This window comes from Kitasatospora sp. NPDC043949 (assembly GCF_056435365.1).
On record NZ_JBWKEQ010000025.1, the window covers coordinates 73,494 to 115,473 of the forward strand.

Genomic DNA, 41,980 nt, shown 5'->3' on the forward strand with positions numbered 1-41,980 from the left:
AAAACTTTTTTTTGGCCGAGCTGCCATTCCCCTCCGCCCCCCTTGCGCGTCCCCCCCCACCCCCCCCCCCCGCCCCCCCCCCCCCCCCCCCCCCCCCCCGGCCCCCCCCCGAGGCCCTCGGACGGTCCCGGTCGCCGGTCGGTCGCGCACGGGGGCGGGAGCGGGAACCGGAGCGGGAACGGCCGAGGGCCGGCCGGGGGAGTCCGGCCGGCCCTCAGGGTTGGGCGGGGTGGGTCAGGGGCGCTGGGAACCGGCGTAGGGGCCGGGCTGGGGGGCGCCGGACTGCGGCGGGACGGCGCCGTAGCGGGGCGGGCGGTAGCCGCGTGGGTGCCGGGTCAGGTTGTAGCCCAGGACGCCCGCCAGGGCGGCCAGGGCGCCGCCGCCGATGGTCCAGTACCAGCGGCTGTTCCAGCCGGAGAACCAGCCGGTGTACCAGTGCTCCTCGGCCCCCACCGGGGCGGCCGCCTTGGCGGTGCTGGCGCCGCCGCCGGCCGGCGGGACCAGCGGGGCCTTGAGCTCGCCGCCCTCCGGCTGGGCGTTGTCCGCGTTGCCCTTCGCGCTGACGTGCAGTTGGACGGAGGTGGCCAGGCCCAGGTCGGTCTGCGGGACGTCGCTGACCGAGAGCCGCACGTAGTAGGTGCCGGGCAGCGGGTCGCCGGACCACGGCTCGGCCCAGGAGCGGATCTCGCGCAGGGTGCAGCTCAGCGTGAGCGTGCCGGTGTTCTGGTCGCCGGTGGCGTTCTGGGTGCCGGCGGTGCAGGACTGGCGGCGGCGGAGCCCGTCGAAGACCTCGGCGGACCAGGTCTGCGGGCCGTGCCGGTCGGTCGCGGGGGCCAGGTTGACGGTCAGGCCGATCGTCGGGGTCTGGCCCTCGGAGGCGCCGAACGCCCAGTACAGGTAGTCACCGGTGGAGGCGGCGACGTTGGCGTCCTGGCCGGGGGAGAGGTTGGTCGCGGTCAGGAAGGAGGTGCCGGCCTTGGTGGCCGGGGCCGGGGCGCCGCTCGCGCTCGCCGAGGGCGAGGGGGAGGCGGCGGAGGCGGTCGGGGCGGCCAGCGCGAGGGCGGGCAGCAGGGCGAGGGCGGCGAGGGCGCCGCGAAGGGTCGTGCGCGTGGTCGGTCGCATGGTCAGTTCTCCCGCCAGACAGAGATCCGCCAGCGGGCGATCCAGCCGAACACCAGGCCGAACAGCAGTCCGGCGAGGGTGAGGGTGAGCAGCAGGATCCAGCCGCGGCCCAGGCCCATCGCCGCGCCCTCGGGGGCGGACGAGGCGGTGGCCAGGTCGACGGTCAGCTCCAGCGGCAGGCCGGGGTCGGCCTGGACGCCGGCCTGCGGGGCCAGCGAGTTGCTGACGACCAGGCAGACGGTGGTCTCCGGCTTGGCGCTCGACGAGGAGGTCGGGCCGGTGGTGATGTAGCCCTTGGAGTCGCTGGTGGACCAGCGCAGGCCGGTGGAGATCACGTCGGTGCGGCTGCTGCCGGCGTCGGTGCCGCGGACCAGCTCCTGGCCGGTCGCGCTGGTGGCCTGCAGCAGGACGCCGTAGTCCCGGGCCACCGCGCGGTCCAGACCGACGCTGACCGAGGCGCGCAGCTCCTGGCCGGACTTGACCGGGACCTTGTAGACGCGGTGCTCGGAGAACTTCTCGCGGTCGCTGTACACGCCCGGGGCGAGCACCGGGGCGCTCTCGCACTTGTCGGCGCCGGAGGTCTTCACCGGGGTCACCGCGTAGGTGTCGTTGGAGCGGTCGACCAGCTGCTTCACCTTGTCGGTGAGCTGCTCCTGGGTGCGGACGTCGGTGTAGGTGCCGCCGGTCGCGTTGGCGATGCAGAGCAGCTGCTGGCGGGTCTTGTCGTCGTGGGCCAGGCCGAGGGTGTCGACGACCAGGTGGATGCCCTGGGAGGCGAGTTCACGGGCGACGTCGCAGGGGTCCGGCGGGGTGCAGGTGTCCTCGCCGTCGGTGATCAGCACCACCCGGCGGGTGGTCTCGCCCTTGCCGAGGTCCTGGGCCGCGCCGCGCAGGGCCAGGCCGATCGGGGTCCAGCCGGTGGGCCGCAGGGTGGCGACGGCCGTCTTGGCCTCGACCTTGTTGGTCTTGCCGACCGGGTACAGCTGCTTGGTGTCCTGGCAGCCCTGGGTCTTGTCGTTGCCGGGGTAGTTCGCGCCCAGGGTGCGGATGCCGAACTCGGTCTCCGCGGGCAGCGCGTCGATCACGTCGTTCAGGGACTGCTGGGCCACCGAGATCCGGCTCTTGCCCTGGATGTCCCGCTCGTTCATGGAGCCGCTGACGTCCAGGACGAGGTCGACCCTGGGGGCCTCCTTGGGCGCGGCGGCTCCGGCTGATGGTTCGTCGGCGTGGGCGGGCAGGCCGATGAGCAGCGAGGCGCCCGTTATCGCCAGGGCGCCCAGCAGGCTGCCGAGCCTGGTCTTTGGTCGTCGTCCGGTAGTCACCCGGTGATCCTAGGGATCATCAGTTCGCGATGGCCAAACGAGAGCGGATCGTGCGCCACCCCGCCACGGCGTGAACTCCGGCGCGTGGAAAGGCGGTCGGGGCTGCGCGGACTTACGTCCGCCCTACCCGGGCTGGATAGCCTTCCGTGCGGGTTTCGTGCGAGTCCGGGCGGGAATGGGGGCGCGGTGGAGCTGACGGGGGTCGGAAAACGGTACGGGCGGCGCGGGCGATGGGTCCTGCGCGGGGTCGATCTCGCCGTCGGGCCGGGGGAGTTGGTGCGGATCGCCGGGGCGAACGGGAGCGGCAAGTCGACGCTGCTCCGGCTGGCGGCCGGGATCGAGCGGCCGACCGCCGGGCGGGTGGCCCGCGCGGGTGGTGCCGCGTACGTGCCCGAACGCTTCCCGCCCGCGCTGCCGTTCGACGCCGCCTCGTACCTGCTGCGGGTGGGCCGGGTGCACGGGCTGTCGGCGGAGCGGGCGCGGCGGCGGGCGGGGGACTGGCTGGACCGCTTCGGCATCGCGGACCGGGCGGGCACCCCGCTGAGCCGGCTGTCGAAGGGCACCTGCCAGAAGGTCGCGGTCGCGCAGGCGCTGCTCGCGCAGGCCCCGGTCCTGCTGCTGGACGAGGCCTGGACCGGGCTCGACCCCGACGCCAGGGCGGTGCTGGACGAGGCGGCCGCGGAGCGGGCGGCGGACGGCGGGGCGGTGCTGTTCGTCGACCACGACCCGGCCCGGCTGGCCGGGCTGACCAGCGCCGCCTACCAGGTCGGCGCGGACGGCGGTCTGCGGCCCGCCGAGGAGGCGGGGCCCGTGCCGGACGGCGGCCCGGAGACGGAGGTCGAGGTGGACGTCCCGGACGGCACCCCGCTGCCGCCCCGGCTGCCCGGGGCGCCGCGGCTCACCCCGCTGGCCGGCACGGCCGTGCGGCTGACCGTGCCGGCCGCGCACACGGAAGCGCTGCTGCGCCGGCTGCTGCTCGGCCGACCGGCCGTCCGGGTGCTGGCGGTGCGGCAGCGGGAGGGGCGGCGGTGAGGCAGCTCGGGGCGCTGACCCGGTACCACCTGGAACTGCTGGTGCGCTCGCACGCCTGGCTGCCGCCGTTCCTGGCGTACGCGCTGCTGCTGGTGGTGGGCGTGTCGGCGGGCAACCCGCTGCTGGGCGACCTCGGCTACGGCGCGGCCGTGCTGCTGCCGGTGAGCGCCTGGTACGTGCGCAGCGCGCTCGGGGCGGAGCCGTCGGCCTCGCGGGCCTGCCTGGTCGCGGCGGCGGGGCCGCCGCGGGTGCACCTGGGCGCGCTGCTGGCGGCGCTGACGGCCGGGCTGGTGCTGGCGGCGGCCGAGGTGGCGGCGCTGTGGTGGCTGAGCGGGACGGTGGCCAACCCGGGGGTGGAGCGGCAGCCGCCGGTCGGACCGGCGCTGGCGGCCGGGGCGTCGGCCGCGGTGGTGTGCGTGCTGCTGGGGGTGGTGGCCGGGGCGCTGGCGAACCGGCCGGTGCTGGCGCGGCCGCAGTACGGCATCGCGGTGGCGCTGGCGTTGGCCGCGCTGGCGCTGGTGGCGCCGCTCTCGCCGGCCAACGCGGCGGTCCGCGGTCTGGTCTCGGCGGCCCGCACCGGTCGGGTCGCCGTGCCGTGGGCGGAACTGCCGCCGGCCGCCGTCCTGCTGGCCGCGGCGGCGGCCGGGGCGGCGGCGCTGGCCGGACGGCGGCCCGAGTGAGCGGAGGATTCATGCCAAGGGCGGACACACCGCAGCAAAAAGCCGATAAATATGGATAGTGCTCGTTAGGGTGACGAACCTGGGTGAACCGGCTTCGTGCCGCCGGTCCATTCCGATTGGCATCCCCCGGAACAGCGCTCCGGCTCCCCGCGACCCCCAGGACGGTCCGTGGCGACACCCCCCGCCGTGACGAGAACCGCAGCCCGGCCGAGCCGGCCGGTGCCGACCAGGCGCACCACCGAGCTGCTGCTGGTCCTGGCCGCCGTGCTGATCGCCGTGTTCGGCTACGTCGAGGTCGGCGTCAACCTGGACGGCAGGGTGCCGGCCGACGCGGCCGAGTACGGCGCCGCGCTCGGCGTGCTCGCCCTGCTGGCGCACGCCGTGGTCCGCCGGCGGGCCCGGTACGCGGACCCGCTGCTGCTGCCGATCGCGGTGCTGCTCAACGGGATCGGCCTGGTGGTGATCTACCGGCTCGACCGCGCCACCTCGGGCGTCGGCGCGGCCTCCACCCAGCTGCTCTGGTCGAGCCTGGGGGTGGCGCTGTTCATCGCGGTCGTGCTGCTGGTGCGCGACCACCGGCGGCTGCAGCGGTACGCCTACCTCGGGGCGCTGGTGGCGCTGGTCCTGCTGGTGCTGCCGATCTTCTTCCCGCCGGTGTACGGCTCGCGGATCTGGATCGTCCTCGGGCCGCTGTCCTTCCAGCCGGGGGAGTTCGCCAAGATCCTGCTGGCCGTCTTCTTCGCCGCCTACCTGGCGGTGCACCGGGACGCGCTGGCGCTCACCGGCCGCCGGGTCTGGCGCTGGCAGCTGCCTCGCGGCCGGGTGCTCGGGCCGGTGCTGCTGATCTGGGCGGCGTTCGTCGGCGTCCTGGTGCTGGAGACGGACCTCGGCACCTCGCTGCTGTTCTTCGGCCTGTTCGTGGTGATGCTGTACGTGGCCACCGCGCGCACCGGGTGGATCGTGATCGGGCTGGTCCTGGCGGCGGTCGGGGCGGTCACGGTGGGCTGGCTCTCGCCGCACGTGCACAGCCGGGTGACGGACTGGCTGGACCCGCTGGGCTCGATCGCGGCGGGCAAGGGCGCCAACCAGATCGCCCAGTCGCTGTTCGCCTTCGCCTGGGGCGGGGAACTGGGCACCGGGCTCGGCGACGGGCACTCGGTGCTGATCGGCTTCGCCGCCAAGTCGGACTTCATCCTCGCCACCATCGGCGAGGAACTCGGCCTGACCGGGCTCGTCGCGGTGTTCCTGCTGTACGCGCTGCTGATCTCCCGGGGGTTCCGGACGGGCATCGCGCTGCGCGACCCGTTCGGGCGGCTGCTGGCGATCGGCCTGGCCGCGATCGTCGGCCTCCAGGTGTTCGTGGTGGCCGGCGGGGTGCTCGACCTCATCCCGCTGACCGGGATGACGCTGCCGTTCGTCGCGCAGGGCGGCTCCTCGGTGGTCACCAACTGGATCATCGTGGCGTTGCTGGTGCGGATGAGCGACATCGCGCGTCGGCCGGCCCCGGCCCCGGCCCCGGTCCTGCCCGTGTCCGTGTCCGCGCCCGTGTCGGAGGAGGACTGATGGTGCGCACCCGCTCCCGTCCGCGCGCCCGGGGCAACGGGCCGCAGGGCCTGCCGGGCATCTCCGTCACCGGGCGCCGCGCGGGCGTCTTCTGCCTGCTGCTGGTCGCGGCGCTGTGCGTCCAGGCCACCCGGGTGCAGGTGTTCCAGGCCAAGGACCTCAACCACAACGCCGCCAACCAGCGGCTCACCATCGAGCGGTACTCGCAGCCGCGCGGCGACATCCGGGTCGGCGCGGACACCGTGACCGGCTCCGAACCCACCGGCGGCCGGTACGACTACAAGCGCACCTACACCGACGGTCCGACGTACGCGGCCGTCACCGGCTTCGCCTCGCAGGCGTACGGCAACACCCAGCTGGAGGGGATCGAGGACGACCTGCTGTCCGGGACGGACAGCAGACTGGCCGGCTGGGCGGTCTGGGACGCCGTCGCCCGCAGGCAGAACCCCGGCGGGGACGTCTACACCACCCTGAACCGGGCCGCCCAGGAGGCCGCGGTGCGCGGGCTCGGCAGCCAGAAGGGCGCGGTGGCCGCGATCGAGCCGGCCACCGGCCGGATCCTCGCCCTGGCCAGCACGCCGTCCTACGACCCGGGCAGCTTCGCCGGCTCCGCCGCGGCCGACCAGGCCGCCTGGAACCGGCTGCAGGCCGACACCGACCAGCCGATGCTCAACCGGGCGCTGCGCCAGACCTACCCGCCGGGCTCGACCTTCAAGGTGGTCACGGCGGCGGCCGCGCTCGCGGCCGGGGTGGTCACCGACCCCGACGCGCCGACCGACGCGCCGTACCCGTACGTGCTGCCCGGGACGACCACGCCGCTGGTCAACGACACCTCGGCGTGCGACCGGCCCGGCCAGTCGCTGGACACCGCGATGGTCTACAGCTGCAACAGCGTGCTGGGCTACCTCGGGGTGCGGACCGGGCTGGACCCGATGGTGGCGATGGCCGAGAACTTCGGCTTCAACGACGCCAGGCTGGACATGCCGGTGCGCCCGGCCCGGTCCAACTTCGACACCACGATGAACCAGTCGCAGGTGGCGCTCTCCTCGATCGGGCAGTTCGACACCGCGGCGACCCCGCTGGTGATGGCGATGGTCGCGGCCGGGATCGCCAACGACGGGACGGTGATGCGTCCACAGCTCGTGGACAGACTGACGAAGGGCGACGGCACCGCGGTGCAGCTGATGAAACCCGCCGTGTACCGGCGGGCGATGACCCCGGCGGTGGCCGGGCAGGTGCAGAAGCTGATGACCGACGTGGTGGAGAACGGCACCGGCGGCAACGCCCGGATCGGCGGCGCGGTGGTCGGCGGCAAGACCGGCACCGCGCAGCACGGGGTGGACAACAGCGGGACGCCGTACGCCTGGTTCATCTCCTGGGCCAAGCCCGCCGGCTCGGACGCGGTGCCGCCGGTGGCGGTGGCCGTGGTGATCGCGGACAGTGACGCCACGGACGTCACCGGCGGCGGGCTGGCCGCGCCGATCGCCCGCTCGGTGATGCGGGCGGTGCTGGGCCGCTGAACTGCTGCCTTAGCTGCTGGACGGCGAATCCGCCGTCTGCGAAGTGTCCGGTTTGTATAGACTCATGCGCCAATTCGTACAATGCGCCGATCCGGACTGTTCGTTTGCGACACTGGTGCTTTCGCGGGGTACTGTCCCATCTTTGTTCGGTTGGTCCCCGATGACACCCCATGACGCGTCGAGTGACCGGCCGCCAGGACACCCTCCCCCGCCCAGAAGGACCGCAGCTGTGACCAGCAACTCTCTCGGTGCGCGTCTGCTGCGACGCAAGCCCGTCTCGTCCCTCATCGCCGAGAGCGAGGGCCGGGACGGCCTCCCGGCCGGTGCGCCCGAGGAGGGCGGACGCTCCGGCATCCACCTGCGTCGCACGATCGGCCTCTGGCAGCTGTCCTCGATCGGCATCGGCGCCACCATCGGCACCGGCATCTTCTTCGTGCTCAGCAGCGCGGTGCCCTCGGCCGGCCCGGCCGTCATCCTGTCCTTCGTGCTCGCCGCGGTCACCGCCGGACTCACCGCGCTCTGCTACGCCGAGATGGCCTCCGCGATCCCGGTCTCCGGATCCTCGTACTCCTACGCCTACGCCACCCTCGGCGAGGGCGTCGCGTTCGGCGTCGGCATCTGCCTGCTGATGGAGTACGGCGTCTCCGCCTCCGCGATCGCGGTGAGCTGGGCCGAGTACCTGAACAAGTTCTTCGACCTGACCTTCGGCTTCACCATCCCGGAGCAGTTGTCCGGCGCGCCGAACGACACCCACTGGTTCAACCTGCCGGCGCTGCTGCTGGTCGCGATGGTCTGCGTGCTGCTCATCCGCGGCGTCAGCGAGTCGGTGAAGGTCAACGCGGCCATGGTCGGGATCAAGATCCTGATCCTGCTGCTGTTCGTCGGCGTCGCGCTCACCGGCTTCCACTCCGGCAACCTGACCCCGTTCATGCCGCTCGGCATCGGCGGCGTGCAGGTCGCCGCCTCCAGCATCTTCTTCTCCTTCATCGGCCTGGACGCCGTGTCCACCGCCGGTGAGGAGGTCAAGAACCCGCGCCGCACCCTGCCGCTGGCGATCATCATCTCGCTGGTCGTGGTGACCCTGCTCTACATCCTGGTCGCCCTCGCCGGCATCGGCGCCCAGCCGTGGCAGAAGTTCCAGGGCCAGGAGGCCGGCCTCGCCCAGATCCTCCAGGACATCACCGGCCAGACCTGGCCCTCGATCGTCTTCGCGATCGGCGCGATCCTCTCGATCTTCAGCATCACCCTCGTGGTGATCTACGGCCAGACCCGCATCCTGTACTCCATGGGCCGCGACGGCATGCTGCCCAAGCGCTTCGCCGAACTCTCCCCGCGCACCGGCACCCCGGTCTGGAACACCCTCGTGGTGGGCCTCGGCGTCGGCGCGCTGGCCGCCTTCGTCCCGCTGAAGGAACTGGCCGACATCACCAGCCTCGGGACGCTCATCGCCTTCTCGGTCGTCTCGATCGGCGTGATCATCCTGCGCCGCACCCAGCCCGACCTGCCGCGCGGCTTCAAGGTCCCCGGCTACCCGGTCGTCCCGCTGCTCAGCGTCGCCTTCTGCGCCTACCTGATCACCGGCCTGCACGCCGACACCTTCCGGGCCGGCGCGATCGCCCTCGCCGTCGCCGTGGTCGTCTACTTCGGCTACAGCATCAAGCACTCCAAGCTGGAACAGCAGGCGCAGGCCGCCACGGCGGACAGCTCCACCGGCCACCGCAACAGCTGAGCCGGACGAATCCGGACATGGGGGGCCGCCGATCACGACACCCGGCGGCCCCCCTCATGCCACCTCCCGCTACGTGCCCCACGCCATGGCGACAGGGCCCGGCCACCACCCATAACCTTCCACCATGGTGAGCACCCGCACGCCCGGCTTCTCCCGCCCGCGCGGCCGCTTCACCGGCCGCAGCAGAACGCCGGCCCCGCCGACCCCCGCCGGAGCGCCGTCCGGACCAGGACGACCGCCCCTCGGCTTCTCCAGTCGGCCGTTCCCCCGCCAGCGTGGCGAGAGCACGTTCCCGCCCACGCCCGATCGGCTGAATCCCGCCCGACTCGCCTCGATGCGCACCGTCCAACTGCTCGGCTGCCTGATCGCGGCCGGCTGGGCGGCCGCCTTCCCGCTCGTCTCCGACCTGCCCAACCAGCGGATGTGGGGTTTCATCGCGGCCCCCGCCTACGTCCTGGCCGGGCTGCTCTGCCTCACCCTGCCGCGCCGCTACGCGGCCCGCGCCGCCGCCGTGGTCGCGCTCGCCGGGGCCGTCCTCGCGCCGCTCGCCCTGCTCGCCGTGCAGGGCCGCCACCAGTCCGAGGTGATGGTGGTCGAACGCTCGGCGCACCTGCTGCTCACCACCGGCAGCCCGTACCTGCCGCACCCGGTGGTGGTCACCGACTACAACCCGTACCTGCCGGCCATGACCCTGTTCGGGATGCCGCGCCAACTGCTGGGCGACGGCTCCGACCTCGCCCAGGTCGCCGGGGACGCCCGGATCTGGTTCGCGCTGGCCTTCGTGGTCTGCCTGCTGGCCAGCTGGCGGCTGCTGCGGCCCACCCGCGAGCGCGCGCCGCTGCTGCCGCTCGCCGTGCTCACCGCCTCGCCGCTGATCTCGCTGGCCCTCGTCGTCGGCGGGGTGGACCTGCCGCTGATCGGCCTCTGCTGCCTCGCCATGGCGCTCGCCGAGCGGGACCGCACCGTCGGCGCCGGCCTGGTGCTCGCCCTCGCCTGCACCCTCAAGTGGACGGCCTGGCCGGCGCTGCCGGTCGCGGCCCTGCTGCTGTGGCGGCTGTACGGCCGCCGGCCCGCCGCCCGGACCACGCTGATCGCGCTCGGCACCGGCCTGGCCGTGCTCCTGCCCTCCGTGCTGACCCGGGCGGACGCGCTGCGCGAGCAGGTGGTGCGCTTCCCGCTCGGGCTCACCGCCATCCGCACGCCGGCCGGCAGCCCGCTGCCCGGCAAGGTGCTGGCCGGCTTCGGGCCGACCGGGCACTCCGTCTCGCTGGCGCTGATGACCATGGGCGGGATCGGGGTGGCCATCTGGCTGCTCGCCCGGCCGCCGGTGTCCGCGATCGCGGCCGCCGACCTGCTGGCCGCCGGGCTGGCGATCGCGTTCATGCTCGCCCCGGCCGGGCGGTTCGGCTACCTCGCCCTGCCGGTGGTCCTGGTGATCTGGCCGCGGCTGGCGGCCCGGCGCTGGAGCAGCCGGCGCCCGATCCCGCCGCACCGGCTGCCGGGCAGACCGGAGCCCGCCCTGCCACGGGGCTGAGCGGGCTCCGTCCGGACGGGTTGTTCTAGCGGCCCGCGGCCTTGAGCAGCGAGGCGACGGCCGGGCCGGCCGCGTCCACGCCGTGGCCGCCGCCCTGCACCTCGGCGGCGACCGCGATGTTGCCGCGGAAGGCGGTGAACCAGCTGTTGGTGGTGGTCGCGCCGGCGACCTCGGCGGAGCCGGTCTTGGCACCCGCGTTGTCGGTGATCCCGGCCATCACGTCCTTGGCCGTGCCGCCGGTGGCGGTGGCGTTCATCATCGCGCGCAGCTTGCCCGCGACGTCCGGCGCGATCTGGCGGGCCGCCGCCTGCTGCGGCAGGCCGGCGACCAGGATCGGCTGCTTGAACGCGCCGCTCTGGACGGTCGCGGTGATCGAGGCGATGGCCAGCGGGTTCATCTGGACCTTGCCCTGGCCGATGTAGTTCATGGCCTGCTCGTCCTTGCTGCCCGGCGTCGGCGGCACCTTGCCGTCGGTGTTCGGCAGACCGGTCTTCCACTCCAGGCCGATGCCGAACACGTCCTTGGCCGTGCTGGACAGCGTCTCGGGCTTGAGGCTGGTCAGGCCCTGGTTGATGAAGGCCGTGTTGCAGGACACCATGAAGTCCTGCTGGAGCGTGTTGTTGGGGAAGGCGCCCGGGAAGTCGTTCGGGATCGCGACCGGGTTGCTGCTCTTCTCCGGGCAGGCCACCACGGTGTCCGGGTTGACCCCGGCCTCCAGCAGCGCCGTCGAGGTGACGATCTTCATCGTCGAGCCGGGCGCGAGCAGGCCGGTGAAGGCCCGGTTCTGACCGCTGGCCGGCGCGTTGGCGAAGGCCAGCACCTGGCCGGTGCTCGGCTCGATCGCGGCGATCGACCCGGACTTGCCGCCCAGGTCCGTCATCGCCTTCTCGGCCGCCGCCTGGATGGTGTTGTCGATGGTCACCTTGAACGGCTTGCCGGGCTTGGGCTCGACGATGGTGAACAGCTTGTCCGAGGCCCCCTTTCCGGCCGGGTCGCTGATCACCACCGCGCTGCCCGCGTCCTGGTCCTTGTTCGGGTCCGGCGGCAGCAGCTTGTGGGCGTTGTCCTGGAGGGTGGACAGCAGCGCCGGGGTGAGCGAGGCGCCCTGCAGCGGCTTGCCGTTGCGGTCCACCACGGTGGACGGCGGGGCGAAGACCTGCTGGGTGGCGATCGTCTCGTTGCCGGACAGGTGCGGGTGGATCACCGTCGGCGCCCAGTGCACGGCCGGGGTGTTGTCGCTCATCTTCACGACGTTCAGGAAGCCGTTGTAGTCCCAGACCCGGTTGGTGCCGGCGAACTCGGCGCGCGCCTTGAAGCCCATCAGCACACCGGCGGGGCCGGCCGAGGCGGAGGCCGACGGCGAGTCGGTGGCACCGGGGGTCGCGCCCGCCGACGACGTGGCCGAGGCTCCGGCGGAGGGCTTGGCCGGCGCGGGGGTGCCGGTGGCCGACGCGAAGGCCTGCGGGGTGGCCGGGCCGGCCGGGGCCAGGGTCAGCGCGCTCGGCTTGACCTGGTCGCGGAACGCCGTCAGCGCGGTGGTGGCCGCGGCCGGGTCGTCCGTCAGCGCGGCGGCCTTGTCCAGGTCGCCGGCCGCCCAGGCCGCCAGGAAGTCCTTCGCACCGTTGGTCGCCTGCTCGGCCGAGGGCGGCTCGGCGACCACCGTGCGGGGCTTCTTCGCCGAGGACGATCCGGAGTCCGAGCCGCCCATCAGGCTGTACGCCCCGTAGCCACCGCCCGCGAGCACGGCGACGGAGACGCCGGTGATGATGCCGATCTTCGCGCCTCTGCGCATGGTGCTGTTCCCCCAAGGGTCTGCCGGACGGGCGCGACCGACCGGGGCCGGACACGTTGTTCCCCCCACCCTAGGCAGCGCCGATCGGTGCGCCGACGAAATGCCCGCGAGTTGTGACGGATCTGGTACGTGTCGTGCACCGCATACGGACGATTCGGGGAACAGCGGTGTCGATCAGATCCAGCTGTTGAACCACATCCGCTGGCGCCAGTCGTCCATCGGAATCGTCTGCCCGGTGAACAGCGGGAAGAAGAAGAGGAAGTTCCACACGATCAGCAGCACCAGCAGCCCGGCCGCCGCCGAACCGATGATCCGGCGGTCCCGGGAGGCCCCCGGAGGCCCGATCAGCGCACCGACCAGCATGGTCACCGCGAGCACCAGGAACGGGACGAACACCACCGCGTAGAAGAGGAAGATCGTCCGCTGCTGGTAGGCGAACCACGGCAGGTAGCCGGCGGCCAGGCCGCACAGCACCGCGCCCGCCCGCCAGTCCCGCCGCGCCACCCAGCGCCACAGGCAGTACACCAGCGCCACCACGGCCGCCCACCACAGCAGCGGGGTGCCGATGCCCAGCACCTCGCGGGCGCACTCGGCGGCCGTGCAGCCGCTCTGGCCCTGCTTGGGGGACTCGTAGAAGAACGAGACCGGCCGGCCCAGCACCAGCCAGGACCACGGGTTCGACTGGTAGGTGTGCGGGTCGCTCAGGTGGGTGTGGAAGTCGTAGACCGTCGAGTGGTAGTGCCACAGGGCGCGCAGCCCCTCGGGTATCCACGGGTAGTCGGTCGAGCGGCCCACCGCCCAGTCCCGGCCCCAGCCGCCCTTGCCCGGCACGTTGCTGCTGGCGAACCAGCCCCACCAGGACGTGACGTAGACGACCAGCGACACCACCACGACCGACACGAAGGCCGGCACCACGTCCCGGGCGAGCGTCGCCAGGTACGGGCGCGGGGCCCCGGCCAGGCGGCGGGCGCCGACGTCCCACAGCACCGTCATCACGCCGAAGGCCGCCGCCACGTACAGGCCGCTCCACTTGGTGGCGCAGGTCAGGCCGACGCAGACGCCGGCCGCGATCCGGTACGGGCGCCAGCCCAGGTTCGCCCGCTGCGCCAGCACCGCGTCCGGCACCCCGCCGAGCCGGTCGGCCAGCCGGGCCCGGGTGCGGTCGCGGTCCAGCAGCAGGAAACCGAAGGCGGCGAGGATCCAGAACATCACCACCAGGTCCAGCAGCGCGGCGCGGCTGAGCACCAGGTGCAGGCCGTCCACCGAGAGCAGCAGGCCGGCCACGCAGCCCAGCAGGGTCGAGCGGAACAGCCGGCGGGCGATCCTGGCCACCATCAGCACCGACAGCGTGCCGAGCAGGGCCACCGCGAACCGCCAGCCGAAGGGGTTCATGCCGAACAGCATCTCGCCGGCGCCGATGATCCACTTGCCCACCGGCGGATGGACCACGTAGGAGGCCGCCGAGCGGTACGGGACGGCCGCGCCGGGCGTCATGATCTGCTCGTTGGCGCCGTCCGGCCAGTTGATCTCGTAGCCGCCGTGCCAGAGCGCGTAGGCGTCCTTGGCGTAGTACGTCTCGTCGAAGATGATCGCGTGCGGCTGGCCGAGGTTGGTGAAGCGCAGGATCCCGGCGAACACCGCCACCGCGATCGGGCCCAGCCAGCCGGACCAGCGGCACAGCCACGACCACACGGCCGGCGGCACGGACACGCCCAGCCGCAGCAGCAGCGGCGACGGAGGCACCACCGCCGGGGTCACCCCGGGGCCGTCCGGCATCGGCGGGACCAGGCGCTCGGCCAGCGGGGCCACCGGGCGGCCGGCGTAGCCGAACCCGGCCAGCCGCTCGCGCCAGCTGCGCGCGGCGCTGCCGGGCTGGTCGGGTCGGCCGGGTTGGTCGGGCTGGTCCGGGCGGTCGAACTGGTCGGGTTGGTCGGGCCGCGCGGGGCTCCCGGCCTGGTCGGCGGGCCGCGGAGCCGGGACGGCGGAGGACGGCAGGCCGGCCACGTCGCCGCCATCCTGCGCGGTGTGGTCTGTACCAGTGGGCGTGCGCGCCGCCGTGTCGCCGTTCATCCGCCACATCGTAGGGGCGCTTCTCGCACGTGTGACCGCTCCCTCGGAAGCTGCCCGAATCGTCACCAAAAGCCCCCGGGCCGCGGTAGCTGCAAGGATGGGGCCCGTGACAGGAGTACTCGTTCTCGCAGGCACCCCCATCGGCGACGTCTCGGACGCCCCGCCCCGGCTGCTCACCGAACTGGCCACGGCGGACGTGATCGCGGCCGAGGACACCCGGCGGCTGCGCCGGCTCACCCAGGCGCTCGGGGTGACCCCGGCCGGGCGGGTGGTCTCCTACTTCGAGGGCAACGAGGTCGGCCGCACCCCCGAACTGGTCGAGGCACTGCTCGGCGGCGCCCGGGTGCTGCTGGTCACCGACGCCGGCATGCCGTCCGTCTCCGACCCCGGCTACCGGCTGGTCGCCGCCGCCGTCGAGGCCGACGTCAAGGTCACCGCGGTGCCCGGGCCGTCCGCCGTGCTCACCGCGCTCGCGCTGTCCGGCCTGCCCGTCGACCGCTTCACCTTCGAGGGCTTCCTGCCGCGCAAGACCGGCGACCGGGCCCGGCAGCTCGCCTCGATCGCGGCCGAGCCGCGCACCATGGTCTTCTTCGAGGCGCCGCACCGGATCGCCGAGGCGCTCGCCGCGATGGCCGAGGCGTTCGGCGCCGATCGGCCCGCCGCCGTCTGCCGCGAGCTCACCAAGACGTACGAGGAGGTGAAACGCGGACCCCTCGGCGACCTGGCGGCCTGGGCCGCCGAAGGCGTCAGGGGCGAGATCACCGTCGTCGTCGCGGGCGCCCCGCCGGCGGCGCCGCAGGAGCTCACCCCCGCCGAACTGGCCCGGCTGGTGGCCGTCCGGGAGGAGGCCGGGGAGCGCCGCAAGGAGGCCATCGCGGCCGTCGCGGCGGAGCTCGCGCTGCCGAAGCGGGAGGTGTTCGACGCGGTGGTGGCGGCCAAGAACGAGGCGAAGAGCGAGGCCTCGAAGGGGGCGGGGACGGGGCCGTGAAAGAGGGGTGAATTCCGGGGGGTTGCGTGACCCCGGGGGAGTCGTACCTTTGAGGGAAGGCCCCGGTAAACGCCCACGGAGCTGAAAGTTCGGTCGCGGTTTCCGGAACGATCCAGGCCTTTCGTATAGGAGTTCCCAACCCGCGTCCAACTCTTCACAAGCAGGGCATCGGCCGAGGCCGTCAGGGCATTTCCTGGAATGGAAAGACCCAGCCGGGCGAGCGCCCGGCGGGCGCTGGGAGACGGCTATGAGCGAGATGATCGGTAGCCCCCTCGGTGGCAACGCGCTGAGCGCCCCCGGCCTGGCCGGACGGCCGCACACTCCCGTCGAGACCGTGCGGGAGGCCTACTCCTTCGCCTGCCTGCGATGCGGGTACGGCTGGGAGCAGGCGTACGACATCGAGCACCACGCCGGCAAGGACGGGCACGTCGTGTTCGAATACCACGCCAACGGTGTCCGGGTACCGTCCCCGCTGCTCAAGCCGACCTGCCCGGGGTGTGGCGGACACACCGTCCGGATCATGCGCGAGGGCCGGGTCGCCACCGCCGACCAGTCCTGGCACCACGCCCCCGGCTACCCGGCGCACGCCGAGCCTGCCGGGGCGGCCCCGGTGACCGACCCCGCGAAGCCGCGCGGACGATGGGCCCGGTTCTGGTCGCGGCTGCTGGGCTGACCGCCGGCACCGGGAGCGCACCCGGGGGCCGCCCGCCGCGAGCAGCGCGGCGGGCGGCCCCCGCCGTCGCCGGCCGGGCGGCAATCCGTCGAGGGCAGCGGGCAGCAATCCGTCGAGGGCGGCGGGCGGCAATCCGGTCGAGGGCTGCGGGCGGGCCCGACTAAGCTTTCCGACCATGGCGGCCACTGCAGACCACAGCACCACCGGGGCGACCGCCCCGGCGTACTACGTTTCCACCCCGATCTACTACGTCAACGATCGCCCGCACCTGGGCCACGCGTACACCACCGTGGCGGGCGACGTCCTCACCCGCTGGCACCGCCAGCGCGGCGAGAAGGTGTGGTACCTGACCGGCACCGACGAGCACGGTCAGAAGATCATGCGGACCGCCGAGGCCAACGGCGTCAGCCCGCAGGAGTGGTGCGACAAGCTGGTCGAAGAGGCCTGGAAGCCGCTCTGGGAGCACCTGGAGATCGCCAACGACGACTTCATCCGCACCACCCAGCAGCGCCACACCGACCGCGTGCAGGAGTTCGTCCAGGACCTGTACGACAAGGACGAGATCTACAAGGGCGGCTACTCCGGCCCGTACTGCGTCGGCTGCGAGGAGTTCAAGCTCCCGGCCGAACTGCTCGACGGCGCCACCGAGGACGAGAAGCTCTGCGCCGTGCACAAGCGGCCGGTCGAATGGCTGGAGGAGGAGAACTACTTCTTCCGCCTCTCCGCCTACGGTCCGAAGCTGCTGGAGTTCTACGCCGCCAACCCGGACTTCATCCAGCCGGCCTCGGCCCGCAACGAGGTGCTGCGCTTCGTCGAGCAGGACCTGAAGGACCTCTCGATCTCCCGCTCCACCTTCAACTGGGGCGTCCCGCTGCCCTGGGACGAGAAGCACGTCCTGTACGTGTGGGTGGACGCGCTGCAGAACTACATCACCGCGGCCGGCTACGGCAGCGACCCGGAGCGCTTCGCCGAACTGTGGCCGGCCTCCGTCCACCTGGTGGGCAAGGACATTCTGCGCTTCCACGCGGTGATCTGGCCCGCCATGCTGATGGCCGCGGGCCTGCCGCTGCCCAAGCGGGTCGTCGCCAACGGCTGGCTGATGGTCGGCGGCGAGAAGATGTCCAAGTCTAACCTGACCGGCATCTCGCCCACCGACCTCACCTCGCACTTCGGCGTGGACGCCTACCGCTACTACTTCCTGCGGGCGATCCCCTTCGGCACCGACGGCTCGTTCTCCTGGGAGGACTTCACCGCCCGGTACACCTCCGAACTCGCCAACGACTTCGGCAACCTGGCCTCCCGGGTCGCCGCCATGGTCGGCAAGTACTTCGACGGCGCGCTGCCGGCCGCCGCCGCCCCCGGTGACGCCGAGCAGGCCATCGCGGACGGCCTCGCCACGGCCCTCGCCACCGCCGACCGGAAGATCGGCGAGGAGCTGGACTTCGCCGGCGGCCTCGCGGCGATCTTCGAGTTCGTCAAGCAGGTCAACGGCTACCTCACCGAGCAGGAGCCGTGGAAGGTGGCCAAGGACGACTCGGAGCAGGGCCGGGCCCGCCTCGCCACCATCCTCTACACCGCCGCCGAGGCGCTGCGCGGCACCGCCGTCATGCTCAACCCGGTGATGCCGTCCACCGCCGAGAAGCTGTGGACCTCGCTCGGCGCCGAGGCCGGCCTCGGCGCGCTCGCCGCGCAGACCATCGCCACCACCGCCGACTGGGGCCGGCTGCCCGCCGGCAGCACCGTCACCAAGGGCGAGATCCTGTTCCCGCGCCTCGAAGAGAAGCCCGCATCCTGATGTCTGCCAAGGACGACGCCCGGTCGACCCCGCCGCCACTGCCGGAACCCCTGGCCGTGGCGGTGGCCGACTCGCACACCCACCTCGACATGCAGGCCGGCACCCCGGCCGAGGGACTGGCCCGGGCCGCCTCGGTCGGGGTCACCACGGTCGTCCAGGTGGGCTGCGACGTGCCCGGCTCGCGCTGGGCCGCCGAACTGGCGGCCCAGTACGAGCAGGTGCACGCGGCCGTCGCCCTGCACCCCAACGAGGCGCCGCGGATCTTCCTCGGCGACGCGGACGGCTGGTCCGGCCAGCAGCGGAAGGCGGGCGGCGAGGCCGCGCTGGAGGAGGCGCTCGCCGAGATCGACCGGCTCGCCGCCCTCCCGCAGGTCCGCGCCGTCGGCGAGACCGGCCTCGACTACTTCCGCACCGGCCCCGAGGGCGTCGAGATCCAGAAGGAGTCGTTCCGCCGCCACATCGAGATGGCCAAGCGGCACGACAAGGCCCTGGTCATCCACGACCGCGACGCCCACGAGGACGTCATCGCCGTCCTGCTGGCGGAAGGCGCCCCCGAGCGGACGGTCTTCCACTGCTACTCCGGCGACGCCGAGATGGCCAAGGTCTGCGCCGAACACGGCTGGTACCTGTCCTTCGCCGGCCCGGTCACCTTCAAGGCCAACCAGCCGCTGCGCGACGCCCTCGCCGCCACCCCCCTCGACCGGGTCCTGGTCGAGACCGACGCGCCCTTCCTCACCCCCCACCCCTACCGCGGCCGGCCCAACGCCCCGTACCTCATCCCGGTCACCGTCCGCTCGATGGCCGGCACGCTGGGGCTGCACGAGGACGAGCTGTCCACGGCGATCGCGGAGAACACGGCCCGGGCCTTCGGGTACTGAGCCGGTCGAACGAAAGTCTGATTCCGGCGGAACGATTCGGCACTCCCGGCTGCTTCTTGGGCTGGCTAGCATGAGTGCAGTGAGGGAGGTGGCGATGACCGCCGAGCCGATCGACTGGATGCATCCGCCGTCCCAGGGCTGGACGTACGAGCAGGTCAAGGACCTCGACCTGCCGTTCGATTGGGAACTGGTGGACGGAGCCGTCGTGGTCCGAGGGATGGCGAAGTGGTGGCACGACCAAGTGCGCGATCAGCTGCTCATCAGGTTGTCCGGCGCGCGGACCACGCCTTACGTCGTGAACGCCGAGCGCTGCGTCCTGCTCGACGAATACAACACCTCCAAGCCCGACGTCGTCGTCATCGACAAGACCGGCCTCGACTTCTTCGAGCTGGAGTGCACCCCGCCCGAGTCGGTGGTCCTGGCGGTCGAGGTCGTATCACCCGGCTCCAGGGTCGTCGACCGTTTCCGCAAGCCAGGCCAGTACGCCGAGAAGAAGATCCCGTACTACTGGCGGGTCGAGCGCGGCCTCGACAACCTGCCGATCGTGCACGAGTTCCACCGGGACGACGAGAAGGGCGTCTACCTGCCCGTCGCCCAGCACGAGGGCGTGCTCCGCACCTCGGTGCCGTACCCCGTCGAGATCGACCTCGCCGAGGTCGTCGAACTCTGAGGGCCCCACGCGCCCGTATCCTTGGCGCGTGAGCACCACCGACCCCACCCCTGACAGCCACCTGCTGGGCGCCGCCGACATTCGGGAGCTGGCGGCCGCGTTCGGCGTGAAGCCGACCAAGCAGCGCGGGCAGAACTTCGTCATCGACGGCAACACCGTGCGGCGGATCGTCCGGGCAGGCGGGGTGACGGCCGAGGACGCGGTGGTCGAGGTCGGCCCCGGGCTCGGGTCGCTGACGCTGGCGCTGCTGGAGGTGGCCGCGCACGTCACGGCGGTGGAGATCGACCCGGTGCTGGCACAGCACCTGCCGGCGACCGTCGCGGCCCGGATGCCCGGCAAGGTCGACAGCTTCGACCTGGTGTTCAGCGACGCCATGGAGGTCACCGAGCTGCCCGGGCCGGCGCCCACCGCGCTGGTCGCCAACCTGCCGTACAACGTGGCCGTGCCCGTCCTGCTGCACATGCTGGCGACCTTCCCCAGCATCGAGCGCACCCTGGTGATGGTGCAGGCCGAGGTCGCCGACCGGCTCGCCGCCAAGCCCGGCAACAAGGTCTACGGCGTCCCGTCCGTCAAGGCCAACTGGTACGCCGACGTGAAGCGGTCCGGTGCCATCGGCCGGAACGTGTTCTGGCCCGCCCCCAACGTCGACTCCGGGCTGGTCTCGCTGATCCGCCGCGAGCCGCCGAAGACCACCGCCAGCCGCAGGGAGGTGTTCGCCGTCGTCGACGCCGCGTTCGCCCAGCGGCGCAAGACCCTGCGCGCCGCGCTGGCCGGCTGGGCCGGCTCCGCCGCCGGGGCCGAGCAGGCGCTCGCGGCGGCCGGGATCGACCACAAGCTGCGCGGCGAGATGCTCACGGTGGAGCAGTTCGCCGCGATCGCCGAGCACAAGCCGGTGATCTCCGAGCACGAGCCGGTGATCTCCGAGCACGAGCCGAAGATCGCCGAGCACGAGCCGGAGGCGGACTCCCAGTGATCACCGTGCGGGTTCCGGCCAAGGTCAACGTCCAGCTCGGGGTGGGCGGACTGCGCGCTGACGGGTTCCACGACCTGGCCAACGTGTTCTTCGCCGTCGCCCTCGGCGACGAGGTCACCGCCACGGCGGGGGAGGGCGTCACGCTCTCCTGCACCGGGCCGGACGCCCACGTCGTCCCCCTCGACGACAGCAACCTCGCCGCCCGCGCCGCCCGCCTGCTCGCCGCCCACCACGGCATCGCCGACCCCGGCGTGCACCTGCACATCGCCAAGGCCATCCCGGTCGCCGGCGGCATGGCCGGCGGCAGCGCCGACGGGGCCGCCGCGCTGGTCGCCTGCGACGCGCTCTGGCAGCTCGACACCGCCCTCGACACCCTCCTGGAGCTGGCCGCCGAACTCGGCTCCGACGTGCCGTTCGCCCTGCTCGGCGGCGTCGCGCTGGGCCTCGGCCGGGGCGAGATCCTGCAGCCGCTCACCGTCGACGGCACCTTCCACTGGGTGTTCGCGGTCGCCGACGGCGGCCTCTCCACCCCCGCCGTCTTCCGCGAGTGCGACCGTCTGCGCGAGGAGGCCGGCACCGGCTCCAGCGACACCGACGTCCGCACCCCCGACGCCGACCCCGCGCTGCTCGCCGCCCTCGCCCAGGGCGATGCCGTCGCCCTGGCCGCCGCCCTCGCCAACGACCTCCAGCCCGCCGCCCTCTCGCTGCGGCCCGCGCTCGCCGCCACCCTGCGGGCCGGCACCGAGGCCGGCGCGCTCGGCGCCCTCGTCTCCGGCTCGGGGCCGACCTGCGCGTTCCTCGCCAAGGACGCCGACGCGGCCGCCGCCGTCGCCGAGGCGCTGCGGGCCTCCGGCACCTGCCGGACCGCGCACGCCACGTACGGGCCGGTGCCGGGGGCGGCGCTGGTGCCGTAGGGGCCCGCCGGTGCCGGGGGCGGCGCTCGTGTCGTAGGGACCCCGCCCGTGCCGTAGGGGCTTCGCCGGTTCGGGGCCCGCCGGTTCGGGGCCCCCGCCGCCGCAGGCGGTGAGGGCGCTTCGGCGGGCCCATTAGGCTGGGGAGATCGGGGCGTCCCCGACAGGGGTGCCCGGCCGCGACCGGCGGGCCGCCCCGAGACCGCCAATCCCAGGAGCGCAGCAGACGTGGCCGTCAACCTCGCCACCATCGAGTCCGTCACGAAGGTCTACGGCACCCGCGCCCTCCTGGACGGAGTCAGCCTCGGCGTCAGCGAAGGCGACCGGATCGGCGTCGTCGGACGCAACGGCGACGGCAAGACCACCCTGATCCGGATGCTCGCCAAGCTGGAGGAGGCCGACAGCGGCCGGATCACCTGGAACGGCGGCCTCCAGCTGGCCGTCCTCACCCAGCACGACTCGCTCGACCCGACGGCCACCATCCGGCACGAGGTGATCGCCGACCGGGCCGACCACGAGTGGCTCGGCGACGCCCGCATCCGCGACATCGTCGAAGGCCTCTTCGGAGGCCTCGACCTGCCCGGCTTCGCCGACGGCCTCGACACCGTCATCGGCCCGCTCTCCGGCGGCGAGCGCCGCCGGATCGCCCTCGCCAAGCTGCTCCTCGGCTCGCCCGACCTGATCGTCCTCGACGAGCCCACCAACCACCTCGACGTCGAGGGCATCAACTGGCTCGCCCAGCACCTGCAGAAGCGCCGCTCCGCGCTGGTCTGCGTCACCCACGACCGCTGGTTCCTCGACCAGGTCTGCACCCGGATGTGGGACGTCCAGGGCGGCGCCGTGCACGAGTACGAGGGCGGCTACTCCGACTACGTCTTCGCCCGCGCCGAGCGCTCCCGGATCGAGGCCGTCGAGGAGCAGAAGCGCCAGAACCTCGCCCGCAAGGAACTCGCCTGGTTGCGCCGCGGCGCCCCCGCCCGCACCTCCAAGCCGCGCTACCGGATCGAGGCCGCCAACGCCCTGATCGCCGACGTGCCGGAGCCCCGGGACCGGTCCGAGCTGATGAAGTTCGCCAACGCTCGACTGGGCAGGACCGTCTTCGACCTGGAAGGCGTCACCGTCAAGGCCGGCCCCAAGCTGCTGCTGGAGAACCTCACCTGGCAGCTCGGCCCCGGCGAGCGGATCGGCCTGCTCGGCGTCAACGGCGCCGGCAAGACCTCGCTGCTGCGCGCCCTGCGCGACGCGTACGCCTCCGAGGGCGACGTGCAGCCCGCGTCGGGTCTGATCAAGGTCGGCAAGACGGTGCGGCTCGCCTACCTGTCGCAGGAGGTCGTCGAACTGGACCCGGCCATCCGGGTGCTCCAGGCCGTCGAGCAGGTCCGCTCGCGCGTCGACCTCGGCAAGGGCCGGGAGATGAGCGCCGGCCAGCTGTGCGAGCAGTTCGGCTTCGGCAAGGACAAGCAGTGGACGCCCGTCGGCGACCTGTCCGGCGGCGAGCGGCGGCGGCTCCAGCTGCTGCGCCTGCTGATGGACGAGCCCAACGTGCTGTTCCTCGACGAGCCCACCAACGACCTCGACATCGAGACCCTCAACCAGCTGGAGGACCTGCTCGACGGCTGGCCCGGCTCGATGATCGTCATCAGCCACGACCGGTTCTTCATCGAGCGGACCACCGACGTCGTCCACGCGCTGCTCGGCGACCAGAAGATGCGGATGCTGCCGGGCGGCGTCGACGAGTACCTGGAGCGGCGGGCGCGGATGGCCGCCTCGATCGCCGCCGCCGCTTCGGCCGCGTCGGGTGCTTCGACCGCCTCGACCGCTTCGGCCGCGGCGTCCGGCGGCTCGGACGCCGGGACCGCCGCGTCGGCCCTGTCGGGCGGCGACCTGCGGGCGGCGAAGAAGGAGATGCAGAAGATGGAGCGGCAGATCGCCAAGCTGGACCAGAAGGAGTCCAAGCTGCACGCCCAACTCGCCGAGCACGCCGCCGACTTCTCCAAGGTCGCGGAGCTGGACGCGCAACTGCGCACCGTCCGGGAGGAGAAGGAGGAGCTGGAGCTGAGCTGGCTGGAGCTGGCCGAGCAGGTCTGAGCCCCGGTCGGGGTTCTGGCCGGAGTCCTGATCGGGGTTCTGGCTGGAGTTCTGGTCGGAGTCTTCTGGTCGGAGTCCTCTGGCGGGGACCGGGACTCCGGTCGGGCCCTACCGGGCCAGCAGGGCCTCCAGCTCGTCCGCCGCACGGCCCAGCGCACTGCGCGCCGGGTCGTGCGGCGCCGTCGGGCGGGCCGCCGCCCCGGTCGGCGGGCGGTGCTCGCGGGCCGCCGCCGTCAGCTCGTCCAGCGCCCGGCGCACCCGCCCCACCTCCGCCGGATCCGGCACCCGGCCGCCGTACCGCAGCTGCGCCGCGAACGCCGCCACCGCGCCGCCCAGCCGTTCCAACGCCGCCGTCGCCGGCAGCCACTGCTCCGCCAGCCGTCCCGTCGGCGGCGGCTCGGCCAGCCCCTGCCGCACCTCCTGGCGGGCGTCCTCCAACGCCCGGTACGCCGTACGGCGCAGCCACACCTCGGCCCGGCCCGCGTCCCCGGTGACCGCGTCCAGATAGGCCCGCAGCGCGGTGGCCGCGTCCACCAGTCGGGGCTCGATCCGGTGCCGCGGACGCTCCGGCCACAGCAGATAGCCGAAGAGCAGCACGATCGCGCTCGCGAGCACCGTGTCCAGCACCCGCGGCCAGAACTCGGCCGCGCTGCTCTGCCCGCCCAACTGGAGCAGGATCAACGCCATCGGCGTCATCGCCACCGTGTTCAGCCCGTAGTGCGCCGCCGTCGCGTACGGCAGCAGGGCCACGCAGAACGCGGCGATCGCCGTCAGTACCCACGCGTCGGTCGTGAGCGACACCACGGCCGCCGTGACCGCCACCCCGAGCACCGTGCCGACCGAGCGGCTCACCGCCCGCAGGAACACCGAACCGAGATCCGGCTTCAACACGAAGGCGATCGTCATCGGCACCCAGTAGCTCTTGCTGAGCGGGTAGCTGGCCGTCACCGCCGAACCGACCGCGATGCACAACGCCACCCGCAGCCCGTACCGGACCGAACCGCGCGACAGCAGCCGCACCCGCAGCCGCCACGGATCGGGCGGCGGCGCCGGGGCGGTACCGACCTCCGCCTCCCGGCCGGCCACGGTGTCGGCCGCCGCGCGCAACGCCACGTCCAGGGCCTGCCGGGACGGCGTGTCCGGCTGCCACTGCGGAACGGCGACCTCGCCGCCGCCCCGCCGGACCGCGTCCGCCAACCGGAGCGGCACCTCCGCGACCTCGGGCGGCACCGGCCGCCACGCCCACAACAGGCCCGTCGCCGCCTCGGTGGCGGCCAACGCCGCCTCGTACATCCGGCGCAGCCGAACCGTACGGGCGGACTCCGACCCCGGGCGGTGCGGTCGCGGGAGGAGGTCCTGCAACTGGTTCAACCGGGCCGTCAACACCTGGCGCGAAGCCGCGCCCTGCGGCGTGCCCAAATCGGCCAGCGTCCGGCCGAACGCCTCGTACACGGCCGCCAGCGCACGGTTGCGCGGATCCGAGGCGGGACGGCGGTGCGCGCCCCCCGGCAGACCCAGCACCACCACGAACGCGGCACCCGCCAGCATCATCGGCGCCGCCGCCCACCACGGATCCGGCAACGGCATCCCGCTGCCCAACGCCGCCGACACCAGCAGCAGCATCCCCGCCGCCGAACCCCGCGGGCCCGTCGCACTCAGCGCGCCGGACGCGAACGCCGTGAACGTGAGCGCCGCACCGAGCACCACCGCCGAAACGTGCGCGTGCTGGAGGGAAGTGCCGATCAGCATGCCGAGCGCCGAAGCCAGCACCGCCGACACGATCCGGGGCACCCGCAGGCCACTCGGCTCCGCGCGGTCGTTCATCGTCGCGTGCATCGCGCCCAGACCGGCGAACACCCCCAGATCCAGCCGGTGCCCCAGCAGCCCTGCGGCCAGCGGCACCGCCATGCCCACCGCCGCGCGGGCCATCAGCGCCAGCGGCAACGGCGGCCGGGAAGGACGGGCGGCACGGGCCCACCAGGAGGGGGCGGACTCGTCTGCGGGCATCAGGTCACGTCCGTTCTGCGGCCAGGGGTCGCTGCTGTGCGACATTGCGCGGCAGATGGGGGCGTACCCGGTCCAACCGGGCGAGGCCAGTCTACCGGGGCCCGGCGCGGCACCCCCGAGGGCCGCACGTGTCAAGTTCGTACCGATCCCGCACAGGCGGGCCAAGGGCCCTGCCGACCCGACAGGGGCGGTGGCTACGATTACGGAGGCGGAGACCGCCCCCAGGGCGGGCGGTGCACCGACCAGCACTGTACGACCGAGAAGTTGACGGTATGTTGCGGAGCGGCGGCCCCGGGGTTACCCCGAACCGCCGCCCGTACGGGGGAGAGGTGAACTGCTGTGGCAGGAGAGGTTCCACCGAACACGGGGGCCAGTCCGGACACGTCCGGTGACGTCACGCCATTTATGCTCAGCCACATGATGGGGTTCGGCCCCCTCGTCAGCACCGTGCAGACGAACGTCAGCGCCGCCGACCTGGTGTCCGCCTTCGGCAAGAAGGACGTCAAGGTCGAGCTCGACACGCTCACCGCGTTCGCCAAGAAGATCGAAGCCCTGCTCCAGGCCATGGAGGGCTCCCCGGCGGCCCCGTACAAACTCCAGGAACAGAAGCTGACCGGCGGAAGCTTCGCCAGCGCGGAGTTCGCCGAAGCGACGGCCCTGACCGCGGCCTACGACAAGGTGCACACCCAGCTCGTCAAGCTGCACAAGGACTTCGTGTCGCAGATCGAGGCGATGAAGACCGCGGTCGCGGCGACGGCGGGCAACTACTCGGCCAACGAGGACGACACGGCGGCCGCACAGAACGCCGTCGCGAAGAACGCGGGCGGCCCCACACCGCCGCGGGCCGGCGGCGAGGGCTTCTGATGGTGGTCGGCGAGGGCGCCCACGGGGAAACGGGGAGTAAGTAGTGGCAGACGGAACGAACTTCGAGGGCGTCGGACACGCCCAGCTCAAGAAAATGGTCCAGAGCACCGACCCCACGACGGTGCTGAGCCGCGGCACCCAGCTGCAGTCGGCCGGCCGTGTCCTGAAGGAACTCGGCGCGGCACTCAAATCGCACATCGGCAACGTCAGCTGGGAAGGGCCGGCCGCCGAGAGCTTCAAGACCTGGGCCGGCAACCTGCAGCAGTCTGCCGCGTTGCTCGGTGACTACTCCACAACCGCCGGCGACGCCATGCACCAGGCCGGTGAGGCACTCAGCACCGCCAAGGTGGCCGTGCCGGACGTGCCACACGACGATGTCGACATCGTCAAGACACGCTCGACCCAGGGGGCGCCCAACCAGTTGGCGCTCACGAGCGCCAACTTCACCCCGGCCGGGCCGACCACCGCCACCGTCGACGCCATGATGAAGAAGCAGAACTGCTCCTGGGTCACCGAGACGGAGGCTCTGGCCGCCTCCCAGCGGGTCTACAAGGCTCACCAGGAAGCCATCCACCAGATGGAGAAGCTGGGGCAGGCGTACGAAGCCGCGACGACGAAGCTGGCCGGGCTCGGGGACGTGGCTCTACCGGGCACGCCGGATGCGAGTAAGAGCCGAGACGATGTGTCGGATTATCCAAAGGGTGGCAGCTACGGCGGCTACGGCGGTTCCGTCCGCAGCCCTCGTACGGGCAGTGGCGTCACCACCAGAGGGAGTTACAGCCTGCCAGGTGGAACCTATGGTGGCGGCTCGGCTGCACCCCGCAACCTGGGGTCGAGCTCGCAAGGCCCGCTCGTGCCAGGCCACGCCGACCCGATTCCGCCGCGAAGCGGTGGCCAGGTGCCGCCGACGCCGGTGGGCCCGGGTTCCTCGACGCCTCCCTCTGTGTCGTCGGAACCCGTCCACCGTCCCGGTACCGGCCTCGACAGCCTGCCGACCGTGCCGACCCTGCCAGGTCAGATCGGCCCGCTCGGCCCCAGTGGTGGTGGAAGTCTCTCGCCTGACGGTCCGAGTGGGATTCCCGGATACCCGGGTGGTCCGGGTGGCGGCCCGGTGACCGGTTTCCCGGCCGGGGTCGGCGGTGGCTCGATCCCGGCCAAGGGTGGTGGCGGATCCGTCTCCGGCAGGGGCGGGGGCTCGATCCCCGCCCGTACGGCTCCGTTCGGCGGTGGCTCGGTGCCGGGGAAGTCCGGTGGCAGCCCGGGTCTGCCCAGCGGGACGGTCTTCGGCGCGCGCGAGGCCCAGGCAGGTCGGGCGGGAGCAGCCGGCAGCACGGGCGGGGTGGGCGGCATGCACCCAGGGATGGGTGGTGGTTCCGGAGTCGTTGGTTCGGGTGGCAGCTCGCGGGGCCGGGGTCTGACCTCGACCGGAGGGGGAGCGGTCGGCGGCCGCAAGGGACCGGCTGCTGGCGGGGAGTTCACGCCGGGTGGTACGGGCCTGCGTAACCGGGCGGCTGCTGCGGGAGTCGCCGAGGGTGAAGCCCGTTCGGGGCAGAACGGCATGATGGCCCCTGGAACGGCGGGTCACTCCGGGCGGAACGAGCGCGATCGCCGCAAGCGGGCCGACTACCTCCACGAGGACGAGGAGACCTGGACCAGCGGTACGCCGCACAGCAACCCGGACGTGATTGAGTAGGACGGCAACGACTGCCCGGCCACTGGGCTCTCCCGGTGGCCGGGCAGACCTGTTCGGGGCACGCTCCCCGGTCGACGGAGAGATTGACGAGGAGTTGCGATGGGGCGGACGAGCGCGCGCGCACGTTGGCGGATGTTCGCTGCGGCGCTTCTGGTGACGGGCGTCATGGCCGGTCCGGCGGCACCACTGGCGATCGCAGGCGATTCGATCCGCGAGGATCAATGGCATCTGGATGCCATGCATGCATCGGAGATGTGGAAGATCTCCAAGGGGGAGAGCGTTACCGTCGCAGTGATCGACGGCGGATTCAAGTTGGATCACCCGGATTTGATGGGGCAGTTTATTCCGGGTAAGGACTTCAGTGGAAGCCCTGGTGGCGTCGGATCCTATGCGGAGGGGCATGGTACGCAGATGGCCAGCCTCATTGCAGGGTCCGGAAAATCCGACGGCGGAAAAGGCGCTTACGGCCTTGCTCCTGGCGCTAAAATCCTTCCGTTGAAGATTTCCAACGGATCCGATGGGGCGGTGATTTCGTCCGATTTCCTTGGGCAGATTGGCCAGGCCGTCACCTATGCAGTCGAGCAAGGTGTCAAGGTCATCAACATTTCTCAGGGAACTTCTGCTGTCGCGACTCACCCTGAAGATGTTGCGAAGCTGAATACTATCCTGGCTTGGGCGCGAGCGAAGGGGTCGCTGGTAGTTTCCAGTGTCGGGAATTCAGCCCAGTCGGGAAATCTTGTGGAATATCCGGGCGCGCTCCCCAATGTTGTTGGAGTGGGGGCGGTCGGCCGCGATGTTATTGCGACATCGGAGTCACAGCAGGGTCCGCAGGTAGTCCTCGCAGCTCCTGGTGTCGATATGATCGAGGCTTGCACGGGGAAAACTGGATACTGCAAGAGTCATGGCACCTCGGATTCTGCTGCATTGGTGTCCGCCTCGGCTGCATTGATCTGGTCTATTCACAAGGATTGGTCGGCGAATCAGGTTCTGCGGGTGTTGATCAATACGGCCGGGAAGCCGACTGATGGATCCGTCCGCAACAACGATGTCGGTTATGGCGTAGTGCGGCCTCGGGTCGCTCTGGCGGACCCTGGTGATCCCGGCCCGGCGGACGTGTCTCCGGTTCCGGCGGCGGAGACTGCGCCTTCGGCCAGCCCGTCCGCGTCGGCGGGCCCGTCGGCGGCGCCGAGTTCGGCCGCCCCGAGTCCGAGTGAGGTGGCCGTGGGGGCGCCTCCGGTGGGGCCGGCGGCGGAGAAGTCCTCTGGCTTGGGTGGTGTGTTGCCGGTCGTGGCCGGTGTGGTGGGTGGGTTGGTGCTGGTCGCCGGTGTGGTGTTCGTCGTGCTGCGGCGGCGGAAGGCCAGCGGACAGCCTGCGGTGCCGCCGGGGGAGGACCCGTACGTGCGGTGATCCGGGGGCCTGCGCTGGTGTGCGCCTGCGGTGTTGAGCCGGGGGCGCGTGGGGTGGGGGTGTGCGCGGGGGTCACTCGGGTGGGGGCTGGTGGCGGGGCGGGCTGGTGTCCAGGGTGGTGGTATGGATGCGGAGGAAGCCCGGCGGGCGGGGCAGTTGAGGCGTGCGGCGGCTGCGGCGCTGATCGGTACGGCGATCGAGTTCTACGACTTCTTTTTGTACGGGACGGCGGCGGCCTTGGTGTTCGGGTCGGTGTTCTTTCCTGAACTGGGCACGGTGGGGGCGCTGTTGGCGGCGTTCTCGGTGTACGCGGTGGCGTTCCTGGCCCGGCCGCTGGGGGCGGTGGTGTTCGGGCATTTCGGGGACCGGGTGGGGCGGAAGGCGACGCTGGTGGTGTCGCTGCTGTTGATGGGGCTGTCGACGGCGGCGGTGGGGGTGTTGCCGGGGTTCGGGTCGTGGGGGTGGTGGGCGCCGGCGGCCCTGGTGGCGTTGCGGGTGTGTCAGGGCGTGGGGTTGGGCGGGGAGTGGGGCGGGGCGGCGCTGCTGATCGCGGAGAACGCGCCGGCCGGGCGGCGGGGGCGGTACGGGGCGTTCCTGCAGTTGGGGCCGACGAGCGGGTTCGTGTTGGCGAACGGGGTGTTCCTGGCGGTCCAACTCGGCCTGGACGAGCGGGCGTTCCGGGAGTGGGGCTGGCGGGTGCCGTTCCTGGCGTCGTTGGGGCTGGTGGCGGTGGGGCTGTTCGTGCGGCTGCGGTTGGAGGAGACGCCGCTGTTCCGGCCGGACGAGCCGAGGGACCGGGCGCCGGTGGTGGAGGTGTTGCGCGGGCACTGGCGCACGGTGCTGCTGGGCTGCGGGGCGATCACCGTGGGGTACGCGCTGTTCTACCTGACCACGACGTACGCGTTGGCGTACGCGACGTCCGGGCTCGGGGTGGCGAGTTCGCTGGTGCTGGTGATGCTGCTGGTGGGCGCGCTGGGCATGGGCGTGACGGTGTGGGTGAGCGCGTCGCGCAGTGACGGCTGGGGGCGGCGGCGGACGCTGTGCTGGGCGACGGGCCTGGCGGCGGGGTGGTCGCTGGTGCTGTTCCCGCTGCTGGAGACGGTGCGCCGGCCGTTGATGTTCGTGGCGCTGGCGGGTGCGCTGGTGGTGCTGGGGTGCCTGATGGGGCCGGTGGCGGCGTTCCTGCCGGAGTTGTTCCCGACCCGGGTGCGGTACACGGGTGCCGCGTTGACGTACAACCTGGGCGGCGTGGTGGGCGGGGCGACGACGCCGCTGGTGGCGACGCGGCTGACGGAGGCGTACGGGACGGCGGAGCCGGTCGGCTGGTACCTGGTGGGGTTGGGCGCGGTGGCGCTGGGGTGCCTGTGGCTGCTGCCGGAGACCGGCGGCGCGGAGTTGGGGGCGGTGGACGGCGGACGCCGCCGGGCGCCCCTCCTGGGGGCGGACCCGGCGGCGTAGGTGCCGACCGTGCGGTGCGGTCAGCCGGCGAGGGCGGCGCGGCCGGCCAGCACGACGGCGGTGTGCTGGGCGACCCGCTCGCCGAGGTACTCGGCGGTCGCGATGTCGGCCTTGTGCACGGCCTCGGGGCCGGCGTCGGACGGGCTGGAGGCGGCGGCGCCGTTGAAGAAGCCGAGGCGGTTGAGGTCGTTCTCGGTGGCGGTGGTGGCGTTCCAGCCGGGCTTGAGGCCGAGGTTGACCCAGCTCATGGCGTGCTGGGCGGCGAGGGTCTGGAAGAAGCCGAGGGTGCCGGCCTTGTCGCCGCTCTTGGAGGCGGAGTTGGTGAAGCCGGCGGCGACCTTGTCCCGCCAGGCGTCGGAGAACCAGCGCTTGCTGGTGGCCTCGGCGAAGACGTGGAAGGCGCCGGAGGCGGTGCCCATGTAGGTGGGGGAGCCGAAGACGATCGCGTCCGCGGCGTCGAGCTGGGCCCACTGCTCGTCGGTGATGGTGTCGACGGCGATCGAGACGACCTCGGCGCCGGCGGCGGCGGCGCCGCGGGCGACGGCCTCGGCGATGACGGCGGTGTGGCCGTAGCCGGAGTGGTAGGCGAGGGCGACGGTCGGGCGGATGGCGGTCATGCGGGGGCACTCCTGTACGGGTACGGGCAGGGGCAGGGCAGGGCAACGCAGGCAAGGCAGGGGGAAGGCAAGGGGCGGCGAGGGCCTGCTGCCGCACCCCGGCCCATCGACTGGTCTCTAATATAGACCAAGTCTCCATTGGTTACCAAGGGTGGATTGGAGACCGTGGGGCTACCCTGGACAGCATGACGACGGAGGAAGCGGCCCGGGCGGAGAGCGGCACCGGGCGGCAGGGGCAGGAACGGGAGGGCGGGCAGGACCGGGAGCAGGAGCTCGACGTCTTCGCCCAGCTCTGTCCCAGCCGCGCGATGTTCGCCGAACTGGCCGACAAGTGGTCGATGTTGATCCTGATGAGCCTCGCCGCCTGCGGGCAGCAGCGGTTCTCCGAACTGCAGCGCGGCGTCGGCGGGGTCAGCCGCAAGATGCTCACCCAGTCGCTGCGCAGCCTGGAGCGCAGCGGACTGGTGCGCCGCACCGTGTTCCCGGAGACGCCGCCGCGGGTGGTCTACGACCTGCTGCCGCTTGGCCGGGAGCTGGCTGTACTGCTGGCGCCGCTCGGCCGGTGGACGGAGCAGCGGACCGGGCAGATGCTGGCCGCCCGCGAGGAGTTCGACGAGACGCACGCCGAAGGCTGACCGCGCGCACGCCGAAGGCTGGCCGCGCGCGCCGAGGGCTGGCCGGGCCCGCGCCGAGGGGCGGGTGCCCGCCCGCCGGGGGTCGGTCCGGCGTGCGCCGGGGCCGCGGACCCGATTTCCCTTCCTGGCCGCCAGCCGTGTAATGTCTTCCTTGTTCGACCGGCCCGGCGAAAGCCCGGCAAGCCCCTATAGCTCAGTCGGTAGAGCGTCTCCATGGTAAGGAGAAGGTCTGCGGTTCGATTCCGCATGGGGGCTCCATTCGAAGGCCCTCGCTTCATGGCGAGGGCCTTTTGCTGTTCCCCGATCAGACCGTCGGGCCCGGTGCGGAGGCCGAGCGCGGCGGCCTAGCGGGTCGGGTACGGAATGCGCTGTGATGGTGCGTCATCGGCCGCCCGCCCATGGGGTGCGGGCGCGAGCCGAACCCCGACCGGGAGGGCGTCATGGGCGTTCGACTCGTGGTGGTCGACGATCACCGGCTGTTGGCCGAGGCGCTGGCCACGGCGTTGCAGCTGCGCGGCCACCGGGTGCTCGCGGTCGGCTGCCCGGCCGGGGTCGCGGCCGATCTGGTGGTCGGCCGGCGGCCGGAGGTGTGTCTGCTGGGGGTGTCCGCGCCGAGTGAGCCGGCGGCTTTCGACGGGCTGCGCCGGATCCGCCGGGAGCGTCCCGAGGTGGCCGTGATCGTGCTCGGTCCGGTGGGTGAACTGCGCGGTGTGGCGGGGGCGTTCGCGGCCGGGGCGGCGGGGTACGTGCCGAGCGACGAGCGGATCGGGGTGGTCGAGCGGGCGATCGGGCGGGCCCGGGCGGGCGAGGCGGCGGTGGCCGTGGACGTGCTGCGCGGGGCCTTCGACCAGTTGCTGCGGCCGGTCGCCGAGCCGGACGACGAGGCGGTGCGGCTGCTGCGGCTGCTGACCCGCCGTGAGGTGCAGGTGCTGGCCCGGATCGCGGACGGGGAGGACACGGCGGCGATCGCCGCCGGGATGCGGATCGCCGCGAGCACCGCCCGGACGCACGTCCAGCGGGTGCTGATGAAGCTCGGTGCGCGGACCCGGCTGGAGGCGGCCGCGGTGGCGGCCCGTACCGGGCTGCTGGAGCGGATGGCCGGCGGCTGAGGGGGGCTCGGGGTCCGTGAAACCGGCTCCCGGGCGGCCCGTTCACATGGTCCTGGGCACTCCGGCGGGCAGGGAGAATAGCCTCAGTCGTACACACGTCATCGACGGCCGCCGCTGACCGGCGGACCGTCGCCCGCTGGAGGTCTCATCATGAGTAAGTACCTGGTCACGGGTGGCGCCGGCTACGTCGGCAGCGTGGTGGCCGCCCACCTGCTGGAGGCGGGGCACCAGGTGACCGTCCTGGACGATCTCTCCACCGGTTTCCGCGAGGGCGTCCCGGTCGGTGCCGAGTTCGTCGAGGGTCGGGTCCAGGAGGCCGGCCGGGTGCTGGACGGTTCCTTCGACGGCGTGCTGCACTTCGCCGCCTCCTCGCAGGTCGGCGAGTCGGTCGTGGACCCGGAGAAGTACTGGCGCAACAACGTGGCGGGTTCGCTGGAGCTGGTCGCGGCGATGCGCGCGGCGGGTGTGCGCAAGCTGGTGTTCTCGTCCACCGCCGCCGTCTACGGCGAGCCGGAGGTCGTGCCGATCGCGGAGACCGCCCGCACCTCGCCGACCAACGCCTACGGCGCCACCAAGCTCGCCGTGGACCACCTGATCACCAGCGAGGCCGTCGCGCACGGCCTGGCCGCCGTCTCGCTGCGCTACTTCAACGTGGCCGGTGCGTACGGCGCGTACGGGGAGCGCCACGACCCCGAGTCGCACCTGATCCCGCTGGTGTTCCAGGCGGCGCTGGGTCAGCGCCCGCACATCGCGGTGTACGGCGAGGACTACCCGACCCCGGACGGCACCTGCATCCGCGACTACATCCACGTCGCGGACCTGGCCGACGCGCACCTGCTGGCGCTGGACGCGGCCAAGCCGGGCGAGCACCTGATCTGCAACCTGGGCAACGGCAGCGGCTTCTCGGTGCGCGAGGTGATCGAGTCGGTCCGGCGCGTCACCGGCCGGGAGATCCCGGTGCAGGCGGCCGGCCGCCGGGCCGGCGACCCGGCCGTGCTGGTGGCCTCGGCGGCCCGCGCCCACGAGGCGCTGGGCTGGACGCCGCGCCGCCCGAACCTGGACGACATCGTCGCCGACGCCTGGAAGTTCGCCCTGGAGAAGCACGGCAAGTAGGCCGCAGGACCCCGCAGGCGCCGCTCCCGGAGGTTCGGGGGCGGCGCCTCGGCGTTGCCCGCTTCGACCGGTGATGGCGTGAAATCCCGCCACTCGCGCACCTCCTGACGAAACTTCACCAAACCGCCACGAGGGGGTTTCCCGGCCCGTACGCTGAGTGCGGTACCGGTGGGGGCCGGCGCCCTTTTCGGCCTCACCGGCCACCGGTGGGCGGGCGGAGTGACGGGCCCAGACCGCGGGTGCCGGGGCCGGTCCCCGCCCCCGGGCTCGGGCCGGTCTGAGCAGGGGGGTAGTGACGATGGGGCGGATCCGCGTCCTGGTGGTCGACGACCACCGGATCTTCGCCGAGGCCCTGGCCGCGGCGCTCGCCGCCGAGCCCGACGTGGAGGTGGGGGCGGCCGGCAGCGGGGCCGCCGCCGAGCGGGCGCTGGAGCGTGCCGCCGTCGAGGGGCGGGCCTTCGACGTGGTCCTGATCGACGCCGACCTGGGGGCCGAGGGCACTGCTTCGGCGGGTGTCCGGAGCCGGCTCGGCCCGGACGCGGCCGACGCGGCCCGGCGGCGGCCGGCCCCGGCGGTGCCGCCGCCCCGCCACCCGGTCGGCCCGCCGGTGGCGCAGTCCGGCGGCCGCCCGGTGGACCTGTTGCGCCCGGGCGGGCGCGGCACGGAACCGGTCCGCTCCGACGCGTACCGGGCCGACCAGCTCAGAACCACGCCTCCGGCACCGGACGGCATCACCCTGCTCGCCCGGGTCCGCCGCGCCCATCCGGGGCTGCGGGCGGTCGTGCTGGCCGTCGCCGACGACCCGCACCGCGCCGCCCGGGCCCTGCACGCGGGCGCCACCGGCTGGGTGGCCAAGGAGAGTTCGCTGGCCCGGCTGCTCTCCGTGGTCCGGGGGGTGCTGCGGGACGAGACGCACCTGCCGCCCGCGCTGCTGACCGGGGTGATCCGCGAGCTGACCACCGCCCGGCGGGACCGCACCGAGAGCGAGCGGCTGGTCGACACCCTCACTCCGCGGGAGAAGCAGATCCTGCGCTGCATGGTCGCGGGCCTGGGTCGGCAGGCGGTCGCGGAGCGGCTCTACCTGTCGCCGCACACCGTCCGGACGCACATGCAGAACGTGCTCGGCAAGCTCGGGGTGCACTCCACGCTGGCCGCGGTGGCGGTGGCCCGCCGGGCCGGGGTCAGCCCGGCCGAGCCGGCCCTGCCGGCGCCGCCGTCCGTCGTGACCGCGGTGGACCGGACGTGAACTCCGGGGCGCGGATCAGCCCGGGATGTTGTCGAACGGGGCGACCAGCTGCCGCAGGAGCGCGGCGAGTTCGCCCTGCTGGCCGGAGCTGAGCTGGGCGAGCAGTTCGCGTTCGTGCGTGAGCAGTCCGGCGAGTGCCTGGTCGGCGCGGTCGCGGCCGTCGTCGGTGAGCCGGACGAGCACGCCGCGCCGGTCGTCCGGGTCGGGCAGGCGCTTGACCAGGCCCTTGCCGGTGAGGCGGTCGATGCGGTTGGTCATGGTGCCGGAGGTGACCAGGGTCTGGGTGAGCAGCTGGCCGGGGGAGAGCTGGTAGGGGGAGCCGGCCCGGCGCAGGGCGGTCAGGACGTCGAACTCCCAGGGCTCCAGCCCGTGCTCGGCGAAGGCGGTGCGGCGGGCGCGGTCGAGGTGCCGGGCGAGTCTGCTGACCCGGCTGAGTACCTCCAGCGGCTCCACGTCGAGGTCGGGGCGCTCTCGGCGCCACGCTGCGACCAGCCTGTCGACCTCGTCCTCCATGACGATCAGTGTATCGGTGGATGTGTCGATGTGAAGTCTCTTGACGTCGAGAAATGTGCCAGCAAGGCTACCTGGGATATCTTGATGTCGAGATACTTGTGAGGTGGACCATGACCAGTCCCGTCTGGGACCCGGCGCAGTACCTGCGCTTCGCGGACGAACGCACCCGTCCGCTGCGCGACCTGCTCGCCCGCGTCCCCGCCCTCCCGAACCCGAGCGATCCCGTGATCCTCGACATCGGCTGCGGCCCCGGCAACTCCACCGCCGTGCTGCGCGCACGCTGGCCGCACGCCCGCCTCACCGGCATCGACAACTCCGCCCCGATGCTCGCCACCGCCCGCACCGACGGTGAGCCCACCGCCGACTACCTGCTCGCCGACGCCCGCGACTACGACCCGGCCCCGGCCGGACCCGACCTGATCGTCTCCAACGCCACGCTGCAGTGGATCGACGGCCACCTCGACCTCGTCCCGCGCTGGGCCGGCGCCCTGCCGCCCGGCGGCACCGTCGCCTTCCAGGTCCCCGGCAACTTCGACGCCCCCAGCCACACCCTGCTCGCCGAACTCCGGCGAAGCCCCCGCTGGCGCGGCCTCCTCGGCGACGACGCCGCCAGGGCCGGCGTCCACCCGCCCGAGCGCTATCTGGACGCCCTCACCGCCGCCGGCTGCGCGCCCGACGTCTGGGAGACCACCTACCGCACCCTGCTCCCGGGCCCGGACCCGGTCCTCGCCTGGGTCAAGGGCACTGCCCTGCGCCCCGTCCTCACCCGGCTGACCGACCCCGCCCGCCGAGCCGCCTTCCTCGCCGAGTACGGGGCGCTCCTGCGCGAGGCCTACCCGGCCGGGTCGCACGGCACCGTCTTCCCGTTCCGGCGGATCTTCGCCGTCGGGACCAGGGCCTGATGCGGGGCGGGAGGGCCGCCGGCCCTTCCGCCCGTCGGTCGCTCCTTCCGCCCGCCGGTCGGCCCTACCCCGCCGTCGGTTCGCCCGCTAGTCAGTCCTTGCGCCCGCCGACCAGCCTCGGGTGCCGCTCCAGGCCCTCCAGCCCGTGCCAGGCCAGGTTCACCAGGTGCGCCGCGACCTGCGCCTTGTCCGGCTTGCGGACCTCCAGCCACCACTGCCCGGTCAGCGCCACCATGCCGACCAGCATCTGCGAGTACATCGGGGCCAGTCGCGCGTCGAAGCCCCGGGACTTGAACTCCAGGCCGAGGATGTCCTCCACCTGCGTCGCGATGTCGCTGATCAGTGACGCGAAGGTGCCGGTCGACTGGGCCACCGGGGAGTCCCGGACCAGGATCCGGAAGCCGTCCGTCGAGGTGTCGATGTAGTCCATCAGCGCGAACGCGGCCTGCTCCAGCAGCTCCCGCGAGTGCCCGCCGGTCAGCGCCCCCGTGACCATGTCCAGCAGCAGTTGCATCTCGCGGTCCACCACCACCGCGTACAGCCCCTCCTTGCCGCCGAAGTGCTCGTACACCACCGGCTTCGACACCCCGGCCCGCTCGGCGATCTCCTCCACCGAGGTGCCGTCGTAGCCGCGCTCCGCGAACACCGTCCGGCCGATCTCCAGCAGCTGCTCCCGCCGCTGCTTGCCGGTCATCCGGACCCGCCCGCCCCGGCGGCGCGGCGCCGGGGCGGGCGCACCCCCCGAGGCGCCCCCGCCCGCCGGTGCAGCGGTTCGCGGACGGGCCGGCGCCGCGTCGGGCGCCGCGTCCGTCCGCGTGCTCTGGTGGCCGCCTGTGCTGTCTGCGCTGCTCCCGTTCACCCCTACATCATGCTGGAAGCGACGACTCATGCGGCGCGGCGGGCGGCGATCCGCTGCGCGTCCGGCCAACGGACGTCCCGGACCCAGCCGGCCAGCTCGAACCAGCGGATCAGCCGGGCCGAGGAGTCGATCTGCCCGCGCAGCACCCCGTGCCGGGCGGCCGTCGGGTCCGCGTGGTGCAGGTTGTGCCAGGACTCGCCGCAGGAGAGCACCGCCAGCCACCAGACGTTGCCCGAGCGGTCCCGGGAGCGGAACGGGCGGCGGCCGACGGCGTGGCAGATCGAGTTGATCGACCAGGTGACGTGGTGCAGCAGGGCCACCCGGACCAGCGATCCCCAGAAGAAGGCGGACAGCGCGCCCGACCAGGACAGCGTCACCAGCCCGCCGACCAGCGGGGGGAGCAGCAGCGAGATCATGGTCCAGAGCCAGAACAGCCGGGAGATCCGCCGTATGGCCGGATCGCGGACGAGGTCCGGCGCGTACGTGAGCTGCGGGGTCTGCTCCTCGTCGAACATCCAGCCCATGTGCGCCCACCACAGGCCCTTGAGCAGGGCCGGGAGGTTCTCCCCGTAGCGCCACGGCGAGTGCGGGTCGCCGTCCTTGTCGCTGAACCGGTGGTGCTTGCGGTGGTCGGCCACCCAGCGCACCAGCGGGCCCTCGACCGCCAGGCTGCCGGCGACCGCGAGGGCGAGCCGCATCGGGCGGTTGGCCTTGAACGCGCTGTGGGTGAAGTAGCGGTGGTAGCCGACGGTGATGCCGTGGCAGGTGAGGAAGTACATGGCGACGGTGATCGCCGCGTCCGTCCACCCCAGTCCCCACCCCCAGGCCACCGGCACGGCGGCCAGCAGCGCGGTGAACGGCAGGAGGATGAACAGCCCGAGCGCGAGCCGTTCGGCGAGGCCCTGCTTCTCCCCGCCGCGGGTGGCGGACAGTCGGGTGGCGGTGTCGGTGGGATCGGGGGATTCGGTGGGAAGCGCGGCGTTCCCCGCGCTCGGCTCGCCGGCCTTGGTGGTCATGGGCGTCCCTTTGCGACATCCCTGTGCGGGAGGGAGGAGCGGAGGCTACGTTGGCGTAACCTACGGCATCGTAGGTTGCGCTCCGTGGCGAAGGGAACACGCCGCCGCACGGCGCTTGAGTGAATTCACCCGACTGGATGGATGAACCGGCGGCCCGGCTTGTTCGACCGCTCCCGGCGGATCGGGGCCTGCGGATCGCGGCAGTTGATACCCATGGCAGGGTCGACTCGGGTAGGGTCTGAGCAACCATCCGCCGTGGTGTAATGGCAGCACAGGGCCCTTTGGAGGCCTTTGTCTGGGTTCGAATCCTAGCGGCGGAGCCTCTGCACGCCTCAGGTTCGGGCGTACCGCCGAACCGCCGGTATTGTCGGTGCTGCTCGGCGGACTGTGCGAATGGCGACCGGCCTCGGTCCGGTCCGGGCCCGTTCTGCCCGCCCTGTGAACCGACCGAGGAGCCTCCCCGCATGGGTGCCAATTCGCTTGCCGCCGTTGTCGTGCTCGCCGCCGGTGGCGGGACCCGGATGAAGTCGAACAAGCTGCCCAAGGTGCTGCACGAGGTCTGCGGCCGGTCGCTGGTGGGTCATGCCGTCTCGGCGGCCCGCGAACTGACGCCGGAACAGCTCGTCGTGGTGGTCGGACACCAGCGGGAGCAGGTCCAGGAGCACCTCGCGGCGCACTACCCGGCGGCCCGTCCGGTGGTGCAGGAGGAGCAGAAGGGCACCGGGCACGCGGTGCGCACGGCGCTGGAGGCGCTGGCCGCCGACGGCGTGGTGCTGGACGGCACGGTGATCGTCACCGCAGGGGACTCCCCGCTGCTGACCGGGGACACGCTGCGCCGCCTGGCGAAGGCCCACGCCGGCCAGGACAACGGGGTCACCGTCCTGACCGCCGTCGTCCCCGAGCCCTTCGGCTACGGCCGGATCCTGCGGGACGAGGACGGCACCGTCGCCGCGATCGTCGAGGAGCGGGACGCCACCGCCGTCCAGCGCTCGATCGCCGAGATCAACTCGGGCGTCTTCGCCTTCGACGCCAAGCTGCTGGTCGAGGCGCTGGCCGAGCTCACCACGGACAACTCGCAGGGCGAGGAGTACCTCACCGACACCCTGGAGATCCTGCGCACCGCCGGGCACCGGGTGGGCGCTGTGGTCGCGGAGGACCACCGGGACATCCTGGGCATCAACGACCGGGTGCAGCTCGCGCAGGCCCGCCGGCTGCTGAACGACCGCCTGCTGGAGCGGGCGATGCGGGCCGGCGTCACCGTGGTGGACCCGGCGACCACCTGGATCGACGTGCAGGTGACGTACGAGCCGGACGCCCTCGTGCTGCCGAACACCCAGCTGCACGGTGCCACCCACCTGGGCGAGGGCTGCGAGGTCGGCCCGAACTCGACCCTGACCGACACCCTGATCGGCGCCGGCGCCCGTGTGAGCAACACCACGGCGGACCGCGCCGAGGTGGGCGAGCTGGCCACCGCCGGCCCGTACGCCTACCTGCGGCCGGGGGCCAAGCTGGCCCGCAAGGCGAAGGTCGGCACCTACGTCGAGGTGAAGAACTCCGAGCTGGGCGAGGGGGCCAAGGTGCCGCACCTCTCCTACATCGGGGACGCCACGATCGGCGAGGGCGCCAACGTCGGCGCGGCCTCGGTCACCGTGAACTACGACGGCGTCAACAAGCACCGCACGGTGATCGGTGCGCACTGCCGCACCGGTTCCGACAACATGTTCATCGCCCCGGTGGCGATCGGGGACGGCGCCTACACCGCGGCCGGTTCGGTGATCACCACCGACGTCCCGCCCGGCGCGCTCGGAGTGAGCCGGGCGCACCAGCGCAACATCGAGGGCTGGGTGGAGCGCAAGCGCCCGGGGACCACCTCCGCGCAGGCCGCGAAGGCCGCGACGGACGGGGCCGCGGACGCCTGACGGGACGGGCGGGAGCCCGAGGGCGGTCCCGGGGCGGACGGTTTCTGCGTGGGCGCGTAACCTTGGGGTCATACGTGCGCCACTGGGCTTACGGCCCGTGTCCAGGCGTACCGACAATTCCCCCGACCCCGTGCGAGCCGGCTGCGCCTGCCCGCACGGGACGACGGGGTTCAGCGTCAGCAACGCGAGGAGACGGTGCAGTGAGCGGGATCACGACGTCGGGTGAGAAGAAACTCAAGCTCTTCTCCGGCCGTGCCCACCCGGAACTGGCGAGGGAGGTGGCCGAGGCGCTCGGGACCGAGCTCGTCCCGACCAAGGCCCTGGACTTCGCCAACGGCGAGATCTACGTCCGCTTCCTGGACTCGGCCCGCGGCGCGGACTGCTTCGTGATGCAGAGCCACACGGCTCCCATCAACCAGTGGATCATGGAACAGCTGATCATGATCGATGCGCTGAAGCGGGCCTCCGCCAAGAGCATCACCGCGATCCTGCCGTTCTACGGGTACGCCCGCCAGGACAAGAAGCACCTGGGCCGCGAGCCCATCTCGGCGCGCCTGGTCGCCGACCTGCTGCGCCAGGCGGGCGCCGACCGGCTGATGGCCGTGGACCTGCACACCGCGCAGATCCAGGGCTTCTTCGACGGCCCGGTGGACCACCTGTTCGCGCTGCCGATGCTGGCGGACTACGTGGGCGGGAGGGTGGACCGCTCCAAGCTGACCATCGTGTCGCCGGACGCCGGCCGGGTGAAGGTGGCCGACCAGTGGTGCGACCGGCTGGACGCGCCGCTGGCGATCATCCACAAGCGCCGCGACATGACCCAGGCCAACACCATCCTGTCGGCCGAGGTCGTCGGTGACGTCAAGGACCGGGTCTGCGTCCTGGTCGACGACATGATCGACACCGCCGGCACGATCTGCGCCGCGGCCGACGCGCTGTTCGACAACGGTGCGGCGGACGTCCTGGTGGCGGCCACCCACGGCGTGCTCTCCGGCCCGGCCGCGGACCGGCTGAAGAACTCGCGGGTGAGCGAGTTCGTGTTCACCAACACGCTGCCGACCCCGGCGCAGATCCAGCTGGACAAGATCACCACGCTGTCCATCGCCCCCTCGATCGCGGCCGCGATCCGCGAGGTGTTCGAGGAGGGTTCGGTCACGAGCCTCTTCGAGGGCGTGCACTGACGAAGCCCGACGGCGGGGGGGGGGGGGGGGGGGGGGGGGGGGGGGGGGGGGGGGGGGGGGGGGGGGGGGGGGGGGGGGGGGGGGGGGGGGGGGGGGGGGGGGGG

At 72.8% G+C, this 41,980-nt stretch carries 34 protein-coding genes and 2 tRNA genes; 27 read left to right on the plus strand and 9 right to left on the minus strand.

The features are described from left to right. Window positions 1-234: 234 nt before the first annotated feature. Complete coding sequence (locus AC07AL_RS21490; RefSeq protein ID WP_363585349.1) at window positions 235-1,122, minus strand: peptidase; 888 nt, start codon at window positions 1,120-1,122, stop codon at window positions 235-237. Between the two features lie 2 nt (window positions 1,123-1,124). Then, a complete protein-coding gene (locus AC07AL_RS21495) occupies window positions 1,125-2,444 on the minus strand; it encodes a VWA domain-containing protein (protein ID WP_371517392.1) in 1,320 nt (439 codons plus the stop codon). A gap of 186 nt (window positions 2,445-2,630) precedes the next feature. On the opposite strand from AC07AL_RS21495, the gene AC07AL_RS21500 reads away from it, so the two are divergent. The 6 genes from AC07AL_RS21500 (at window position 2,631) to AC07AL_RS21525 (ending at window position 10,502) form a co-directional block, all read left to right on the plus strand. Continuing rightward, window positions 2,631-3,476 (plus strand): ATP-binding cassette domain-containing protein, encoded by an 846-nt coding sequence (locus AC07AL_RS21500; RefSeq protein ID WP_363585348.1) that lies wholly within the window; start codon window positions 2,631-2,633, stop codon window positions 3,474-3,476. Continuing rightward, window positions 3,473-4,156: an ABC transporter gene (locus AC07AL_RS21505; protein WP_363585347.1), complete on the plus strand. Its 684-nt coding sequence runs from the start codon at window positions 3,473-3,475 to the stop codon at window positions 4,154-4,156. Before AC07AL_RS21500 ends, AC07AL_RS21505 begins: the two co-directional genes overlap by 4 nt. A 186-nt stretch (window positions 4,157-4,342) precedes the next feature. Next, complete coding sequence (locus AC07AL_RS21510; protein ID WP_363585346.1) at window positions 4,343-5,719, plus strand: FtsW/RodA/SpoVE family cell cycle protein; 1,377 nt, start codon at window positions 4,343-4,345, stop codon at window positions 5,717-5,719. Beyond that, entirely contained in the window at window positions 5,719-7,239 is a 1,521-nt protein-coding gene (locus AC07AL_RS21515) for a penicillin-binding transpeptidase domain-containing protein (RefSeq protein WP_363585345.1), read from the plus strand. The genes AC07AL_RS21510 and AC07AL_RS21515 overlap by 1 nt, the downstream gene beginning before the upstream one ends. A 160-nt stretch (window positions 7,240-7,399) precedes the next feature. Next, window positions 7,400-8,968, plus strand: a complete 1,569-nt coding sequence (locus AC07AL_RS21520) for an amino acid permease (RefSeq protein WP_400988697.1) — start codon at window positions 7,400-7,402, stop codon at window positions 8,966-8,968. A gap of 124 nt (window positions 8,969-9,092) precedes the next feature. Continuing rightward, on the plus strand, window positions 9,093-10,502 hold the full coding sequence (locus AC07AL_RS21525; protein WP_478317950.1) for a glycosyltransferase 87 family protein: 1,410 nt from the start codon (window positions 9,093-9,095) through the stop codon (window positions 10,500-10,502). Between the two features lie 25 nt (window positions 10,503-10,527). Here AC07AL_RS21525 and AC07AL_RS21530 read toward each other — a convergent pair whose 3' ends face one another. Further along, window positions 10,528-12,294, minus strand: coding sequence for a penicillin-binding transpeptidase domain-containing protein (locus AC07AL_RS21530; protein WP_363585342.1), 1,767 nt, complete (start codon window positions 12,292-12,294; stop codon window positions 10,528-10,530). A gap of 174 nt (window positions 12,295-12,468) precedes the next feature. Beyond that, complete coding sequence (locus AC07AL_RS21535; protein ID WP_400809506.1) at window positions 12,469-14,364, minus strand: dolichyl-phosphate-mannose--protein mannosyltransferase; 1,896 nt, start codon at window positions 14,362-14,364, stop codon at window positions 12,469-12,471. Window positions 14,365-14,470: 106 nt separating this feature from the next. Here AC07AL_RS21535 and rsmI point away from each other — a divergent pair, with 106 nt between their 5' ends. The 8 genes from rsmI to AC07AL_RS21575 all read left to right on the plus strand — a co-directional run bounded on the left by rsmI (window position 14,471) and on the right by AC07AL_RS21575 (window position 23,340). Beyond that, window positions 14,471-15,352: a 16S rRNA (cytidine(1402)-2'-O)-methyltransferase gene (gene rsmI / locus AC07AL_RS21540; RefSeq protein ID WP_400809503.1), complete on the plus strand. Its 882-nt coding sequence runs from the start codon at window positions 14,471-14,473 to the stop codon at window positions 15,350-15,352. 247 nt (window positions 15,353-15,599) lie between these two features. Next, window positions 15,600-16,025, plus strand: coding sequence for a hypothetical protein (locus AC07AL_RS21545; RefSeq protein WP_363585339.1), 426 nt, complete (start codon window positions 15,600-15,602; stop codon window positions 16,023-16,025). 175 nt (window positions 16,026-16,200) lie between these two features. After that, window positions 16,201-17,820 carry a methionine--tRNA ligase gene (gene metG / locus AC07AL_RS21550; RefSeq protein WP_363619213.1) on the plus strand — a complete coding sequence of 540 codons (1,620 nt, stop codon included), beginning with the start codon at window positions 16,201-16,203 and terminating at the stop codon, window positions 17,818-17,820. Then, window positions 17,820-18,698, plus strand: coding sequence for a TatD family hydrolase (locus AC07AL_RS21555; protein WP_363585337.1), 879 nt, complete (start codon window positions 17,820-17,822; stop codon window positions 18,696-18,698). Before metG ends, AC07AL_RS21555 begins: the two co-directional genes overlap by 1 nt. Window positions 18,699-18,768: 70 nt before the next feature. Then, window positions 18,769-19,368, plus strand: a complete 600-nt coding sequence (locus AC07AL_RS21560) for a Uma2 family endonuclease (protein ID WP_478317951.1) — start codon at window positions 18,769-18,771, stop codon at window positions 19,366-19,368. Between the two features lie 28 nt (window positions 19,369-19,396). Further along, on the plus strand, window positions 19,397-20,341 hold the full coding sequence (gene rsmA, locus AC07AL_RS21565; protein ID WP_478317952.1) for a 16S rRNA (adenine(1518)-N(6)/adenine(1519)-N(6))-dimethyltransferase RsmA: 945 nt from the start codon (window positions 19,397-19,399) through the stop codon (window positions 20,339-20,341). Then, window positions 20,338-21,255 (plus strand): 4-(cytidine 5'-diphospho)-2-C-methyl-D-erythritol kinase, encoded by a 918-nt coding sequence (locus AC07AL_RS21570; protein ID WP_363585334.1) that lies wholly within the window; start codon window positions 20,338-20,340, stop codon window positions 21,253-21,255. Before rsmA ends, AC07AL_RS21570 begins: the two co-directional genes overlap by 4 nt. Window positions 21,256-21,480: 225 nt before the next feature. Then, entirely contained in the window at window positions 21,481-23,340 is a 1,860-nt protein-coding gene (locus AC07AL_RS21575; protein ID WP_363585333.1) for an ABC-F family ATP-binding cassette domain-containing protein, read from the plus strand. A gap of 108 nt (window positions 23,341-23,448) precedes the next feature. Here AC07AL_RS21575 and AC07AL_RS21580 read toward each other — a convergent pair whose 3' ends face one another. Then, window positions 23,449-25,347, minus strand: coding sequence for an FUSC family protein (locus tag AC07AL_RS21580; RefSeq protein WP_478317953.1), 1,899 nt, complete (start codon window positions 25,345-25,347; stop codon window positions 23,449-23,451). 417 nt (window positions 25,348-25,764) lie between these two features. Between AC07AL_RS21580 and AC07AL_RS21585 the strand changes: the two genes are divergently transcribed. The 4 genes from AC07AL_RS21585 (at window position 25,765) to AC07AL_RS21600 (ending at window position 30,769) form a co-directional block, all read left to right on the plus strand. Further along, window positions 25,765-26,211 carry a hypothetical protein gene (locus tag AC07AL_RS21585; protein WP_363585331.1) on the plus strand — a complete coding sequence of 149 codons (447 nt, stop codon included), beginning with the start codon at window positions 25,765-25,767 and terminating at the stop codon, window positions 26,209-26,211. A 43-nt stretch (window positions 26,212-26,254) separates the two neighbouring features. Further along, a complete protein-coding gene (locus tag AC07AL_RS21590; protein WP_478317954.1) occupies window positions 26,255-27,904 on the plus strand; it encodes a WXG100 family type VII secretion target in 1,650 nt (549 codons plus the stop codon). Between the two features lie 99 nt (window positions 27,905-28,003). Beyond that, window positions 28,004-29,311, plus strand: a complete 1,308-nt coding sequence (locus AC07AL_RS21595; RefSeq protein WP_400988688.1) for a S8 family serine peptidase — start codon at window positions 28,004-28,006, stop codon at window positions 29,309-29,311. A gap of 123 nt (window positions 29,312-29,434) precedes the next feature. After that, window positions 29,435-30,769: an MFS transporter gene (locus AC07AL_RS21600; protein WP_478317955.1), complete on the plus strand. Its 1,335-nt coding sequence runs from the start codon at window positions 29,435-29,437 to the stop codon at window positions 30,767-30,769. Between the two features lie 20 nt (window positions 30,770-30,789). Here AC07AL_RS21600 and AC07AL_RS21605 read toward each other — a convergent pair whose 3' ends face one another. Then, a complete protein-coding gene (locus AC07AL_RS21605; protein ID WP_063348057.1) occupies window positions 30,790-31,386 on the minus strand; it encodes a flavodoxin family protein in 597 nt (198 codons plus the stop codon). Window positions 31,387-31,571: 185 nt separating this feature from the next. On the opposite strand from AC07AL_RS21605, the gene AC07AL_RS21610 reads away from it, so the two are divergent. The 5 genes from AC07AL_RS21610 (at window position 31,572) to AC07AL_RS21630 (ending at window position 35,489) form a co-directional block, all read left to right on the plus strand. Beyond that, window positions 31,572-32,021: a winged helix-turn-helix transcriptional regulator gene (locus tag AC07AL_RS21610; protein ID WP_363585326.1), complete on the plus strand. Its 450-nt coding sequence runs from the start codon at window positions 31,572-31,574 to the stop codon at window positions 32,019-32,021. A 182-nt stretch (window positions 32,022-32,203) separates the two neighbouring features. After that, a tRNA-Thr gene (locus AC07AL_RS21615) sits at window positions 32,204-32,279 on the plus strand. Window positions 32,280-32,461: 182 nt separating this feature from the next. Further along, complete coding sequence (locus tag AC07AL_RS21620) at window positions 32,462-33,130, plus strand: helix-turn-helix transcriptional regulator (protein ID WP_363585325.1); 669 nt, start codon at window positions 32,462-32,464, stop codon at window positions 33,128-33,130. A 150-nt stretch (window positions 33,131-33,280) separates the two neighbouring features. Further along, entirely contained in the window at window positions 33,281-34,243 is a 963-nt protein-coding gene (gene galE / locus AC07AL_RS21625) for a UDP-glucose 4-epimerase GalE (RefSeq protein WP_350877731.1), read from the plus strand. Window positions 34,244-34,541: 298 nt separating this feature from the next. Then, window positions 34,542-35,489, plus strand: a complete 948-nt coding sequence (locus tag AC07AL_RS21630; RefSeq protein WP_363585324.1) for a response regulator transcription factor — start codon at window positions 34,542-34,544, stop codon at window positions 35,487-35,489. 15 nt (window positions 35,490-35,504) lie between these two features. Here AC07AL_RS21630 and AC07AL_RS21635 read toward each other — a convergent pair whose 3' ends face one another. Beyond that, window positions 35,505-36,002 carry a MarR family winged helix-turn-helix transcriptional regulator gene (locus AC07AL_RS21635; RefSeq protein WP_363585323.1) on the minus strand — a complete coding sequence of 166 codons (498 nt, stop codon included), beginning with the start codon at window positions 36,000-36,002 and terminating at the stop codon, window positions 35,505-35,507. Window positions 36,003-36,112: 110 nt separating this feature from the next. Between AC07AL_RS21635 and AC07AL_RS21640 the strand changes: the two genes are divergently transcribed. Continuing rightward, on the plus strand, window positions 36,113-36,904 hold the full coding sequence (locus tag AC07AL_RS21640) for a methyltransferase domain-containing protein (protein ID WP_363585322.1): 792 nt from the start codon (window positions 36,113-36,115) through the stop codon (window positions 36,902-36,904). A gap of 91 nt (window positions 36,905-36,995) precedes the next feature. Here the strand turns inward: AC07AL_RS21640 and AC07AL_RS21645 are convergent, their stop codons facing one another. Together AC07AL_RS21645 and AC07AL_RS21650 are read right to left on the minus strand one after the other, a co-directional pair. Next, on the minus strand, window positions 36,996-37,763 hold the full coding sequence (locus AC07AL_RS21645; protein WP_079135661.1) for a TetR family transcriptional regulator: 768 nt from the start codon (window positions 37,761-37,763) through the stop codon (window positions 36,996-36,998). A 26-nt stretch (window positions 37,764-37,789) separates the two neighbouring features. Next, window positions 37,790-38,779 (minus strand): acyl-CoA desaturase, encoded by a 990-nt coding sequence (locus AC07AL_RS21650; RefSeq protein ID WP_363585321.1) that lies wholly within the window; start codon window positions 38,777-38,779, stop codon window positions 37,790-37,792. A gap of 249 nt (window positions 38,780-39,028) precedes the next feature. Here AC07AL_RS21650 and AC07AL_RS21655 point away from each other — a divergent pair. The 3 genes from AC07AL_RS21655 to AC07AL_RS21665 all read left to right on the plus strand — a co-directional run bounded on the left by AC07AL_RS21655 (window position 39,029) and on the right by AC07AL_RS21665 (window position 41,876). Continuing rightward, a tRNA-Gln gene (locus AC07AL_RS21655) sits at window positions 39,029-39,099 on the plus strand. 144 nt (window positions 39,100-39,243) lie between these two features. After that, window positions 39,244-40,698 carry a bifunctional UDP-N-acetylglucosamine diphosphorylase/glucosamine-1-phosphate N-acetyltransferase GlmU gene (glmU, locus tag AC07AL_RS21660; protein WP_363630169.1) on the plus strand — a complete coding sequence of 485 codons (1,455 nt, stop codon included), beginning with the start codon at window positions 39,244-39,246 and terminating at the stop codon, window positions 40,696-40,698. A gap of 200 nt (window positions 40,699-40,898) precedes the next feature. Then, window positions 40,899-41,876, plus strand: coding sequence for a ribose-phosphate diphosphokinase (locus tag AC07AL_RS21665; protein ID WP_350877737.1), 978 nt, complete (start codon window positions 40,899-40,901; stop codon window positions 41,874-41,876). The last annotated feature ends 104 nt before the right edge of the window (window positions 41,877-41,980 follow it).

What these genes read in the sequence shown, in the direction of transcription:
- glmU (WP_363630169.1), top strand. Translation starts at nt 39,244, where the DNA reads ATGGGTGCCAATTCGCTTGCCGCCGTTGTCGTGCTCGCCGCCGGTGGC.
- galE (WP_350877731.1), top strand. Translation starts at nt 33,281, where the DNA reads ATGAGTAAGTACCTGGTCACGGGTGGCGCCGGCTACGTCGGCAGCGTG.
- AC07AL_RS21620 (WP_363585325.1), top strand. Translation starts at nt 32,462, where the DNA reads ATGGGCGTTCGACTCGTGGTGGTCGACGATCACCGGCTGTTGGCCGAG.
- AC07AL_RS21530 (WP_363585342.1), bottom strand. Translation starts at nt 12,294, where the DNA reads ATGCGCAGAGGCGCGAAGATCGGCATCATCACCGGCGTCTCCGTCGCC.
- AC07AL_RS21525 (WP_478317950.1), top strand. Translation starts at nt 9,093, where the DNA reads ATGGTGAGCACCCGCACGCCCGGCTTCTCCCGCCCGCGCGGCCGCTTC.
- metG (WP_363619213.1), top strand. Translation starts at nt 16,201, where the DNA reads ATGGCGGCCACTGCAGACCACAGCACCACCGGGGCGACCGCCCCGGCG.
- AC07AL_RS21635 (WP_363585323.1), bottom strand. Translation starts at nt 36,002, where the DNA reads ATGGAGGACGAGGTCGACAGGCTGGTCGCAGCGTGGCGCCGAGAGCGC.
- AC07AL_RS21605 (WP_063348057.1), bottom strand. Translation starts at nt 31,386, where the DNA reads ATGACCGCCATCCGCCCGACCGTCGCCCTCGCCTACCACTCCGGCTAC.
- AC07AL_RS21600 (WP_478317955.1), top strand. Translation starts at nt 29,435, where the DNA reads ATGGATGCGGAGGAAGCCCGGCGGGCGGGGCAGTTGAGGCGTGCGGCG.
- AC07AL_RS21560 (WP_478317951.1), top strand. Translation starts at nt 18,769, where the DNA reads ATGAGTGCAGTGAGGGAGGTGGCGATGACCGCCGAGCCGATCGACTGG.
- AC07AL_RS21535 (WP_400809506.1), bottom strand. Translation starts at nt 14,364, where the DNA reads ATGAACGGCGACACGGCGGCGCGCACGCCCACTGGTACAGACCACACC.
- AC07AL_RS21545 (WP_363585339.1), top strand. Translation starts at nt 15,600, where the DNA reads ATGAGCGAGATGATCGGTAGCCCCCTCGGTGGCAACGCGCTGAGCGCC.
- AC07AL_RS21580 (WP_478317953.1), bottom strand. Translation starts at nt 25,347, where the DNA reads ATGCCCGCAGACGAGTCCGCCCCCTCCTGGTGGGCCCGTGCCGCCCGT.
- AC07AL_RS21640 (WP_363585322.1), top strand. Translation starts at nt 36,113, where the DNA reads ATGACCAGTCCCGTCTGGGACCCGGCGCAGTACCTGCGCTTCGCGGAC.
- AC07AL_RS21650 (WP_363585321.1), bottom strand. Translation starts at nt 38,779, where the DNA reads ATGACCACCAAGGCCGGCGAGCCGAGCGCGGGGAACGCCGCGCTTCCC.
- AC07AL_RS21595 (WP_400988688.1), top strand. Translation starts at nt 28,004, where the DNA reads ATGGGGCGGACGAGCGCGCGCGCACGTTGGCGGATGTTCGCTGCGGCG.
- AC07AL_RS21515 (WP_363585345.1), top strand. Translation starts at nt 5,719, where the DNA reads ATGGTGCGCACCCGCTCCCGTCCGCGCGCCCGGGGCAACGGGCCGCAG.
- AC07AL_RS21630 (WP_363585324.1), top strand. Translation starts at nt 34,542, where the DNA reads ATGGGGCGGATCCGCGTCCTGGTGGTCGACGACCACCGGATCTTCGCC.
- AC07AL_RS21585 (WP_363585331.1), top strand. Translation starts at nt 25,765, where the DNA reads ATGATGGGGTTCGGCCCCCTCGTCAGCACCGTGCAGACGAACGTCAGC.
- AC07AL_RS21555 (WP_363585337.1), top strand. Translation starts at nt 17,820, where the DNA reads ATGTCTGCCAAGGACGACGCCCGGTCGACCCCGCCGCCACTGCCGGAA.
- AC07AL_RS21610 (WP_363585326.1), top strand. Translation starts at nt 31,572, where the DNA reads ATGACGACGGAGGAAGCGGCCCGGGCGGAGAGCGGCACCGGGCGGCAG.
- AC07AL_RS21520 (WP_400988697.1), top strand. Translation starts at nt 7,400, where the DNA reads ATGACACCCCATGACGCGTCGAGTGACCGGCCGCCAGGACACCCTCCC.
- AC07AL_RS21490 (WP_363585349.1), bottom strand. Translation starts at nt 1,122, where the DNA reads ATGCGACCGACCACGCGCACGACCCTTCGCGGCGCCCTCGCCGCCCTC.